Annotated in this window: 53 protein-coding genes and 2 tRNA genes (1 of these 55 running past the window's edge); 42 read left to right on the top strand and 13 right to left on the bottom strand. The window is 28.0% G+C overall.

Annotated elements, in window-relative coordinates; genetic code table 11:
- Positions 1-174: the 3' portion of a hypothetical protein gene (locus tag HCG76_RS10165; RefSeq protein WP_221700218.1), read on the top strand. The gene continues 75 nt to the left of window position 1, outside the view; the window shows 174 of its 249 coding nt (coding positions 76-249); its start codon lies beyond the left edge, outside the window; the stop codon is at positions 172-174.
- 74 nt (positions 175-248) lie between these two features.
- Here HCG76_RS10165 and HCG76_RS10160 read toward each other — a convergent pair whose 3' ends face one another.
- Positions 249-1,433, bottom strand: a complete 1,185-nt coding sequence (locus tag HCG76_RS10160) for an AI-2E family transporter (protein WP_221700217.1) — start codon at positions 1,431-1,433, stop codon at positions 249-251.
- A 339-nt stretch (positions 1,434-1,772) separates the two neighbouring features.
- Here HCG76_RS10160 and HCG76_RS10155 point away from each other — a divergent pair, with 339 nt between their 5' ends.
- The 3 genes from HCG76_RS10155 (at position 1,773) to HCG76_RS10145 (ending at position 3,689) form a co-directional block, all read left to right on the top strand.
- Entirely contained in the window at positions 1,773-1,925 is a 153-nt protein-coding gene (locus HCG76_RS10155; RefSeq protein WP_221700216.1) for a hypothetical protein, read from the top strand.
- Between the two features lie 199 nt (positions 1,926-2,124).
- Complete coding sequence (locus tag HCG76_RS10150; protein WP_221700215.1) at positions 2,125-2,889, top strand: hypothetical protein; 765 nt, start codon at positions 2,125-2,127, stop codon at positions 2,887-2,889.
- A 128-nt stretch (positions 2,890-3,017) separates the two neighbouring features.
- Positions 3,018-3,689, top strand: coding sequence for a TIGR01906 family membrane protein (locus HCG76_RS10145; RefSeq protein ID WP_260458092.1), 672 nt, complete (start codon positions 3,018-3,020; stop codon positions 3,687-3,689).
- An 8-nt stretch (positions 3,690-3,697) separates the two neighbouring features.
- On the opposite strand, the gene HCG76_RS10140 is transcribed toward HCG76_RS10145, so the two are convergent.
- Positions 3,698-4,327 (bottom strand): N-acetylmuramoyl-L-alanine amidase family protein, encoded by a 630-nt coding sequence (locus HCG76_RS10140; protein WP_221700214.1) that lies wholly within the window; start codon positions 4,325-4,327, stop codon positions 3,698-3,700.
- Positions 4,328-4,669: 342 nt separating this feature from the next.
- On the opposite strand from HCG76_RS10140, the gene HCG76_RS10135 reads away from it, so the two are divergent.
- Together HCG76_RS10135 and HCG76_RS10130 are read left to right on the top strand one after the other, a co-directional pair.
- Positions 4,670-5,473 (top strand): glycoside hydrolase family 3 protein, encoded by an 804-nt coding sequence (locus HCG76_RS10135; RefSeq protein ID WP_221700250.1) that lies wholly within the window; start codon positions 4,670-4,672, stop codon positions 5,471-5,473.
- Between the two features lie 89 nt (positions 5,474-5,562).
- Entirely contained in the window at positions 5,563-6,708 is a 1,146-nt protein-coding gene (locus HCG76_RS10130; RefSeq protein WP_221700213.1) for a glycosyltransferase family 2 protein, read from the top strand.
- Between the two features lie 108 nt (positions 6,709-6,816).
- On the opposite strand, the gene nadC is transcribed toward HCG76_RS10130, so the two are convergent.
- From nadC to nadA, 3 genes are read right to left on the bottom strand one after another with little or no spacing between them, the layout of a single operon-like run.
- Positions 6,817-7,656, bottom strand: a complete 840-nt coding sequence (nadC, locus tag HCG76_RS10125; RefSeq protein WP_221700212.1) for a carboxylating nicotinate-nucleotide diphosphorylase — start codon at positions 7,654-7,656, stop codon at positions 6,817-6,819.
- Positions 7,634-8,917, bottom strand: coding sequence for an L-aspartate oxidase (locus HCG76_RS10120; protein ID WP_221700211.1), 1,284 nt, complete (start codon positions 8,915-8,917; stop codon positions 7,634-7,636). Before HCG76_RS10120 ends, nadC begins: the two co-directional genes overlap by 23 nt.
- 5 nt (positions 8,918-8,922) lie before the next feature.
- Positions 8,923-9,828 carry a quinolinate synthase NadA gene (gene nadA, locus HCG76_RS10115; RefSeq protein WP_221700210.1) on the bottom strand — a complete coding sequence of 302 codons (906 nt, stop codon included), beginning with the start codon at positions 9,826-9,828 and terminating at the stop codon, positions 8,923-8,925.
- A gap of 295 nt (positions 9,829-10,123) precedes the next feature.
- On the opposite strand from nadA, the gene HCG76_RS10110 reads away from it, so the two are divergent.
- Both HCG76_RS10110 and HCG76_RS10105 read left to right on the top strand, forming a co-directional pair.
- The gene (locus tag HCG76_RS10110) at positions 10,124-11,500 is read left to right on the top strand and encodes an MBOAT family O-acyltransferase (protein WP_221700209.1); all 1,377 of its coding nucleotides are present in this window, start codon (positions 10,124-10,126) and stop codon (positions 11,498-11,500) included.
- A 13-nt stretch (positions 11,501-11,513) separates the two neighbouring features.
- Positions 11,514-12,617, top strand: a complete 1,104-nt coding sequence (locus tag HCG76_RS10105; protein WP_221700208.1) for a DHHW family protein — start codon at positions 11,514-11,516, stop codon at positions 12,615-12,617.
- 162 nt (positions 12,618-12,779) lie between these two features.
- Here the strand turns inward: HCG76_RS10105 and HCG76_RS10100 are convergent, their stop codons facing one another.
- Complete coding sequence (locus HCG76_RS10100) at positions 12,780-13,298, bottom strand: NUDIX domain-containing protein (RefSeq protein ID WP_221700207.1); 519 nt, start codon at positions 13,296-13,298, stop codon at positions 12,780-12,782.
- Positions 13,299-13,482: 184 nt separating this feature from the next.
- On the opposite strand from HCG76_RS10100, the gene HCG76_RS19070 reads away from it, so the two are divergent.
- The 6 genes from HCG76_RS19070 (at position 13,483) to HCG76_RS10070 (ending at position 20,950) form a co-directional block, all read left to right on the top strand.
- Positions 13,483-16,050, top strand: coding sequence for a collagen-like repeat preface domain-containing protein (locus tag HCG76_RS19070; RefSeq protein WP_311776393.1), 2,568 nt, complete (start codon positions 13,483-13,485; stop codon positions 16,048-16,050).
- A gap of 321 nt (positions 16,051-16,371) precedes the next feature.
- Positions 16,372-17,040: an N-acetylmannosamine-6-phosphate 2-epimerase gene (locus tag HCG76_RS10090; protein WP_221700206.1), complete on the top strand. Its 669-nt coding sequence runs from the start codon at positions 16,372-16,374 to the stop codon at positions 17,038-17,040.
- 56 nt (positions 17,041-17,096) lie between these two features.
- Positions 17,097-17,963 (top strand): N-acetylneuraminate lyase, encoded by an 867-nt coding sequence (locus tag HCG76_RS10085; RefSeq protein ID WP_221700205.1) that lies wholly within the window; start codon positions 17,097-17,099, stop codon positions 17,961-17,963.
- A 28-nt stretch (positions 17,964-17,991) separates the two neighbouring features.
- Positions 17,992-19,533, top strand: a complete 1,542-nt coding sequence (locus HCG76_RS10080; RefSeq protein WP_221700204.1) for a sodium:solute symporter — start codon at positions 17,992-17,994, stop codon at positions 19,531-19,533.
- 3 nt (positions 19,534-19,536) lie between these two features.
- Entirely contained in the window at positions 19,537-19,989 is a 453-nt protein-coding gene (locus HCG76_RS10075) for a YhcH/YjgK/YiaL family protein (protein ID WP_221700203.1), read from the top strand.
- Positions 19,990-20,071: 82 nt separating this feature from the next.
- Complete coding sequence (locus HCG76_RS10070) at positions 20,072-20,950, top strand: ROK family protein (protein WP_221700202.1); 879 nt, start codon at positions 20,072-20,074, stop codon at positions 20,948-20,950.
- A 255-nt stretch (positions 20,951-21,205) separates the two neighbouring features.
- Here HCG76_RS10070 and HCG76_RS10065 read toward each other — a convergent pair whose 3' ends face one another.
- Positions 21,206-22,516: a DUF1002 domain-containing protein gene (locus HCG76_RS10065; RefSeq protein WP_221700201.1), complete on the bottom strand. Its 1,311-nt coding sequence runs from the start codon at positions 22,514-22,516 to the stop codon at positions 21,206-21,208.
- Between the two features lie 310 nt (positions 22,517-22,826).
- On the opposite strand from HCG76_RS10065, the gene HCG76_RS10060 reads away from it, so the two are divergent.
- The 4 genes from HCG76_RS10060 to HCG76_RS10045 all read left to right on the top strand — a co-directional run bounded on the left by HCG76_RS10060 (position 22,827) and on the right by HCG76_RS10045 (position 25,369).
- Positions 22,827-23,192, top strand: coding sequence for a DUF2089 domain-containing protein (locus tag HCG76_RS10060; protein ID WP_311776392.1), 366 nt, complete (start codon positions 22,827-22,829; stop codon positions 23,190-23,192).
- A gap of 16 nt (positions 23,193-23,208) precedes the next feature.
- Complete coding sequence (locus HCG76_RS10055) at positions 23,209-23,586, top strand: SHOCT-like domain-containing protein (protein WP_221700199.1); 378 nt, start codon at positions 23,209-23,211, stop codon at positions 23,584-23,586.
- A 9-nt stretch (positions 23,587-23,595) separates the two neighbouring features.
- Complete coding sequence (locus HCG76_RS10050; RefSeq protein ID WP_221700198.1) at positions 23,596-23,823, top strand: hypothetical protein; 228 nt, start codon at positions 23,596-23,598, stop codon at positions 23,821-23,823.
- Between the two features lie 340 nt (positions 23,824-24,163).
- Entirely contained in the window at positions 24,164-25,369 is a 1,206-nt protein-coding gene (locus HCG76_RS10045; RefSeq protein ID WP_221700197.1) for an NAD(P)/FAD-dependent oxidoreductase, read from the top strand.
- A 121-nt stretch (positions 25,370-25,490) separates the two neighbouring features.
- On the opposite strand, the gene HCG76_RS10040 is transcribed toward HCG76_RS10045, so the two are convergent.
- The 5 genes from HCG76_RS10040 to pdxS are packed head-to-tail and all read right to left on the bottom strand — an operon-like array spanning position 25,491 to position 27,972.
- Positions 25,491-26,051: a manganese catalase family protein gene (locus HCG76_RS10040; RefSeq protein ID WP_221700196.1), complete on the bottom strand. Its 561-nt coding sequence runs from the start codon at positions 26,049-26,051 to the stop codon at positions 25,491-25,493.
- Between the two features lie 13 nt (positions 26,052-26,064).
- On the bottom strand, positions 26,065-26,313 hold the full coding sequence (locus tag HCG76_RS10035; protein WP_221700195.1) for a spore coat protein CotJB: 249 nt from the start codon (positions 26,311-26,313) through the stop codon (positions 26,065-26,067).
- A gap of 12 nt (positions 26,314-26,325) precedes the next feature.
- On the bottom strand, positions 26,326-26,475 hold the full coding sequence (locus tag HCG76_RS10030; protein WP_221700194.1) for a spore coat associated protein CotJA: 150 nt from the start codon (positions 26,473-26,475) through the stop codon (positions 26,326-26,328).
- A 56-nt stretch (positions 26,476-26,531) separates the two neighbouring features.
- Positions 26,532-27,101, bottom strand: coding sequence for a pyridoxal 5'-phosphate synthase glutaminase subunit PdxT (gene pdxT / locus HCG76_RS10025; RefSeq protein ID WP_221700193.1), 570 nt, complete (start codon positions 27,099-27,101; stop codon positions 26,532-26,534).
- A 1-nt stretch (position 27,102) separates the two neighbouring features.
- Positions 27,103-27,972 (bottom strand): pyridoxal 5'-phosphate synthase lyase subunit PdxS, encoded by an 870-nt coding sequence (pdxS, locus tag HCG76_RS10020; RefSeq protein WP_221700192.1) that lies wholly within the window; start codon positions 27,970-27,972, stop codon positions 27,103-27,105.
- Between the two features lie 257 nt (positions 27,973-28,229).
- On the opposite strand from pdxS, the gene HCG76_RS10015 reads away from it, so the two are divergent.
- From HCG76_RS10015 to larE, 17 genes are all read left to right on the top strand, one after another.
- The gene (locus HCG76_RS10015; RefSeq protein ID WP_221700191.1) at positions 28,230-28,829 is read left to right on the top strand and encodes a hypothetical protein; all 600 of its coding nucleotides are present in this window, start codon (positions 28,230-28,232) and stop codon (positions 28,827-28,829) included.
- 131 nt (positions 28,830-28,960) lie between these two features.
- Positions 28,961-30,772, top strand: a complete 1,812-nt coding sequence (locus HCG76_RS10010; protein ID WP_221700190.1) for an FUSC family protein — start codon at positions 28,961-28,963, stop codon at positions 30,770-30,772.
- A gap of 267 nt (positions 30,773-31,039) precedes the next feature.
- Entirely contained in the window at positions 31,040-31,912 is an 873-nt protein-coding gene (locus HCG76_RS10005; protein ID WP_260458091.1) for a ComEC/Rec2 family competence protein, read from the top strand.
- 157 nt (positions 31,913-32,069) lie between these two features.
- Positions 32,070-32,144: transfer RNA gene (locus tag HCG76_RS10000), tRNA-Glu, on the top strand.
- A gap of 8 nt (positions 32,145-32,152) precedes the next feature.
- A tRNA-Val gene (locus HCG76_RS09995) sits at positions 32,153-32,228 on the top strand.
- 441 nt (positions 32,229-32,669) lie between these two features.
- Positions 32,670-33,200 (top strand): signal peptidase I, encoded by a 531-nt coding sequence (locus tag HCG76_RS09990; protein ID WP_221700189.1) that lies wholly within the window; start codon positions 32,670-32,672, stop codon positions 33,198-33,200.
- Positions 33,201-33,442: 242 nt separating this feature from the next.
- Positions 33,443-36,517: an alpha-amylase family glycosyl hydrolase gene (locus HCG76_RS09985; RefSeq protein WP_221700188.1), complete on the top strand. Its 3,075-nt coding sequence runs from the start codon at positions 33,443-33,445 to the stop codon at positions 36,515-36,517.
- 18 nt (positions 36,518-36,535) lie between these two features.
- Complete coding sequence (locus HCG76_RS09980) at positions 36,536-37,900, top strand: hypothetical protein (protein ID WP_221700187.1); 1,365 nt, start codon at positions 36,536-36,538, stop codon at positions 37,898-37,900.
- Positions 37,901-37,937: 37 nt separating this feature from the next.
- Positions 37,938-41,861 carry a starch-binding protein gene (locus HCG76_RS09975; RefSeq protein WP_221700186.1) on the top strand — a complete coding sequence of 1,308 codons (3,924 nt, stop codon included), beginning with the start codon at positions 37,938-37,940 and terminating at the stop codon, positions 41,859-41,861.
- Between the two features lie 99 nt (positions 41,862-41,960).
- Entirely contained in the window at positions 41,961-42,281 is a 321-nt protein-coding gene (locus HCG76_RS09970; protein WP_221700185.1) for a DUF5661 family protein, read from the top strand.
- 111 nt (positions 42,282-42,392) lie between these two features.
- A complete protein-coding gene (locus HCG76_RS09965; protein ID WP_221700184.1) occupies positions 42,393-43,091 on the top strand; it encodes a hypothetical protein in 699 nt (232 codons plus the stop codon).
- Between the two features lie 258 nt (positions 43,092-43,349).
- Positions 43,350-44,411, top strand: coding sequence for an AEC family transporter (locus tag HCG76_RS09960; protein WP_221700183.1), 1,062 nt, complete (start codon positions 43,350-43,352; stop codon positions 44,409-44,411).
- 118 nt (positions 44,412-44,529) lie between these two features.
- Complete coding sequence (locus HCG76_RS09955) at positions 44,530-45,528, top strand: 2-hydroxyacid dehydrogenase (protein WP_221700182.1); 999 nt, start codon at positions 44,530-44,532, stop codon at positions 45,526-45,528.
- 98 nt (positions 45,529-45,626) lie between these two features.
- Entirely contained in the window at positions 45,627-47,186 is a 1,560-nt protein-coding gene (locus HCG76_RS09950; RefSeq protein ID WP_260458090.1) for an ATP-binding protein, read from the top strand.
- Positions 47,183-47,839 (top strand): response regulator, encoded by a 657-nt coding sequence (locus HCG76_RS09945; protein ID WP_260458089.1) that lies wholly within the window; start codon positions 47,183-47,185, stop codon positions 47,837-47,839. The genes HCG76_RS09950 and HCG76_RS09945 overlap by 4 nt, the downstream gene beginning before the upstream one ends.
- A gap of 105 nt (positions 47,840-47,944) precedes the next feature.
- Positions 47,945-48,118, top strand: a complete 174-nt coding sequence (locus HCG76_RS09940) for a hypothetical protein (RefSeq protein ID WP_195987192.1) — start codon at positions 47,945-47,947, stop codon at positions 48,116-48,118.
- Between the two features lie 129 nt (positions 48,119-48,247).
- Positions 48,248-49,045, top strand: a complete 798-nt coding sequence (gene larE, locus HCG76_RS09935) for an ATP-dependent sacrificial sulfur transferase LarE (protein WP_221700180.1) — start codon at positions 48,248-48,250, stop codon at positions 49,043-49,045.
- Between the two features lie 56 nt (positions 49,046-49,101).
- On the opposite strand, the gene HCG76_RS09930 is transcribed toward larE, so the two are convergent.
- A complete protein-coding gene (locus HCG76_RS09930; RefSeq protein ID WP_221700248.1) occupies positions 49,102-49,578 on the bottom strand; it encodes a metal-dependent transcriptional regulator in 477 nt (158 codons plus the stop codon).
- A gap of 144 nt (positions 49,579-49,722) precedes the next feature.
- Between HCG76_RS09930 and HCG76_RS09925 the strand changes: the two genes are divergently transcribed.
- The 7 genes from HCG76_RS09925 to HCG76_RS09895 all read left to right on the top strand — a co-directional run bounded on the left by HCG76_RS09925 (position 49,723) and on the right by HCG76_RS09895 (position 57,530).
- The gene (locus HCG76_RS09925; RefSeq protein ID WP_221700179.1) at positions 49,723-49,971 is read left to right on the top strand and encodes a FeoA family protein; all 249 of its coding nucleotides are present in this window, start codon (positions 49,723-49,725) and stop codon (positions 49,969-49,971) included.
- Between the two features lie 72 nt (positions 49,972-50,043).
- Positions 50,044-52,194, top strand: coding sequence for a ferrous iron transport protein B (gene feoB / locus HCG76_RS09920; RefSeq protein ID WP_221700178.1), 2,151 nt, complete (start codon positions 50,044-50,046; stop codon positions 52,192-52,194).
- A gap of 272 nt (positions 52,195-52,466) precedes the next feature.
- Entirely contained in the window at positions 52,467-52,757 is a 291-nt protein-coding gene (locus HCG76_RS09915) for a Dabb family protein (RefSeq protein WP_221700177.1), read from the top strand.
- Positions 52,758-52,769: 12 nt separating this feature from the next.
- Positions 52,770-53,786 carry a phosphotransferase gene (locus HCG76_RS09910; RefSeq protein ID WP_221700176.1) on the top strand — a complete coding sequence of 339 codons (1,017 nt, stop codon included), beginning with the start codon at positions 52,770-52,772 and terminating at the stop codon, positions 53,784-53,786.
- A 98-nt stretch (positions 53,787-53,884) separates the two neighbouring features.
- On the top strand, positions 53,885-54,430 hold the full coding sequence (locus HCG76_RS09905) for a nitroreductase family protein (RefSeq protein ID WP_221700175.1): 546 nt from the start codon (positions 53,885-53,887) through the stop codon (positions 54,428-54,430).
- A gap of 126 nt (positions 54,431-54,556) precedes the next feature.
- Complete coding sequence (locus HCG76_RS09900; protein ID WP_221700174.1) at positions 54,557-55,156, top strand: DedA family protein; 600 nt, start codon at positions 54,557-54,559, stop codon at positions 55,154-55,156.
- A gap of 184 nt (positions 55,157-55,340) precedes the next feature.
- Positions 55,341-57,530, top strand: coding sequence for an alpha-galactosidase (locus HCG76_RS09895; protein ID WP_221700173.1), 2,190 nt, complete (start codon positions 55,341-55,343; stop codon positions 57,528-57,530).
- Positions 57,531-57,671: the final 141 nt, after the last annotated feature.

Genomic DNA, 57,671 nt, shown 5'->3' with positions numbered 1-57,671 from the left:
TTTCTTATTTCTAAAAGTAATTTAAATGAATATTTTGATGTAATATTATATGCAGGCGTATTTCTAGTTATGGGTGGATTTTTATATGCTATTATGAAGCTTGATAATATAAAAATAGGACAAACAGTAATAATAGGAGGCATAGCAACAATGCTATTGAGCTGTGTAGTATAATGTTAATTATTTATAAACATATTTATAAAGTAAAAAAAGTCTGGAATCAGACTTTTTTTATTTTATAGTAAAATTTACTCTTCTGCTATATTTGAATTTGTATATTCTTCATACCACTTATTAAATAAAACTCTAATAGAAGCTGCAATTGGAACTGCAAGTAACATTCCAAGTAGACCTCCTATGTTACCTCCTACTAAAATTGCCATCATAGTAAATACAGCATGAAGTCCAACACTATTTCCAACTATTTTAGGTGCTAATAAATTATTATCAACTTGTTGTACAACAAGCATTGCTATAATAGCATAAATAACTTTTATAGGTCTTCCACTTAATAATCCCATGATTGCTGCTAAAATAGTACCAACTAAAGGCCCAACATAAGGTATCATATTACAAATTCCAGCAATAAGTCCGATTACAACTGCATAATCTATGCCAACTATAGATAAAGCTATTGCTGATAATATCCCAACACAAAATGCTTCTAATAATTGACCACGAATAAACTTTGAAAATACACCATTTATTAGAGCAAATGTTTCTGAAATTTTTTTCCCAGTATGACTACTCCTAAAAATTAAATAATACAGTTTTTTCCATAAACTAATAAAGTATTCAGAATCTTTAAGAATATAAATACTTATAATAATTGCAATAAAGAATGAAGCAATACTACTACCTATAGACATAATATTAGAAGTCATATTTCCAAGGTTAGTCATAATATATTTTTGTACTGTATCTACTATTTGAATTATATATGGTTGTAAGTTATCAATAAAAGGTATATTTAAGTTTTTTAGAGTATCTTCTATTGATGAAGTAGAGAATGAATTAGTATTTAAATATGATGATATATCTGACATTATATTTGTTAGTGTAGTATTTTTAGAAAGTTGTCCGCCAATCATAAAATAAATACCCCAAATCAAAGCTAATACAATTCCAATTATTAAAAGATAAGAAGATACAATAGCAATTACTCTTCTAGTAGATTGATTTTTTATTTTATATAAAGTATTTGTTCTTAGAAAGTTTTCTATAATTTTTGTTAATGGATATAGTAAATAAGCTATAACTATAGCAATAATTAAAGGTTTAATTAGACTAAGTATAGTTCCAATAATACTAAATGTAGTAGTAAAAATTGCACCTACATTAGACATTATAGTTAAGGCTAAATAAATAGCAATAGCTGTTAAAGTAACATATACTGAATATTTTAACAGTTTCTTATCAAAATGTATTTTCAATTATTTCACCGTCCTGATATTAGTGTATTTTTATGGTATAAGGTATATTATATCATAAAATAAAAATGGTAAAGGAGAATTTTAGTGAAAAAAGAGTCTGTTAACCTTTTTGTGAAAATATATAAAATAGAAAAAATATATATTTCTTAGAAGGATAATGAGAAATAATATAGAATAATCATAATTATCAGAATTTTTATAAAATAATATTTTGAAAGGGGGAAGGATAAGGTAGGAATATTTTAATTAATTGGAATATATAATAAATATAAATTACTTAATTATATATGATGTAATTTTAGAAGTCGTTAAATTAAAAAGATTAGGGAGGAATGTAGCATGGAAAATGTTTATTCACAAATTGATGTTAACGCTTACGTAGCAAAATATATGGATGAGACTGGATGTAGTTTTAGGGAGGCTTGTGAGGAGTTAGAAATTGATCCTACAAAAGTATTTGTAGCATATTCAGAAGATAGTGAATTACAATAATTTATAAAAATATAAATTAAATTAAATTAATCTGATCAAAACATAGGTACTGTATGAAAATAGAGTTTTCATATATTACCTAGTTTTGAATCAGTATTTTTGTAGTAAAATATATGAGACTTTACTATAATAAGACAAGCTGATATACTATAAAACATTAGTAAAAGATTTCAACAAAGAGGAAATAGGGAGGAAAAATTTGAAGAAAAGAACAAAGGAAACAATTTTAATAGGTGCTGGACTTATATTATTATCTGTAATTTTACATTATGTACATGTTCTAATTTTTAAGGATGTACATCATACAATGATATTCTTAGTTGCAGATATAGCATTTATTCCATTAGAGGTATTTTTCACTACAATAGTAATTGATAAAATGCTTGAAAGAAGAGAAAAAGAGCATTTATTAGAAAAGTTGAATATGCTTATAGGATTATTTTATACTGAACTTGGAACAAAGCTATTATCGGATATAGTAAAGGGTGACGCTCATGGAGTTATGGCTAATCATAGAACTATAACAGCTGATACGTGGTGTGATAAGTCTTTTTCAAAGTTGCATGAGGATATTCTTCAATATGATTATGAAATTAATATAGAAAAGATTGATTTGAAAAATATAAGAAATAGATTAGATAATAATAAGGATTTATTGATTAACTTAATTTCAAATGGAAATTTATTAGAGCATGAGACTTTTACAGAAATGTTAATGACTATAATGCATTTAAAGGAAGAGTTGGATACAAGATACTGTGAAGATATTGAAGAATATGAAATAAAGCATATAGAAACTGATTTGATGGCTGTATATAAGTATCTTACAATAGAGTGGGCAGAGTATATGAAATATTTAAGTAAAAATTATCCAAGTCTTTATTGTAAGGCTCTTATAAATAATCCTTTTGATAATAGAGATAAAAAGATTAAGGATAAATGTTTTTTAGGAAATATAAAATAGAAAAAATATTAGTTATAAAATAGCAATCTTAATTCATAAAAGATTGTTATTTTTTTATATAATATTTGGAAAATATTTTAAAAAAGGTAATAATATGATAAAATTTATATAGACTTATAGGAGGAATTATGGATACAAAAAGTGATAAAATATTATATTTAAATATTTTTACTAGAATATTAATGAGTATATTTACAGCTGTAGCAATTATAGCGATTGCTACAATAATAGCATTAAATCTTAGATTTATATATATATTTATTATAGATAAGTATAAGTTAGTTAACATTACAGGAGTTTCTAAAGCAAATTTAATTATTGATTACAATGAATTAATAAATTATCTTCAAAATCCATTTATAGAATCATTAAAGTTTGAAAATTTTACTATGAGTTCATATGGAGAAATACATTTTTTGGAAGTTAAAAGAATTTTTATTTCATTGATAGTTATAGCTTTAGTCTTTATAATAGCTAATTTGTTTTATATCTTTTTATGTAAACTTAAAATGAGAAGTTCTTATAAAAATATTATAAAAAATCTTAATTCAGGATCAAATATCTTAATAATATTTTTTATAATACTATTAGCAGCGTATGTTATAGATTTTTCAAAGGCATTTATAATATTTCATAAAATATTTTTTAAAAATGATTATTGGATATTTGATGCAACCATAGATCCTATAATAAATGCATTACCAGAGGATTTATTTATGATATATGGAGCTATAATATTAGGAATAGTTATATTATCCTCTATAATAATTAAATTAATAAATAAAAAGATGCCTCGATGAGGAAGCATCTATGTATCAGAGTTTACTGATGGAAAGATGGTTTCTGAGGCATCTTTTATTGCTGTAAATAAGGCTTCTGCACATAGGGTTTGTCCACTATTGGAGTTTAAAAACTTTTCATCTGAAGGGTTACTTAAGAAGCCAAGTTCAACTAAAACAGAGGGTGTATCATTTTTAGATAAAACTACTAATTCTGAATCAGACTTTATTTCTCTATCTTGAGTATAATTTAAGTTAGATAATTCAGTTTGTACAAGTTTGGCAAAGACTTCATTATTACCGTTTTTAGGATTGTACCATGTTTCTATTCCCTTATAGCTAGATGACTCATCGGTAGTATTACAATGAATAGAAATAAATAAATCTGCATTGTTTTCTTTTGAAATATTTACTCTTTCACAAAGGTTTTCCATTTCATCATCAGATAAAGAGAGATTATCTGAATCTCTTGTATAAACCACATTAAAGCCTGCATCTTGAAGTAGTTTCCCAAGTTTTAGTGAGACATTTAGGTTTATATTTTTTTCTAATGCACCATCTACTCCTGTAGCTCCATCATCCCAATCACCGTGACCAGGGTCAATACAGATTGTTAGAGCATTTTCATTAAAGTTATTATTAGAGTTAGATAATGTCAAATTTTTATCTTTAAAATTAGTATAGCTTTTAATAAGTAAAGTTACTAAGAGTAAAAATAATATTAGTAAGGTTATAAGTTTTAATGGCTGTTTTTTGTTTTTTTTATCTTTAGTATTAATAATAATCAACACCTTATTATATATTTAAGAAATATCTTATAATTTAATTATACAAAGAAAGAATGAAAATAATCTGAATTTTAAGTGATATTATTTATAAAGTTTTTAAATTTTAATATAAAGTAGAAAATAATATTTACGTATATTATTAGTTGCTTTTGAAAATAATAAAAATATTTGAGTTAAGACAATAAAAATAAATATGATTAATAAAATAAATGTATATTAAATTCAGCATCTTATGTAGCTTCTTTTAATAGTAAAGATATTTGTTATAAAGAAGGAGATATAATTGCTAATGAGTTAAAGTTAATTGGATATAATATGGACTATGCTCCAGTACTTGATATATTAAGTAATCTCCAAAATACTGTTATAGGGAATAGGGCTTTTGGAGAAAATGCAGAGGAAGTTAGCAATTTAGCTATTGAAGTTATGAAGGGAATACAAGATAATGGAGTTATATCTGTAGTAAAGCATTTCCCAGGGCACGGTGATACAAGTGTGGATTCTCATTATGGATTACCTTTAGTAGAAAAAAGTTTAGAAGAACTTAGGCAATTAGAGTTTATACTATTTGAAAATGCTATAAAAAATGGTGCAGATGCTATTATGGTTTCACATATTTTATTAAAAAATGTAGATTCAGAAAATCCAGCTACTATGTCAAAGATAATTATTTCTAATATTCTTAGGGAAAGTATGGGCTTTAAAGGAGTAGTTATTACTGATGATATGACTATGGGGGCTATTACACAAAATTATGATATAGGAGAAGCTGCTGTTAAATCAATTAAGGCAGGGGTTGATATAGTGCTTGTATGTCATGGATATGATAATGAGATAAAGGTTATAACTTCAATAGAAGAATCTATATCAAATGGGACTATTTCTGAAGATAGAATTAACGAAAGTGTTTATAGAATATTGTATCTTAAGGATAAGTATAATTTAAATAATGATAATGGTTCAGAAGTATATAATGTTGAAAGTATAAATACTAAAATAGAGGAATTGTTTGACTAAGGTTAAATAGTTGTATAGTAATGCACATGTTGTAATAATATTTCTTATTATAATATGTGCATTAATTTTTATTTTAATAAAGGGGATAGATGAAGAAAAAAGTTTCTATAAGTTTATGTATGATTGTTAAGGATGAAGCGAAGACTCTTTGTAGGTGTTTAAATTCAGTAAAATCATTTATAGATGAAATTATAATAGTAGATACAGGATCGAAAGATGAAACAAAGGAAATTGCATCAAAGTTTAATTCTAAAATATATGATTTTAAATGGATAAACAATTTTGCAGCTGCTAGGAATTTTGCATTTAGTAAGGCGACTAGTGATTATATAATGTGGTTAGATGGTGATGACTATATTAATGATGAAAATGTAAAAAAAATAAAATTATTGTTAGAGAATATGGATAAGAGTTATGACTATGTAAGTGCAGAATATATATTAGCAAGAAATGATCAGGGTGATGTAACTACATCATTAAGGAGAAATAGAATAGTTAAAAGAAGTTGTAGATTTATTTGGATAGGAAATGTTCATGAATATTTAGATGTTTATGGTAAGGGGCTTGAAGGGGATTTTGCTATTGAGCATGGAAAAATTAAAGAGTATACAGATAGAAATCTTCAAATATTTAGAACTATGGAGAAGGAAAATAAAAAGTTTACTCCAAGAGATATGTACTATTATGCTAATGAACTTTTTGACAATAGATATTATAAGGAAGCTATAAAACAATATAGAAGATTTATAAATACTAATGAAGGATGGATAGAAGATGTAAAGGGGGCCTATTTAAAGATTATAAGAGCATTAAATATAATTGATAGGAAGGATAAAATAGTTGATATTGCATTTGAGTCTTTTAAGCTAGATAATCCAACAGCTGAAATTGCATGTAGTTTAGGAAATTATTATCTTGAAAAAAATAATTTTAAACAAGCAGCTTTCTGGTATAGAGTTGCATTAGATTCAAGGCCAGATAATTATAATATGGCTATTTCTAATAGTGATTATTATACATGGATACCAAGTTTACAGTTATGTGTTTGTTACTATAATTTAGGAAATAAAAAATGTTCCTATTTTTTTAATGAATTAGCAGCAAGTTTTAATGGCGATTCAGAAAAGATTTTATATAATAGGGAGTTGTTTAAAAAGGAGTTTAAAGATTTAAATACGGAGGTTCCTAAATTAGATTATCCATTAAGATTAAGTGATTATACTAATTATCTGTAGAGGAATATAGCTAAATTATTGATTTGTTTATATTCAAAATTATAAAAAGTAATTACATTTACTTAAATATATAAGTATAAAGTAAATGTAATTACTTTTTTTAGAAAGTTATAGTTGAGTAAAGTTTTTTAAAGAGATATCAAATGCTTTTACTGAATGAGTTAGTTCGCCAGAGGAAATAAAATCTACACCTGATAATGCATAATCTACTACTGTATCTAAAGTAATATTTCCAGAGCATTCTATAAGTGCACGTCCATCTATTAATTTAACCATATCACTAGCTTCAGAAGGGGACATATTATCAAGCATAATAATGTCAGCACCAGCTTCAAGGGCTTCAAGTACATCAGCTTTAGATTCAGTTTCTACCTCTATTTTTCTAACAAATGAAGAATTAGCTTTAGCTAATCTAATAGCTTCTTTTATACTGCCAGCATATCCAATATGATTATCCTTGATTAAAATTCCATCAGATAAGGAGAATCGATGATTATTTCCACCACCTATTTTAACAGCATATTTTTCTAAAATTCTAAGATTAGCTGTAGTTTTTCTTGTATCTAAGATTTGTGTGTTCAATCCTTGAAGTTTAAGTACATATTTATTAGTTAAAGTTGCAATTCCGCTCATTTTTTGAAGTAAATTTAAAGCAACCCTTTCACCCATTAAAATATTAAGAGCATTACCTTCAACTTCACCAATTATATCGCCATTAGTAACCTTAGAACCTTCTGAGACTGATGATGTAAAAGTGACTTCACCTAATATAGCGAATACTCTTTCAAATATAGGTAATCCACAAATTATACCATCTTCTTTAGCTATAAGAGAAGCTTTGGCTTTAGAGCCTTTAGTTACTATTGAAGAAGCTGTAATATCACCATATGGAATATCTTCTTCTAATGCATTTTTTATTATTTTATCAACAATTAAATAGTTTAGCATATCTATTATCAACCTTTCCTTTTAAGTAGTTTATTAATTCATCGTAAGAATCTAATGCATATGAAGTTAGATTATTAATAATTTCTTTAAAATCTATTTCAGATATTTTAGAATTAATATTTTCAGCAGCTTGCTTGCTAAAAACTAATGCTTCTAATAGAGAATTACTAGCAAGTCTATTACTTCCATGTACTCCAGTACAACTAGCTTCACCAACAGCATAAAGATTATTCATAGAAGTTCTAGAAAATAAATCTACTTTAATTCCTCCCATACAGTAATGATGAGCAGGAGCTATTGGAAGTAAATCCTTATCCATTTCAAATCCCCTTTTTAAACATTCATTATATAAGAAAGGAAATCTACCCATTAAAAATTCTTTTGATTTTTTAGTCATATCTAGGTAAACATAAGGCTTATTAGGTGTATTTTCTATCTCTTTTAATATTGCAGAAGAAACTATATCTCTAGGAAGTAAAGAATCAATAAACTCATCTTTATTTTGATTTAGTATTATTCCACCCTCACCACGTAAAGATTCAGATAAAAGCAATTTTTTGCCTTTAGATTTTGGCTCATATAAAACAGTAGGGTGAAGTTGTAAATATTCCATATCCTTAATTTCAATATTATTTTTTAAACTAATATTAAGACCATCTCCAGTTAAATATTCAATATTAGTAGTTGAATTAAATATTCCACCAATACCTCCGGTAGCTAAAATAGTAAATTTACTATTTACTGTGGAAACTACAGAGTTATGTTCTATAACTCCACCGTAGCAGTTATTATTTTTACATATTAAATCTACTAATTTTGTATTTTCTAACATGGTAATATTATTTTTCTTAGATACAATATTTAATAAAGTTTCAGTAACGTATTTTCCAGTTTCATCTTTAACATGAACTATTCTAAATTTGCTATGGCCACCTTCTCGTGTATATTTTAAATTATCATTATCTTTATCAAATGGTACTCCGATTTCAACTAGATTATTAATATTTTCAATAGAGTTTTTTATTAATAATTTAACAGCTTCAGTATCATTATGATAATTTCCAGCTTTCATTGTATCATTAAAATAATTTTCTTCATCAAAAATACCGAGAGAAGTGGAAATTCCACCTTGAGCAAGATAGCTATTACAATCTTTAAAAGTATTTTTAGTTATCATTAATATCCTAATATCATCTCTTAAATTAAGAGCAGTATAAAGGCCTGCAATACCTGTTCCAACTATTAAAACATCATAATTCATATTTCTTATACAGATAAAAGATGCATATTTTCTAAAGCTTTATGAGCTTTTACTCTAAGCTCTTCGTCAATACGAACCTCAAATTCTTCATTTTTTAAACAATTATATAAATCATTAAGAGATATTTTTTTCATATTAGGACAAATCATTCCTGTTTTAGTAGGAATAAAAGTTTTATTAGGACTTTTTAATTTCATTTCATAGAAGACACCTTCTTCAGTTATAACTATAAAACCAGCTGCAGTAGAATTAGCGCTATAGTTAATAAGTTCAGAGGTACTTCCTATATAATCAGCTAAATCACGAACTTCTTTATTACATTCAGGATGAACTAAAACTGGATAATTTGGATATTGTTCTTTTAATGATATAATCTCATCTTTTTCAATTCTTTCATGAGTTGGACAAAATCCAGGATATAAAGTGAATTTTTTGTCTGGTAATTGTTCTGCTAAATAACCACCTAAATTTCTATCAGGTAAAAATATTATTTCATCGGAGTTCAAGTTGTTTAATATATCAATAGCTGATGATGAAGTAACACAGACATCAGATAAAGCTTTTATATCTAAATTTGAATTAATATAACTTACAACTTTAGCATTTGGATGCTTGTCCTTTAAATCTTCTAGGCGATTAACCAAGGCCATATCAGCCATAGGGCAAGTTGTGCTATTTGATGGAATAAGTACTTTTTTATGTGGAGAAAGTATCTTTGCACTTTCAGCCATAAATTTTACGCCACAAAATATTATTAAGTCTTTTGAGCTTTCCATGGCTTGTTTACTTAAAAAATAAGAATCACCAACTATATCGGCTATTTCTTGAATTTCGTCACATTGATAAAGATGAGCAACTATTAATGCATTTTTTTCTTCCTTTAATTTTAGTATTTCTTCTTTTAAGTTCATTTTCACACTTCCTTTTATTTGATTTACAGGTGTATATACACAAGATTAACATAAAAATATACATAATTCAATAATTAGTAATAATGCCTGGTATGTAAATATAAATAGTTATTTATATGGCTAATATGTTAAGATTAGAGTTTATAAATGTCCCTAATGGGGAAAAAATAAAGTCTGTATAAGGAACAAATTTGCATATAATAGAGTCTAATTAAGATGAGAAAAGTATTTAATAACTCTTTTTGAGGAAGTTATAATATTTTTTAATTATTATGTATACGAAAGAGAGAAAAGTATGGTTTTTAGTAGTATTTTATTTATATTTAGGTTTCTACCTATAGCAATGGTTTTATATTTTTTAACTCCTAATAAATTTAAAAATTTAACTTTGTTAGGTGTTAGTTTAGCTTTTTATTCATGGGGAGAGCCTAAGTACTTTTTAATAATGTTAGCATCAATATTTGTAGACTACTTGGTCAGCAGAGGAATAGAAAAATATAGAAAAAATAAAAAGATAAGTATTATGTTTTTACTTATATCCATATTATTTAATTTGGGAATGTTATTTTTCTTTAAATATTTTAATTTCTTCTTAGAAAATATAAATAATATTTTAGGTATATCATTAAAGTATGTAAAAATAACATTACCTTTAGGAATTAGTTTTTATACATTTCAAACTATGTCTTATACCATAGATGTATTTTTAGGAAAAGTTAAAGCAGAAAAAAATATTATAAATTTTGGAGCATTTGTATGTTTATTTCCGCAACTTATAGCAGGTCCTATAGTTAAGTATACTGATATAAATCTTGCATTAAAAAACAGAAAAGTAGATATATATCAAATTCAAGAAGGTATAAAATTATTTATACTTGGATTAGGAAGTAAGGTGATTATAGCAAATAATATAGGAGCACTTTGGTCAGAAGTTGAAGCAAAAGGATTTTCGGAAATTGGAACAATAATGGCATGGATATCTATTTTAGCTTTTGCATTTCAAATATATTTTGATTTTAATGGTTATTCATTGATGGCAATAGGACTTGGAAAAATACTAGGCTTTGATTTCCCAAGAAATTTTAATTATCCTTATATATCAAGGAGTATAACTGAATTTTGGAGAAGATGGCATATTACACTTGGTTCTTGGTTTAAAGAATATGTTTATATACCTTTAGGTGGTAATAGAGTAGGAAGATTAAGACTTTACATAAATCTTTTTATAGTATGGTTTTTAACAGGATTTTGGCATGGAGCTAGCTATAACTTTATATTATGGGGAATATATTTCTTTATATTAATAAGTATAGAAAAAGCAGGATTACTAAGATTTTTAGAAAAAAACAAAATAATATCACATATATATTCAATATTCTTTATAATCATTGGCTGGGCGATATTTGCAGTAGTAGATCTAGAACAATTAAAAATATTATTACAAAGAATGTTTACTATAAATATAGATAATGAATGGATATATTATATAAGAAATTATGGAATTACGTTTATAATTGCTACATTGTTTTCAACACCTATAATAAAAAATATATATAATAAATTTGTAAAAAGTGATATTTTAAATACAATAATTTTAATAACAATATTTTTATTATGTATAGCTTATTTAGTTGATGCAACTTATAATCCTTTCCTATATTTTAGGTTTTAGGAGGTAATATTAAATGAAGAAAAATTACTTACTATATAGTTTTATTTCAATAACTTTAGTAATAACAATAGTTAGTTTGGTTAGTAATGATAAGGAGTTTTCAGAATTAGAAAACAGAAATTTAAAAACAAATGTAACATTTTCTTTTAAAGATTTCTTAAATGGAAGCTTTCAAGAGAACTACGAAAAATATATAAATGATCAATTTCCTATAAGAGATAAATGGATAAGCTTAAAATCTATAAGTGAATATGCATTAGGTAAGATAGAAAATAACGGAATAATATATGGAGAAAATGGCAAGCTTTTTGAAAAGTTTGATTTATTAAATGAAGAAAGATTAATTAATAATATTGAAACTATAAAGAATTTTGGAGAAAGATATAAGGGGAAAGTTTCATTAATGGTAATTCCAAATTCTTATGAGATATATAAAGAAAGTTTACCACTAGGATCTCCTCAAATTATGCAGGAAAAAATAATTGATGAAATATATAAATACTCGTCATATACTAATAATGTAGATTTAATGAAAGAGTTAATTAATAATAAAGAGAAATATATTTATTATAATACAGATCATCATTGGACAACATATGGAGCATATTTAGGATATTGTGGTTTTATAAGTTCTATTGGGGGTAATGCAATAAGTTTGGATGAATTTGAAAAGGTTGAACTATCAGGTTTTTATGGAACATACTATTCAAAGTCAAAACCTTTTAATATAAATTCAGATATTCTTACCTATTATAAATTTAATGATTTGACGCTAGAACTAGTAGGAGATAAAATATATGATTCTATATATGATTACTCTAAAGAAAATTTAAGAGATAAATATGCATTATTCTTATACGGTAACAATCCTTTAACTATAATAAAAAATAATGCTATTAAAAATGACAAAAAAATATTAGTTATAAAAGATTCTTTTGCAAATTCATTAATTCCATTTTTAACTCAAAACTATGAGGAAATTCATGTAGTTGATTTAAGAAGTTTTAGTAGTAAATTAAGTGAGTATTTAGATGAAAATACTTTTGATAATATTTTAATACTATATAATTTTATAAATTTATCTACAGAAAATACTATTTTAAAGCTTAAATACTAAAATTATTAAGTGAAGAAGTAAGAGTGAAAAGTTAAGAAAATAATTCAGATTAGATGAATTAAAAAACTATATTTCAAGAAGCTATCATAGCAGTTTCAACCTTCACTTTTCGCTCTTATATTAAATAAAATGATATTTTACTTTACTCTATTTATAGAAATATTATAAAAATGATAAAATACTTATAGTTTTGGTATCTATAATATCGCCATTTCTAATCATATCTTTAATTTCATCTAAGGTAAAAATTTTAATATCTGTAAATTCATCTTCATCACATGATTTTGTTCCTTTATATAAATTAGTAGCTTTATATAAATGTATTATTTCATCACAAAATCCAGGTGCTGTAGCAATACTTCCAAGATAGATCATTTCTTTAGCTTTATAGCCAGTTTCTTCTTCTAATTCTCTATGAGCACAATTTATAATTTCTTCATTTTTATCAAGCTTTCCAGCAGGAATTTCAAGTATAGTTTTTTCTAGAGGTTTTCTAAATTGTTCTATTAGTATTACTTGATTATCAGTTAGAAATGGGATTATAGCACAAGCTCCAGGATGTTTAATTATATCCCTATTAGATAGATTTCCATCAGGTAATTTAACATCTACATTTATTAGATCTAAATAGTTACCATTATATATTACAGTTTCTTTAACAGTAGTTTCATAAAACTTCATAAATATATCTCCTTGTATATAATAGTTTTAAATATTTTATTTTAAGAATATTATATCATAAAGGTAAATGTAATATAATGGAGTATTTTGTCTAAATGCTATGTAACAATAACATTTTAAAAACATAATATGAAAGTATGGATAAACCAAATGATAAATTAGAATGTATGATTGGGAGGATAAAATGCGATACTATAGTAATTCAATGAATAATCCTAATAATAGGAATAGATTAAATAGAAGGAATAGAACAACTAGAAATAAAATGAATCAGTATAATATCTGGGATGAAAATGAAGATTTGTATTCAGATAATATCGATGAAAGTATGGGGTATTCTTGTAAGGAATATTGCGATGATGAATGTAAAGGTTGTTGTGTTGGGCCAACAGGACCAAGGGGACCAAAGGGTGAACCAGGATGTAGGGGACCTCAAGGTTGTCCAGGACCAACTGGTCCAACAGGAGCAACCGGAGCAAGAGGAGCAACTGGTGCAACAGGACCACAAGGAGCAACTGGGGCAAGGGGACCACAAGGAGCAACAGGAGCAACTGGAGCAAGAGGAGCAACTGGTGCAACAGGACCACAAGGAGCAACAGGAGCAACTGGAGCAACTGGAGCAACTGGAGCAACTGGAGCAAGAGGAGCAACTGGAGCAAGAGGAGCAACTGGTGCAACCGGAGCAAGAGGAGCAACAGGAGCAACAGGATCACAAGGTGAAACAGGATCAATAGGAGCAACAGGAGCAACAGGAGCAACAGGAGCAACTGGTGCAACAGGAGCAACTGGAGCAACTGGAGCAACTGGAGCAAGAGGAGCAACTGGTGCAACCGGAGCAAGAGGAGCAACTGGAGCAACTGGTGCAACAGGACCACAAGGTGCAAGAGGACCACAAGGAGCAACAGGAGCAACTGGAGCAAGAGGACCACAAGGAGCAACAGGAGCAACTGGAGCAAGAGGAGCAACTGGTGCAACAGGACCACAAGGTGCAACAGGACCACAAGGAGCAACAGGAGCAACTGGAGCAACTGGAGCAAGAGGAGCAACTGGTGCAACCGGAGCAAGAGGAGCAACAGGAGCAACAGGAGCAACAGGATCACAAGGTGAAACAGGAGCAAGAGGAGCAACAGGAGCAACCGGAGCAAGAGGAGCAACAGGAGCAACAGGAGCAACAGGACCACAAGGAGTAACTGGGCAACAAGGACCAATAGGGCCAACAGGGGCACAAGGACCAATAGGACCAACAGGAGCACAAGGACCAACAGGATCAAGAGGACCACAAGGAGCAACCGGAGCAACAGGAGCAACAGGAGCAACTGGAGTACAAGGAGTAACCGGACCACAAGGGCCAATAGGACCAACAGGACCACAAGGAGCAACTGGATCAAGAGGTGCAACAGGACCACAAGGACCAACAGGAGTAACCGGCCCACAAGGAGTAACTGGACCACAAGGAGTGACAGGGGCACAAGGGCCAATAGGACCAACAGGACCACAAGGGGTCGCTGGAGCAACCGGAGCAACAGGAGCAACAGGCCCACAAGGAGTAACTGGACCACAAGGAGTAACTGGGGCACAAGGACCAATAGGACCAACAGGACCACAAGGAGTAACTGGAGCAAGAGGAGCAACAGGAGCAACAGGCCCACAAGGAGCAACAGGATCAATAGGAGCAACAGGAGCAACAGGACCACAAGGAGCAACAGGGCCAACAGGAGCACAAGGAGCAACTGGAGCACAAGGACCAACAGGGCCAACAGGAGCAAGAGGAGCAACAGGAGCAAGAGGAGCAACAGGACCACAAGGTGCAACAGGAGTAACAGGACCACAAGGAGTAACAGGGCCACAAGGAGTACAAGGACCACAAGGACCAACAGGAGCAACAGGACCACAAGGTATCCAAGGAGAACAAGGTATTCAAGGAGAACAAGGACCACAAGGTATCCAAGGAGAGCAAGGTATCCAAGGAGAACAAGGACCACAAGGTATCCAAGGAGAACAAGGTATCCAAGGAGAACAAGGACCACAAGGTATTCAAGGAGAACAAGGTATCCAAGGAGAGCAAGGTATCCAAGGAGAGCAAGGTATCCAAGGAGAACAAGGACCACAAGGTATCCAAGGAGAACAAGGACCACAAGGTATTCAAGGAGAACAAGGTATCCAAGGAGAACAAGGAGCAACAGGAGCAACAGGTCCAAGAGGAGCAACAGGAGAAAGAGGACCAGTAGGAGCAACTGGAGCAACAGGACCAAGAGGAGCAACAGGAGCAACTGGTGCAACAGGAGCAACTGGAGCAACAGGAGCAACTGGGCCATCAGGAACTATAAGTGATTATGGAGTAATATTTAGAGAATTTGGAAATGAGCAAGTTGTACCATATAGATATAACGTAAGTTTCCCAGAAAATGATATTACAGGAGAAAATATAAGGCATATTGAAAATAGTACTGATATAGAATTATCAGCCAATAAATCATATTTTGCTAAGTATACAATATCTTATTCAATTAATTCTCGTGTTGAAGGAGATAGTAAAGAGATTATTTTTGCATTAACAGATAATGATGGAAATATTATTCCAAGTAGTGAGCACGTAGCATCAATTTCACGAAATGTAAACTCTAATAGTATTTCATTAGGCGTAATAATAACTCCTGAAGAAGATTATGTTATAAGGCTAACTAATTTAACTCAAGATGTTAAGAATGTTAGAATTAATGCAGCTACAGTAACAATATTTAGATTAGCATAAATATATTGCTTAGATAATTAGTATAAGTTTTATTTTAGGATCACTAATTTAGAGTTTAGTGATCCTTTTATTTTAATAAATTTTATAAATAGTATTTATGAAATGAAAATAACTTTCAAATAATCTTTATAATTATAACTAGCAAAAATGAAAATATATTTCTTTATATTAAATAAAAAATATAAAAAAACAACTCTAGTATAAAAATATAACAATAAAATGAAAAAAAATTCCGAAAAGGGTTGCGAGGTAAATGATTACATGATATTATTAAGTTAATGAATGAAAAATATTTTCTTAAATATTAAGGGGTGAATTTATATGTTTAATGAAATAAGAGGAAAGCTTATAGTTTCTTGTCAAGCTTTAGAAGATGAACCATTACATAGTTCTTTTATAATGGGAAGAATGGCTAAAGCGGCTAAAGAAGGTGGAGCAGTTGCTATAAGAGCTCAAGGCGTAGAAGATATATTAGAAATAAAAAAAGTTACATCGCTACCGGTTATTGGAATAATAAAAAAAGTCTATAGTGATTCAGAAATATATATAACTCCAACAAAAGAAGAAGTGGACAAGTTACTTACTACTAAGTGTGAAATGATTGCTTTAGATGCTACTAATAGAACTAGACCAAATGGAGAGTCATTAAAAGATTTGATAGACTATATAAAAGATAATGGAGTATTAGTTATGGCTGATATATCTACTTATGAAGAGGCAGTAAAAGCAGAAAAATTAGGAGTTGATTGTGTATCTACAACGTTATCAGGATATACTGATTATTCAACTCAAGGAGATGGACCTGATTTAGATCTTATTAGCAAGTTAGCTAAAGACTTAAAAATACCTGTAATTGGGGAAGGAAAGATAAATACGCCTAAGGAATTAAGAGAAGCATTAAAATGTGGAGCTCATTCATGTGTAGTTGGAGGAGCAATTACAAGACCACAGTTAATAACAAAGAAATTTGTTAATGCAATAAATAAGTAAATAAATAATTTTTTTAAAAATAATAATTAAAAGTTTATAAAATGGAGGGTTTAACAATGAAGGGAATTTATTCAGCATTATTAGTATCTTTTGATAAGGAAGGAAATATCAACGAAAAGGGCTTAAGACAAATTATAAGACATAATATTGATAAAAATAAAGTTGATGGTTTATATGTAGGTGGTAGTACAGGTGAAAACTTTATGCTATCAACAGAAGAAAAGAAAGAAATATTTAGAATTGCAAAAGATGAAGCAAAAGATGCAGTTAAATTAATAGCACAAGTAGGATCTATTAATGTTAAGGAATCAGTAGAGCTTGCAAAATATGCAACAGAACTTGGATATGATTCTTTATCTGCAGTAACACCTTTTTATTATAAATTTGATTTCCAAGAAATTAAGGATTACTATAATACAATAATTAATTCAGTAGATAATACTATGATAATTTACTCAATTCCATTTTTAACAGGAGTAAATATGAGTTTAGATCAATTTGCAGAGCTATTTGAAAATGAAAAAATAATAGGTGTTAAGTTTACAGCAGCAGATTTTTATTTATTAGAAAGAATGAGAAAGAGATTCCCTGATAAATTAATCTATGCTGGATTTGATGAAATGATGTTACCAGCAACTGTTTTAGGAGTTGATGGAGCAATTGGTTCAACATTTAATGTAAACGGTAAGAGAGCAAGAGAGATATTTGAATTAACTAGAGATGGAAGAATAGCCGAAGCTTTAGAAGTTCAACATGTAACAAATGATTTAATAACAGATATTTTAGCTAACGGATTATATGGAACATTAAAACTATTATTAGAAGAAGAAGGAGTTGAAGCTGGATATTGTAGAAAACCTATGAAAGAAGCTACTCCAGAAATGATTGAACAAGCTAAAGTTATTTATAACAAATACTTCTAAAATTTAAAGGTATAAGGGAGTGAGTGAAATGAAGGGTTTTACATGGGTTGATATGGTTGTGCTAGTAGTATATTTAGGGGCAGTTTTATTAGCAGGGCTAGCATTCTCAAAGAAAGAAATGAAGGGTAAAGAATTCTTTAAAGGGGATGGAACTATTCCTTGGTGGGTTACATCAGTTTCTATATTTGCTACATTACTAAGTCCAATATCATTCTTATCATTAGCAGGAAATTCTTACGGCGGAAGTTGGATTTTATGGTTTGCACAATTAGGTATGCTTATTGCAATTCCATTAACAATAAGATTTTTCTTACCTTTATATAGCAGATTAAAAATAGACACAGCATATGAATATTTAGAAGTAAGATATAAAAATAAGGGACTTAGAATACTTGGGGCTGTAATGTTTATAGTTTACCAAATTGGACGTATGTCAATAATTATGTATTTACCTTCCATGGTATTAGCACAACTTACAGGTATAAACGTTAATTTATTAATAATTGTTATGGGTGTTATTGCAATAATATACTCATATACAGGAGGATTAAAATCAGTATTATGGACTGACTTTATTCAAGGGATGGTATTAATAGTTGGTGTAACATTTGCTTTAGGGTTCTTATTATTTAATATTGATGGTGGAATAGGAGCAGTATTGGGTGAATTAGCTGGAGGAAAGTTCTTAGCACCAACAGATGTTGTTTTTGATATAAACATATTAAAGAGCAGTGCATTTATAATCTTAGTAGGTGCAGGGTTTAACACATTCTCATCTTATATATCAAGTCAAGATATAGTACAAAGATTTACTACTACAACAGATATTAAACAATTGAAGAAAATGACTTATGGTAATGGTGTATTATCAATATTCTTAGCTACTGTATTTTACTTAATAGGAACAGCATTATTTGTTTTCTATAATCAAAATCCAGCACTATTACAAACTGCACAACAAGACCAAATATTTGCATCATATATAGCTTTCCAATTACCAGTAGGTATTACAGGTATATTATTAGCAGCTATTTATGCAGCATCACAATCAACGTTATCAACTGGATTAAACTCAGTTGCAACAAGCTGGACATTAGATATTCAATCTAAAATATCTTCTAAAGAGTTAAGTTTTGAAAAACAAACTAAGATAGCTCAATATGTATCATTAGGAGTTGGTATTGTATCAATTTTAGTATCTATGATACTTGCTAATGGAGAAATTAAATCAGCTTATGAATGGTTTAATAGCTTTATGGGATTAGTTCTTGGAGTATTAGCTGGAATTTTCGTTTTAGGAGCATTTACAAAGAAAGCAACAAGCTTAGGTGCTTATGTAGCCTTTGGAGTATCAGCACTATTAGTTGTGTTCTTAAAATATAATGTTCCAAGTGTAACTTCATGGGCATATGCAATTATATCTATTTCAACATCAGTAGTTGTTGGATATATAACAAGTTCTATAGAATTAGCTGTAACAGGAAAGAAAGCAGATACGCTAGAAGCTGCAACAGTTTATTGTGATAGACAAACTGATGAGGTTTTAAGAGGCGAGTTAGAAGGAGTATAAAATATGATTTTTGGAAATATAAAAGACAAAGAAAGATATAGTTTTATAGATGAAAGAATTTTAGCATGCTTTAAATATTCTCTTGAAAATGATTTAAAAACATTTAATACAGGAAGTCATGAAATTAATGGTGATGATGTATTTGTTAATATTGTATCTTATAATACAGTTGATAAAGATGAGAGATTTTGGGAAGCTCATAGAAAGTATATTGATGTTCACTTAATATTAGATGGAACAGAGAAAATTTCACTTAATCATATTGATAATTTAGAGCAAAAGGAATATGAAGAAGATAGTGATTTCTTACCTCTAAATGGGAATGAATCAGCAAGTGTGATATTAGCAAAAGGTGATTTTCTAATATGCTATCCAGAAGATGCTCATATGACAGCTATAAGAGTAAATGAAAGTGAAAATATAAAGAAAGCAATATTTAAAGTAAAGATAGTTTAAAATAAATAAGGGGAGTATTTCTATACTCCCTTTTAAGAACTTGGATTAGTAGTAAGTTAAAATAAGCAGTAAGGGTGATATTATGAAAAAATATATTTGTATAGATATTGGTGGAACAGCAATAAAACATTCAGTTACAAGAGAAGATGGCGAAATAATTAAAATGGCCCAAATGGATACAGAAGCAAGCAAAGGCGGCTTATCAATTTTAGAAAAAGTAAAAGACATAGTAAGAAATTATATTATTGAACATAAAGTAGATGGTATATGTGTATCAACTGCAGGGATGGTAGATCCTAAGGAAGGAAAGATAATATATGCATCTAGTTTAATACCTAATTATATAGGTGTTGAAATTAAAAAAGAATTAGAAAAAGAGTTTAAAATTAGATGCGAAGTAGAGAATGATGTTAATTGTGCTGGATTAGGTGAGTTTTGGCTTGGAGCAGCTAAAAATTCACACTCTTGTGTATGTCTTACTATTGGTACAGGAATAGGTGGATGCGTTATAATTAATGGAAAGGTACTTCCTGGATTCAGCAATAGTGCTGGAGAAGTTGGATATATGAAAATAAATGGAGAGGATCTTCAAGATGTTGCGGCAACTAGTAAGTTAGTAGAAAAAGTTGCAGCAAGAAAAAATATTGATAAATCTGATATTAATGGTAAAATAATCTTTGATTTAGCTAAGAAGGGTGATATTGATTGTATTGAAGAAATAGATAAATTAGTAGATAATTTAACATTAGGAATTTCTTATATTGTTTATGTTATTAATCCAGAGGTAGTAGTACTTGGTGGAGGAATAATGGCACAAAAAGAATATTTAGAGGAAAAAATAAAAACATCATTAAAAGAAAAACTTATAGAAAGTGTATATAATAATGTTAGAATAGAATTTGCAGAAAATCAAAACAATGCAGGAATGCTAGGCGCTTTATATAATTTTAAAAATAGATAGTTAGAACATATAAAGAGAAAAATTTAAAAGAGGCCGTATCAAAACTATTAATTCACATAATGAATAAATTGCAAGGCAATTTATTTAGTGAGGAGTGAAGAAGTAAGAGTGAAAAGTTAAGGAAATAATTCAGCTAAGCTGAATTAAAAAATATATATTTTAAGAAACTGCCATGGCAGTTTCAACCTTAAATATTCACTCTTACCTTAAATAAAAGTGTGTAGAATAAAGTTTTGATCCGATCTCGTGTTATTGTTAATTATTAGTATTTTCAGTATTATTTTCATCCTGAGAAGTATCTACATTTGAGTTATCTGTATTGTCAGTAGTAGAATTTGTATCATTTTCTTCAGTAGTATCTTCTTGAGGAGAAGTTTCTTCACCAGTATTTTCTTCAGGTGTAGTTACAGTATCGCCTGTAGTATTAGAGTCATTATCTTCAGGACCGCCTATAATAGGAGCATCAACCTGTTCTGTAGAATTTTCATTGTTTTCAGATTCATTTGTATCAGTGTTATTATCAAATAAACCAGTAAACCAATCCCAAATTTTTTGGAAGAAACCTTTAGTTTCCTCAGTAGTTGGTAATTTTATAGCATCTTTATCAGTTGCATCAACTACAACATTATCACCTAAAAGATTATCATTAGTTGTTTCTAATATTCCTAAATCTTTATCGTTATTATTAAATAAACCAGTGAACCAATCACCAATTCCAGTAAACCATTCTTTTATAGAATCAATTACACCAGTTGATACTTTTTCACCCATTTCATCTAGCTTTTGATTAACTACGTCTTTAACGCTATTTAAAGCATCTTTCATCTCTTTATAATCATAATCTTGTGCTGCAACCTTAGCCATTAAACTTTCTAATTGTTGTTGTTGTTCTGGTGTTAAAGTTATATTGTAATTATTAGTCACATTATTTATTGTATCTGCAATTTGGATAGTATCTTGAGTATTATTTTTTATGATTTCGGTCTTTATATCATTAATTACTCCAGTAGCTTTATCTTGTCCAATATCTTCACCTAAGTCACCAGTTATAACTAATTCTTCAGATGCGATTTCTTTCTTTTCTTCATCAAGAGGTTCGCCAGTAGCGTCTTCGAAAGCTTTCATTATTCCAGTTAAGGCACCAGTACCACTAACCCCTCCTGACAATGGAGTCATAGCTATTACATTTGCATCAGTAATTCCGCAAGTTGTAAGAGTACTTGCAATCATAGAAGAAGTAACATATGTTAAGTTTACAGTTTTAACATTAATAGCACTTCCTTTTTTAGTAGGTTGTACATATGCACAAGAATAAGTTCTTGTACCTATTTGAGCTTCAGGGGCTATTCCTTCTAAATATTTTCTTTCTTCTTGATTATTAACTTCTAATACAACTACTTCATTTTCTTTTACTCCAAAGTAGTCTAGAACTATTTGCTTTTGCTCATCAGTTAGGTTTGCACCTAATGTTACTACATTAGCAACATCAGCAAAAACTGGTGTTACATTTCCTAAAATAATTGCACCACATATAAGTAATGCTGAAATTCTCTTCTTTAATCCCATAAGTATCTCCTTTTTAAATAAATTATTTCAATGATAAGGTAATAAAATTACCTAAATGGAATTAGATAGTTAAAGCAGTATGTATTACCTATTTTAATAAATTATATATGATTAATTTATTAAAATCAAACGAACAATTTCTTAAAAAAGATTAAAATAATATTATTATAAGAAAAATTAATTAATATATTAAAAAAATTAATAAAATAGATAAAAAAATAAAAAAAATTAATATCAGAATTAAAAATATTAAATAGATGATTTACAGATAATAAAAATAATGGTAATATATAGACAAGAGGTGAGTTGCGTGTATAAGGTTTTAAGTAAATGTCCTGTATGTAATCAAAATCTTAAAGTTATAAGATTAAAATGTGCAAGGTGTAGTACAACTATAGAAAATGAATTTAGTTTATCAAAATTTGATTATTTAACTTCTCAACAACTTTATTTTATAGAAACTTTTGTGAAATGCAGAGGGAGTATAAAAGATGTAGAAAAAGAGTTAGGTATATCTTATCCAACAGTTAGAGCAAAGCTTGATGAAGTAATACTAGCTTTAGGATATGATGTTATAAAGGAAACGCAAAGTAAAAAGGAAAAGACAGATATTTTAGAAGCTTTAGAAAAAGGAGAAATATCTGCAGATGAGGCTTTAAAAAAATTAAAAGAATAATTGGAGGTATAAGAGAATGAATGAAGAGGTTATGAGAATTTTAAAGATGGTTGAGGAAGGAAAGTTAAATGCTGATAAAGCAAAGGAGCTTATAGATGCATTAGAACAACCAAGTCAAGAAATAATCACAGTTAAGGATTATGATAATAAGATGTTAAGGGTTAATATCGAAAGTCATGAAGGAGATGAGGTAAAACTTAAATTACCTGTTAAAGTAATAAAAACAATAATAAAAGCTACTGGTAAGTTACCTATGATGTCAACAAATGTAGATGGAGTAAATATGGATGAATTAATTGATATTATAAGTAGTTCATTAGATTCTTCTGTTATGGGAGAAATATTAAATATAAATTCAGCAGATGGAGATATAGTTAAAATTTTAGTTGAGTAGGTGATGGTTATGAAAATTAAGATAAATTCAAAAGATACTAATTTATCAATTCCAGTTCCATTATCACTTGCTAGCACATGTATAAGATTAATTCCAAGCAAAGAAATTAGTAAAGAAGATAAAAAAACTATTTTAGCTATGATTAAATATTGTAAGAAAGAGTTGAAAAATTATAAGGGGCTTGAAGTTGTTAATATAACTTCAGAAGATGGGGATAAAGTTAAAATAATAGTTTAATTTATTAAATAACTATAAGTGCATTTATGAAGAGATTATTTTGTCAGTAGATATTGAGAGAAAAGATGAAGAAATAGATTTAAATAATTAAACTTATTGATAAAGGGTAATGCATAAAATTTATGTATTACCTTTTGTTATTATATATAGATTTTATGGAGAAAATTATAATATATTAAATACACTAATAGTTTTAATTTTTATATTTATACTACAGTGTACATATAAGAAAATCTAAATTCTAAGTTTGATTTAATTTAGATTAACAAAATTAAAAATTTGAATATTATTTATGATATAATGGGTAATTGAACAAAGGAAATTTAGTGAGGTGACAAGTTTGGCTAAAGTTATAGTTGTTGGGGGAGGACCTGCTGGAATTATGGCAGCTCTTAGTGCAGCAAAAAATAATGAAGTTACATTAATAGAAAGAAATAAAGAAATTGGAATGAAGCTAAGACTTACTGGTGGTGGTCGTTGTAATATAACTAATAATAGAGATATTGAAGAATTTTTTGATAAGATAGTAAATAATAAGAAATTCTTATATAGTGCTTTATATACATTTTCAAATTATTCACTTTTAGAATACTTTAGTAATAATGGGCTTGAATATAAAGTTGAGCTTGATGAGAAAGTATATACAAAAAGTGATAAAGCTGATGAAGTTATAGAGCTTTTAAGAAGCGATTTAGAAAATAATAAAGTTAAAGTTAGATATAATACATTAATAAATGACTTAATAGTAGAAGAGGGAGTTATTAAAGGTGTTATAACTTCTTATGGTGAAAAAATATTAGGTGATAAGGTTATAATAACTACAGGAGGAAAAAGTTTTCCACATACAGGTTCAGATGGAGCTATGTATGAAGTGTTAGAAAAACATGGGCATACAATAACACCAATTTATGCAGCATTAATCCCTCTTGTTATAAAAGAAGAGTTTGTGAAAAAATTACAAGGTGTTGCAATGAAAGATGTTGTAGTTTCAGCTAAATTGAAAAAGAAAAAGGTTGAAAAGTTTGGGGATATGTTATTTACTCACTTTGGAATATCCGGACCAGCAGTTTTAAAGCTATCTTCATATTTAAGTAAGGCTTTAGGAGAGGGAGAGGTAGAAGTAAACTTAGACTTTTTAAAAGATAAAACCAAAGAGGAATTATCACAATTAATAAGAAGTAACCCCAATAAAACAGTACTTAATAATTTAAAGGGAATTCTTCCACAAAACTTCTTAAAGGTAGTATTTGAAGTTCTAGATTTAAGTGAAGTTAAGGCTAGTGATTTAAGAAAAGAAGATGAGAATAAAATCATAGAGTATATTAAAGAAATGAAGCTTACAGCAAGAGAAACTTTAACTATTAAAGCAGCACAAGTTACTTCAGGAGGAGTTAAAGTAAAGGAAATTAATGCTTCAACAATGGAATCTAAGATAATTAACAATCTTTATTTTGCAGGAGAAGTTATAGATATTGATGCTGAAACAGGTGGTTATAATTTACAAATGGCTTTTTCAACTGGATATTTAGCAGGATCAGACTTTTAAATAAATATTAAGCAAAGAAAAGCTTGGTTAAATATATAATTGAAAGAATAAAAGGAAAGTAGATAAGTTATAACTTATCTACTTAATTTTATAATGTTAGATTAAAATCAAAGCTTCAAAATTAATATTTAATATAATCTTGTACATCCATTAAAGCTTCACCAAATCTTTGAAAATGAACAACTTCTCTTTGTCTTAGGAATTTAAGAATGTCTTTAATATCATGATCATCTGTTAAATTTATAAGCCATTCATAAGTTGCTCTAGCTTTTTGTTCAGCAGCCATATCTTCATGAAGGTCTGCGATAACATCACCTTTAGCTTGAATATAAGTTGCTGTCCAAGGATTACCTTGTGAATCAGTATAATATAAAGCTCTGCCGTGATCTGTATAATGAGCAGCTAAATCAGCTTTTTTTAAATCATCTAATGAAGCATTTGACATTAGTTGATAAATCATAGTTGCAATCATTTCCACATGAGCCATTTCTTCAGTGCCTATATCAGTTAATAATGCTTTTGATTTTCCAGTAGGCATAGTATATCTTTGGTTTAAATATCTTAAAGCAGCACTTAATTCACCATCAGGTCCTCCATATTGAGACATAAGGAATTTAGCCATTTTTAAATCGTTAGATTTTAAATTAATTGGATATTCTAAAGTTTTAACATAGTACCACATAAATTAAACCTCCTTAATAATTTTCCCAAGGCCAGGGTGATTCTACCCAAGCGGTTGGATTTTCAAAATAAGCAGAACCAAAGTTTCTTAATGGACCAAAAGTATTTTCATAATCCATTATTAGATTATCAAGTTTTTTAGAAATTACTTTATAATCATTTTGCGCCTTTGGATTATTTGGAAAATTATCGAGATAAAGATTTAATTCTACAGCATAAAATTGATATTTTTTTATTTCATTTAACAAATCATTTTTACACATAAATAATACCTCCTAATATCTGCTATCATTTTTAGTGTAAGGTCTATATAAATCTTTAAATATAGTACCTAGTTTTAATGCAGTTGTAGGATTTAGAAGGTTTTCGTATTTTTGAGGAACAATAATAGTTTTGGCATAATCATTTTTTTCTCTTTTGTTCATATAAACATCATCCTTTAATAAAGTGTATTCATAATATAATATGAGAGAATTTAATATTATGTTACTATGTTGTTAATAAAATAATTTAAAAATGAAGTATCATTAGTAAGTTCAGGATGAAATGAGGTTGCAAGAATATTATCTTGTCTTACTGCAACTATATTATTATCTAGCGTTGCAATAATAGATATATTAGGATTAACATCAGTTATATAAGGAGCTCTTACAAATACTAACTCTATGGGAGATTTACTAATTTCTTTAATTATAGTATTTGTAGTAAAACTATCTAATTGAGTGCCATAAGCATTTCTTTTAACTGTAATGTCCATAACACCTAAGTGAGTAGTTTCTTCATTTTCTATATTTTTTGCAAGTAAAATCATACCAGCACATGTTCCCCATACAGGTAATCCATTTTGAATCATTTTTCGTAGTGGATTTAAAAGTTCGGTAATTTTTAAAAGTTTACCTATAGTTGTACTTTCACCACCTGGAAGTATTAATGCATCTATATTTTTAAGGTTTTCTAATGTTTTAACTTCTATAGCTTCATGACCTAATGATAAAATAGCATTAATATGTTCTATTACACCGCCTTGAAGTGATAACACACCTATTTTCATTTTACCATCCTCTTTCTTCGTATCTAGAAGTAATTTCATTGCAGTTAATTCCACTCATTGCATCACCTAAATCCTCAGATATTTCAGCTAATTTAATAGGATCATTGTAATAAGTTGTAGCTAAAACAATTGCTCTAGCCCTTTTTTCAGGGTTACCAGATTTAAATATTCCAGAACCAACAAATACTCCATCACAGCCTAATTGCATCATTAATGCGGCATCAGCAGGGGTTGCAATTCCACCAGCAGAAAAGTTTACAACAGGTAACTTTCCGTTTTCCCATACATATTGTATTAAATCATAAGGAGCATTAAACTCTTTGGCTAAGGTCATAAGTTCTTCTTTAGGTGAATTTTTTACTCTTCTCATATCATCACAAATAGTTCTCATATGAGTAACTGCTTGTACAACATCTCCAGTGCCAGCTTCTCCTTTTGTTCTTATCATTGAAGCACCTTCACCAATTCTTCTAAGAGCTTCACCTAAATTTCTTGCACCACATACAAATGGAGCTTTAAAATCATGCTTATTTATATGATAGCTATTATCTGCAGGAGTTAATACTTCACTTTCATCAATATAATCAATACCTAATGCTTCTAGTATTTGAGCTTCAACAAAATGACCAATTCTAACTTTTGCCATAACAGGAATGGAAACAGCAGCTTGAATTTCTTTAATCATTTTAGGATCTGACATTCTAGCAACTCCACCTTCTTTTCTTATATCAGAAGGAACTCTTTCAAGTGCCATTACAGCACAAGCACCAGCTTTTTCGGCAATAATTGCTTCCTCTGGAGTTGTAACATCCATTATAACTCCACCTTTTAACATTTGAGCTAAGTTTTTGTTTAATTCTAATCTACTCATGATAATACCTCTATAAAATTACATAAAATAAAAATATAGGTATAATAATAACTGTATTTATTTATAACAACAAATGTATGCATACAATATATGGTATTTGACCTTTTGAAATATAAAATTTATTCAGATTTAATTGTGAAAATATAAGGTTTTTACTTTTAAATTTAGTATAGGAATTAAATAGCTAAATTCTGATATTGTATCAAATAAAAATTTAAAGAGTATCATAATAGTGATTAGTTTTTATGGTGAGAATTATGGATCAAAATGGCTTTAATGGTTTTGATGAGTTTATAAAAAGTTTTAATGATTATATAAGCTCCTTTACTTCAGAAAAGGGGAATGAAAATACTGATAATAGTGAAGAAACTTGTGAGGAGTGTAGATTTGGTAGTTCTAATGCAGATTCTACTAAAAGTCAAAGAGAAGCATGTAGTGATATTCCAGGAGGGTTTCAAGATATACCACCACAACTTTTACTTGTTATTGGAGAATTGCTTGGAAATATTATAGCTGGAAATCTTCCATTTAACATTCAAAATGTAGTTGGTAACTGGTTGCAATTAGTAGGGCAAGCCATTGAAGTTTTTAATGCACAACAACAATATTACCAAGGTGGACCAGGAAGGTATTATAATTATATTTATAGGAATGCAGATAATCCCTTTTGTTCAAGTGCAAATGATGAAAGCCAAGCTAATGTAGCATCTAATAAAAAGAAAAAAACTACTAGTAGCAATTCATCAAAAGAAAAGGAATCAAATAATGAGATATATGAATTAAAACAATCTATAGAATTATTAAATAAGCAGATTGAAGAATTGCAAAAGCAAATTAATAATTTAAAAGAAAAATAAAATGTAAAGGAGAAATAATAAGTATCCTTTACATTTTTTTATTTTTAAATTTGTGTAATAGAATAGTTAAGTATTTATAAGGAAAAAGTAATAAAGAATATTTTATTGCGTTTAATAAAGGAGGTGACAAAATGTTTAATTACATTATTAGAAAATACAATATGAATGTGACATCTATGATTAGAAATGGAACTGTTGTAGTAATTACTATGAGTGGTGTTGCAATTTTATTTGGTATGAAAAATATAATGATAGCATTTCCAATAGCTTTAACTTCAACTGTAATAGGAAGACAAAATTTTTATGTTAAACCAATTAATAGAGTTATAAGAATATTATTATTAGATTTATTAATAGTTTTAATTGCCTTTTTATCATCTTTAAATATATGGACAGGAGTTATAATTGACTTTTTTGCAATATTTTTGCTTATATATATTGTAACATCACCATATGATGCAACTTTGTATAAGCCATTTATAATGCTTTATGTTTTTACACAGTATACAAGTATTCCTATTTATGAGCTACCTAATAGATTATTAGCTGTAGTTTTTGGTGCAGTAGTTATTGTAGCAGGAACATATATAAAAAGAACCACTGGAAAAGAAATAATGGGAAATAGCGTTAAAGCTGCTTTTTTTAATATAGAAAATCAAATTCAAAATATTATAGAAAATAAATTTGATGAAAAATTAACGGAGAATTGTTCTAAAATAATGATGGATTTAGTGTATAAGGTATATATAACACGTTATAAAAGGTATCTTACTACTAACTTAGGAACTATACAGTTTAAATTATATCTAAATATAGAGTATTTAAATATATATCTAAAAAGAGTATATGAACATTATAATAAAAGTAAGATATCTAAAGAAGAGATGTTAGATTTTTTATCATTGGTTGAGTTAATAATAAAATATTCAAAAAAAACTTGTAAATTAAATGATGTTATTTATAAAAATAAATTTATAAATGAAAAGTACAAGAAAGGTTCTATTATATTTAATGAAGTATTGCTTATAGTAACATCAATAATAGATCAGATTAAAGAATCAGAAGAATTAAGTGATAAAGAAGCAAATATGATTTATAAAGAATGGGAAAGAAGTTATTTAGATAAACCACAGGTAGTTTTTAAAGAATATTTTGTACCGTCATCAATAAGATTTAAATTTGCAATGAGAATGTCGATAACATTAACATTTTCTATATTTATAGCAGAATTATTAGGATTTTATAAAGTTATATGGGCTATTGTAACTATAATGTCAATTATGCAACCGTATTATGAGGATACTATTGTAAAAAGTAGAGAAAGATTAAAAGGAAATGTAATAGCAATTTTATTTACAGGTATAATTATACATATATTTAATACTGAATGGGTAACTATTTTGATATTAGTTATATCATTATATTTACTTTATGGATTTAAAGAATATTATAAAATTTCATTGTTTGCAGCTATGGCGTCTATTAGCATATCTTCCTTGTCAGTAAGTTTAAATAAATTATTAATATATAGAATTTTTTACGTAATAATAGGTGTAATAATTGTTTTAGTAGCAAATAAATTTATTTTTCCGTACAAATTGAAGGATGGAATAATGCAGTTAATAAAGAAAATATTAAGATATGATCAATATTTAGTAGATGTTAGTAGGGATTATTTAAATAAAAGTAAAGAAGATAATTATATAAGAGATTTAATAATACATACAACGCTTTTAACTCAAAAATTATACCTTAGAAATTTACAATATGGTGATGATGAAATAAGTAATTTTATCGATAAAAATAATGAATTTGTAGTTAGGATTGGATATAAGGTTTTAATGGTTTATAAGAAAAAATATAATGAGAATATTTTTAAGTACATAAGTAAATTATATAGTGAATTTAATAATAATATAAAAGAATTAATAAAAAGGGTATAGATTAGAAATAGGGGAAACTAATCTATACCCTTCTGTGAAGGGAATGATATTAAACTAATTACAACACTGCTTGGTTGGTAGGTGTTGTACTTTATGAATATAAGTATAGTTAATTAATATGTCAATTTTATGTCAGCTATATGAAAATAATGTGAGAATAAAATAACATAATTTTAAAAATGTTATTTTGTTTTTTTATGTATAACTTATATATGTTAAAGAGTATAATAATATAAAGAAATATTTAGTAATTAAGAAGTGATATAAATGAAGACTACTTTAATAAAAAAGGCTAAGATTAGAGCAATTATAGTTATTTTTATAATGATTTGTAGTATTATAAGCTTTTTAAAAATAAAAAATGATAGTAAAAGATGGGTAGATGCAGATGTTACTGTGAAATTACCTTTTGAAATAGATATTTTAAGTACTGGAAAATCAGATTTTATTTTAATAGAAGCAGAAGGAAAGTTTATTATTATAGATTGTGGATTTTATGAAAATAGTACAAAAATAAAAGAATTTTTAAATTATAAAGATGTTGAAGAGATAGAATATTTAATCTTAAGTCATAATGATAAAGATCATATTGGAGGAGCTCCTATTATTTTAGATAACTTTAAGATAAATAATTTAGTTCAGGCTGACTATGAAAAAAATACTGTTCAATATAAAAATTATATTGAGGCAGTTGAAAGAAATGAGCTAAATCCAATATTATTACACAGTAATATAATAACTAATATAAATGGAGCTAAAATAACAATATATCCAGCAATTAAAGATACTTATGATAAATCAAATGATTATTCCATTATTGTTGGAGTTGATTATGGAAAATATAGATTTTTATTTACTGGAGATGCTGAAGATGAGAGAATGAAAGAGTTTATAGAAGAGGATACTGGAAATTATACTTTTTTAAAAATGGCTCATCATGGAATATATAATGATGAGGTGGGGAAATTTTTAGAGTCAGTTTCACCAAGTTATGCAGCAATTACATGTTCATATTTTATGTATCCAGATAGAAAGCTTATTTCTTTATTAAATGAGCAAAAAATAAAAACATTTTATACAAGTAGTGGGGATATAAGTATTAAGAGTGATGGAGAAAATATATATTTTATTCAAAAATAGTTTAATATTTTAATGAAAGCTGATAATATTTTTAAAGTATATTAGTAGCTTTCTTTTTTTATAAAAATATTATTATAAGGTGTTGACATAAGATTTAATATATATTATATTAATAAAGCAAGTTGCAAAAATATTATTTAAATAATATTTTTATTAAGGCCCCTTGGTCAAGCGGTCAAGACACCACCCTTTCACGGTGGTAACAGGGGTTCGATTCCCCTAGGGGTCACCATTAAATTTGGAAGCATAGCTCAGCTGGGAGAGCATCTGCCTTACAAGCAGAGGGTCACAGGTTCGATCCCTGTTGTTTCCACCAAAAGACGAGTATTTATACTCGTCTTTTTTTTATCATTAAATAAAGAAAGTATTAGAGGATTTTGGATATTTTTTAATTAGATTTAAAATTAAAAAATTTTTTTAATATACAATTATAAAAAAAGTAAATATTGATTTTCAATGAAATGAATTTTTAATGATAAGTTTAAAATTATAAAAAAATAAATTAAAACAATGTAAATTAAGTATTAAGTTCAATAAAATATAAAATAAAAATATAAAAAGTAGCAATTAATATAATTAATTAATTATAATTTGATGAAATAATGCGAATAAAATAGTTTGACGTTAAAAAAAAGGGTAAATATAATAAAAATATAGAGAAAAAAGTAAAATAATTTTTACTTTAAGATAAACTATAAAAGTTTATTATTTAAATTATATTAATATTAAAGCAATAAGAAAATGTAGAGGGCTAATTATGAAATTTGAAAGACACTTTGTAAGAATAGGAAGTTTTTTATGTTTATTTTTATTTGTAATATTATCTATAGGTTTAGTTGGTAACTTATCCAGTAAATTTGATAATATTTATAATTTAATAAAGTTTAAAAGTTATGTAATTATAACTAATGGTATGAAACCAACAATAGATGAGGGTGATGTTATTTTTATTAAAAAAATTAATGTTAATCATTTAGAGGTTGGAGATATAGTAACTTTTCAAAAGGATGGATTTATAGCTACCCATAGAATTACTGAAATTCATGGTGATAAGTTAATCACTAAAGGCGATAATAATAGCTTAGATGAGGAGCATTTAAATAAATCAAATATTATTGGTGAATATATGTTTAGAATACCTAAGGTTGGATATTTTTATCATTTTGTAGGTTCACCAATTGGAATTATATTATTATCTACAATTATTGCAATTCTTATAATTTATGAATTTTGTTTTGCAGATAATAAAAAGAATGTTGTAAGGAAACATTATAAAAAAGCTATTTAGATTAAATTTATATCTTAGAATAATAAGACAATAAAATAGATGAAAGCTGTACAATCATGTACAGCTTTTTGTAATATCTTATAAAAAAATTATTTGTAAGATATTACAAAAAATATAAAAAAGAGATATTTGTAATAAATTACAAAAAACAATTATATTCTTGTAAAGAAAAATTAAGTGAGCTATATTTTAAATATGTAGCTAATATATAGTTATTCATTAAAAAATAGGGAGGGAGAAGATTGAAGTCAAAAAAAATTAATCGAATAGTAGTTGGAGCATTAGTTTTTACTATTATGGCAAGTACTTCTTTAACAGGTGCTACAATGAGGACAAGTAGTTTTAATACTACTTACCTAAAACGTTTCCAAGAAAATGGAAACGTTTTAAAAGTAGATATGGATGAAAATGGTCAAGTAACATATTCTACAACAAGCAGTCCAGAAAAAGATTTAACTACTCAAGAGGAAAGAAAGTTTTCATGGGATAATGCTACAGTTTATTTTGTTCTAACAGATCGTTTTCAAAATGGTGATACAAGTAATGACCATTCATATGGAAGAGGCTTAGATCAAAATGGAAATGAGCAAGCCGGATATGATAATAATCCAGGGGCATTTCATGGAGGGGATTTAAAAGGGTTAACACAAAAATTAAATGAAGGATATTTTACTGATTTAGGTGTTAATGCAATATGGTTAACAGCTCCATATGAACAAATCCATGGTTATACTTCAGGAAATGCAGCAGGCGGAAATGGAGAGAACAATGGAGAAGGTTTTCCATACTATTCTTATCATGGATATTGGGCTTTAGATTATACTAATATCGATGAAAATATGGGAAATGAACAAGATTTTAAGAACTTTGTTGATACAGCTCACTCACAAGGAATTAGAGTTGTTATGGATATAGTTTTAAATCATGTTGGTTACACAACTATGAAGGATGCTGATGAGTTTAATTTCGGTGGAATGATTGATGGTTGGGAAGATTATTATTATGGGGATTTAAAAGACTTAAGTGGCGGAACAGTAGAGTCACAAACTTGGTATGATAAAAAAGATCCAACATGGGAAACTAATTGGTGGGGACCAGATTTTGTAAGAGTTTCAGCAGGATATGCAGGATATCCAAAGGTTAATGAAGGTGCTGGATATCAAGATTCGCTTTGTGGATTACCTGATATAAAAACTGAAAGTACACAAGAGGTTGGATTACCAGCAATTTTAGAAACTAAGTGGAAAAGAGAAGGTAGAGATGAGCAAGAAATGAAAGAATTAGATGAATTCTTTGCTAATAGAAATTTACCTAGAACTCCAAGAAATTACGTAATAAAGTGGTTAACAGATTATATTAGAGATTTTGGTATCGATGGATTTAGATGTGATACAGCAAATCAGGTAGATATGGAATCTTGGGCAGCTCTAAACGAAGAGGCAGACATAGCATTCGAAGAATACAAATCAAAAAATCCAGATAAAGTATTAGACCAAGATACAGACTTCTGGACAACAGCAGAATCCTGGGGACATGGAGTTGGAAAATCAGCATTCTTCACATCAGGAGGATTTAGTTCTATTATAAATTTCACATTTAAGGGAGCATCAGTTTCAAATTTAAAAGCAAAATACAATGAATTATCAAAAGTAAATAAAGATGATGATTTCAATGTTTTAAGTTATATTTCATCCCATGATGATTCTTTATATAACAGAGATAACTTAATAGAAGGAGGAACATCCTTACTATTAGCACCAGGAGCAGTACAAATTTTCTATGGTGATGAAACAGCAAGACCAGTAGGGTGGACAGATTTCTTTACAAAAGGAGAATATAAAGATCAAATGTTCCGTACATCTATGAACTGGAGTGATTTAACAAGTTCAAATAGTCAAGCTTCAAAAACATTATCTCATTGGCAAAAGCTTGGACAATTCAGAAATAATCACTTAGCAGTAGGAGCTGGTGAAAACATAGATATTTCAAATTCTCCATATACATTTGGTAGAGTTTATAACAAAGATGGACATAGTGATAGAGTAGTTTGTGTTGTTGGAGCATCTGGCACAGTAGATGTAGATGTTTCAAAAGTATTTAGTAATGGAAGTAAAGTAAAAGATGCTTATACAGGAGCTATAGCTACAGTTAAAAATGGTAAGGCAACATTTACTGCAGATACAAATGGGGTAATCTTAATAGAAAAAGGTGATAAGTCACCAGATGTTAGTATTAGTGAACAATCAAAGAAATATTATACAGATACTTTAGATTTAAAGCTTTATGTAAGTAATTCAGAAGTAGGAAGATATAGTATTGATGGGGTAGAACAAGGGACTTATACTAATGGTCAAGTAATTACTATTGGTGAAAATGTAGATTTTGATGAATCAACTGTGGTAACGGTTTCTGCACAGAATTTAGATGGAGCATCAGAGGCAACTTATACTTATACTAAAGTTGATCCTAGTAAGATAAAGGTTAAAGTGAATTACGATAATCCAAATAACTGGGCAAATCCATATGCATATATATACAGAGAAGTTGATGGTGTAACAGAGGAAGTAGCACCATGGCCAGGAGTGAAATTAGAAAAGGATAGTGAAGGATGGTATAGCTATACTAAGCCTCTTTGGGAAGAAGCAAAAGTAATATTTAGTAATGCTGGTGGAAGTCAAAATCCAGGACAAGGGCAAACAGGATTCGATGTTACAGATGAAATGTGGTATTACCAAGGTAAATGGTATAGTCAAAATCCAACAGGTCCAACTATAAGTAGCATTACTACTGATAAAAAGTCACCACAACTTGTAAATGAAAGTATTAAAGTTTCAGCAGAAGCAAATGGTACAGGAAATCTTAAATACAAGTTTGAAATTGAAAAAGATAACGTTACTAATGTAATAAGTAATTTTTCTAATAATAGTAGTATTACTTGGAATCCAACGGAAATAGGAATTTACACAATAAAAGTTACTGTTAAAGATTCTAATGAAAAAACAAGTGAAAAGACAATTAAATTTGAAATTGAAAAAGGAAAGCTTGTTATTAATGATATTACTACAAATAAAGAAAGTGTAAAGGTTGGAGAGACAGTTGAAATAAGTGCTAAAGCTACAGGAGTAGGAAATCTTCAATATAAAGTTTCAACTCATGAAATAAAAGATGGATGGAATAACTTAACATTAAAATATTCTTCTGAAGATACAGTAAAATGGACACCAGATAAAGCTGGAAGCTATAACATTTGGGTTGATGTTAAAGATGAAGATGGAAATAAAGAGTCCAAATATATAACAATAAAAGTTACTAATTAGCTTAAGTAGGAGGTAAACATGAAATCTATTTATAAAAGATATTCAGCAATAGCAGTTGCTACAGTTATTGGAGCTAGTGCAATTAGTGGACCAATTACTACTTTTGCACAAGAAAATAAAACTTTAAATGAATTTATAACAAGGTTAAATTTAAGAAATATTAATGAGGAAAAGTACTCAACAAATGCTACGGGAGTAGGACAATATAAAACAATTAATAGTTTTAGTGATTGGACTGAAGAAATGATAATTGCTCAGGGAGTAGCAAATGATGATCCACGTATATTTAGAGGATCTCATGAAGGACCTGTATATGACACATATGCATTATATGGGGCATGGGATAATGATAATTTATATCTAATGTGGCAATTTGTAAATGTTACAGATGTTGTAGATCCAGCACAAAACTATCCAATTAGTGACAATGGAAAACCGTACAATGGAGATATACCACAAATATTAGCATTTAGTATAGATCCAAATAAAAGTGGTGATGGAGCTATAAAGAAAACTGATCCTAAAACTGGAGTAGTAAGCTATGATGATAACGTTTGGGGAGTTAGAGTCAATTATGAAACAAATGTAGATACATTAATGTATTTTTCAAGTAAACCAGGGGTAGGGGAGCCAGCTATATTTAAAGTAGATGATGATTCTTATTTTAGCTATGATACTGCTGTTGGATTTAAAGATGCCGGAGTATCCTTTAAATATCAAGATGGATTTTTAGGAAATACAATTACGGGAATTAAGGATAATGGATGGGCAGGATATAAACCAGAAGATTTATATAGTAACTCATCTAACTGGGTTAATATGTTGAATGAAGGTCATGATACAAAACAAGATACAATGTACTCTATGACAATTCCATTAGAATCATTAGGTATTGATAAAAATTATATTGAGAATAATGGTATCGGAGTTATGCATATATCAACATTTGGACAATCAGGTATAGGATCTTTACCACATGATAAATCAATGTTAGATGTTGCGACAGAAGAGTACGGACCTGATTCATCAACTTCTGCGGAAAAGGAAGATTATGATGTTATTACTACAGCATTAGCTCGTATAGGTAAAAAAGAGATTATTGAAAATCAGAAACTAGAGATAAAAAGTATAAAAACTGATAAAGAAATTGGGAATATTGGAACTGAAGTTAAGATAACTGCAGATACTACTGGAGGAAAAGATATTATATATTCATTCTCTGTTCATGAAATAAAGGATGGATGGAAAAACATAAGTGATTTTTCAGCCAGTGATACAACAACATGGATACCAACTAAAAAAGGAAAATATAAAATATGGGTTGATGTTAAAGATTCTTCTAATAATAAAACATCAAAATATATAGACTATACAGTAAATTAATTAATTTACTGTAGAAAGATAATGTGGAGGGAAAATAATGAGAAATAAAAATAAGATTACTAGCTTTTTAATTGCATTAGTATTTGCTTTAAGCTTAGTGTTTAATAATATTACTGGATTAATAACAGTTAACGCAACTTCACTTACAAAAGGGGCAGTTAATACAATTGATGACGGTTCAATTTTACATGCTTGGAACTGGTCATTTGATACAATAAAATCAAAGTTGCCTGAAATAAAGGAGGCTGGTTATACAGCAGTTCAAACATCTCCGATTCAAGGAAATAAAGAAGATTTAATGGCAAATTCAAAATGGTGGATATTATATCAACCAACTAATTTTAAAATTGGTAATGCTCAATTAGGAAATAGAGAGCAATTTAAGAGCATGTGTGAAGAAGCAGATAAGTATGGTATTGATATAATAGTTGATGTTGTTGCAAATCATACTGGTAATAGAGGTGGAGGAAATGACTCTTATTATCCAGCTACTAATGTTGATTCTGCTATAAAGGATGATGAAAGCCTTTGGCACGAACATAAGGGAGTTAGTGATTGGAATAATAGATGGCAAGTAACTCACTTAGGAATAGGTCTTCCAGATTTAAATACTTCAAGTTGGAAATTACAAGATATGGTTATAAACTTCTTAAATGATGCAATTGCTTGTGGTGCAGATGGATTTAGATTTGATGCAGCTAAGCATATTGAATTACCTGATGATGATGGTGGAAGTGATTTCTGGACAAGAGTTTTAGGATCATTAAATAACAAGGAAAACTTATTTATATATGGAGAAGTATTACAAGGTGGGGCAGATAGAATTAATGCATACCATAATTATATGAGAACTACATGTGACTGGTATGGTGGCTCTGTAAGAAGTGCAGTAGGATATAATAGCATTGCTAATGCAAATAGTGCTAAAAGTTATACTGTAAGTGGAGCAGCATCTAATTTAGTAACATGGGTAGAATCACATGATACTTATGCAAATGATCATAAGGAAACAGTTGCTTTAACTAATGAGCAAATTAAATTAGGATGGGCTATAATTGCAGGTCGTGCAGATTCAACTCCATTATTCTTTAATAGAACATCAGGTGGATATTTAGCAGGTAACATGGGTGCAGCTGGAGATGATATGTGGAAAGATCCTATAGTAGTTGCTGCTAATAACTTTAGAAATGCAATGGCTGGAGAAGGTGAATATATCAGAACTCAAGGTAATGATTTATTTATTACTGAAAGAGGACAAAGTGGCGTAATGATAGTAAATGTTTCAGGTTCAACTAGCGTTAACTGTGAAACTAAGTTGCCAAATGGTGAATATACAGATTCAGTAAGTGGAAATAAATTTGTAGTTTCAAATGGTAAGTTAACTGGTAATATTGGAAGTCGTACAATAGCAACAATTTATGCTAGGCCAGTAATAAAGACTCCTGAAGTTAGCAGTTCTGTAGCATCAGGAACTAAGTTTAAAAATTCATTAAATATAACATTAGGTGCAATAAATACTAAAAGCTCAACTTACTCTGTAAATGGAGGAAATGAAGTAACTTATACTAATGGTGAAACTATAACATTAGGTGCAGATGCAAAAGTAGGTGATATAATTACTTTAGCTTTAACTGGAATAGGTGAAGATGGAACAAATGTTTCTAAAGAATATAAATATGAAAAGGTTGATATAATTGAAAATGCAACTGCAAAGATTAAATTACCAAGTGGTTGGTCAAGTGCAAATATTTATGTATATGATGAAAGTGTAACTCCAACTAAGGTAATAGAAAAATGGCCAGGAGTGGCAATGACCAATGAAGGTAATGGGGTGTATAGTTATACATTACCAGAGGGTTGGGGAGATAAAACACAAGTAATATTTAATAATGGAAGTAATCAAATACCAGCAGCACAACAACCAGGTTTTGTATTACCAACAAATAGTAATAAGATTTATAAAGATGGTTCTTGGATAGATAATGAAATTCCAGCTCCAGAGGTTTCAAGTTCAATAGCAGATGGAACAGAATTCAGTAATTCATTAAATGTAACTTTAAATGCAAAAAATACAATAGAAGCAACTTATTCAATTAATGGAGAAAGTGCAAAAACTTATACTAATGGAAAAGTAATTACTTTAGGTGAAGATGTAGCTGTAGGAGAGACAGTTAAGTTAACATTAACAGGTAAAAATTCAGAGGGTAAAACTATAACAGTAACTTATAGTTATAAAAGGGTAGAAGCACCTGTTGTAACTACATCAATTGCAAAGATTAAGTTACCAAGTGGATGGTCAAGTGCAAATATATATGTATATGATGAAAGTGTAGCTCCAACAAAGGAAATAGCAAAATGGCCAGGAGTAGCAATGACTAATGAAGGTAATGGAATATATAGTTATACATTACCAGAAGGATGGGGAGATAAAACACAAGTAATATTTAATAATGGAAGTGCTCAAATACCAGCAGCACAACAACCAGGTTTTGTATTACCAACAAATAGTAATAAGATTTATAAAGATGGTTCTTGGATAGATAATGAAATTCCAGCTCCAGAGGTTTCAAGTTCAATAGCAGATGGAACAGAATTCAGTAATTCATTAAATGTAACTTTAAATGCAAAAAATACAATAGAAGCAACTTATTCAATTAATGGAGAAAGTGCAAAAACTTATACTAATGGAAAAGTAATTACTTTAGGTGAAGATGTAGCTGTAGGAGAGACAGTTAAGTTAACATTAACAGGTAAAAATTCAGAGGGTAAAACTATAACAGTAACTTATAGTTATAAAAGGGTAGAAGCACCTGTTGTAACTACATCAATTGCAAAGATTAAGTTACCAAGTGGATGGTCAAGTGCAAATATATATGTATATGATGAAAGTGTATCTCCAACTAAAGAAATTACAAAATGGCCAGGAGTAGCAATGACTAATGAAGGTAATGGAATATATAGTTATACATTACCAGAAGGTTGGGGAGAAAATACACAAGTAATATTTAATAATGGAAATGCTCAAGTACCAGGGGCACAACAACCAGGATTTAATTTACCAGAAAATAAAATTGGAACTTATGAAAATGGAAATTGGACTTTAACAGATATAGTTAGACCTATACAAATAACTTCATTTGCAGCAGATAAATTATCACCACAAGTTGAAGAAACTACTATAGGTTTATCAGTAAAAGCAACTGGCGGAAATGGAACATTACAATATAAATTTACTTGTAAAAATACTGTAACTAACACAGAGAAGCTTATAAGAGATTACTCAAATGATAGTAATGCTGAATGGACACCATTAACAGCTGGAACTTATAAAGTAATAGTAACAGTAAAGGATTCAAAAGGTAATACAAAAGAAGATTCTTTTGAATTTAAGATAGATCCAAAGTATATAGATATAGTTTTAAATTCTCTTAACTTAGATAAAACAGAAGTAAGTGCAGGTGAAGAAATTTCAATTTCAGCAGATGCAAAGGGTGGAATAGGAAGCTTAACTTATAAATTCTATTATAAGAAAGGAGTAGAATATACTTTAATAAAAGATCATTCAAGCGAAGCTTCAATAAAATGGATTCCAGAAGAAAGTGGAGAATATTATGTTTATGTAGATGTTATGGATTCTGCTGGTAATATAAAGTGTACATCTAAGAAAGTAACAGTAAGTAAAAAAGCTGTGGAGATTACAGATGTATCTGTGGATAAAACTACTATAAGGGTTGGAGATAGTGTAAATATTATAACTACAGCAATTGGTGGTTCTAACCTTCAATATAGGGTTGCTGTTCATGACTTTGAGAATACATGGACAACACTACATGATTTTAAAGATTCTAATATTACAGCTTGGAAACCAGAAATTGCAGATAAGTATGTAATTTGGGTAGATGTTATTGATGAAGATGGAGATTATGCATCAAAATCAATAGAAGTTACTGTAATAGAATAATAAAGTATAGATTAGGGCTACTGTGAATAAATTCACAGTAGTCTTAAATTTATTATTATCATAGTATAAAGTATTGATTATTTTAAAGGTGAGGTATAAATGAAGCATACTCAATGGTATTTAATTAAATTAAGAGGTGATATCCAAAAAATATCTTTTACATCAGAAGAGGCAAAAGATATTGCAAGAAAAATAGGAATTGATTTTACAAAGGAAAAGTTTGATTTGAATGAATTTACCATGGGAATTAATGTTGAATTAGAACATGGAACTAAATTTCTAAAATCCAATATAACAAATAATGATCCTATTTTAACAGGTAAAATTGCTTATGCACATCTATTAGAGTTTCCAGACTATTATACAAGGATTAAAAAGCTTGAAACAGAAGCAAATGATTATTGGAAAACAAAATTATAAAGATGCACTAATTTATAAAAAAAATTTTGTACTAGTCTTATTTGTAATTATAAAAAATTACTATTGCTTTGTGATATAATTAACGTAGATATAATTAAGAGGTAGTAATATATGAAAATAAAGATAGTTTGCTTAGATAAAAGTATTAAGTTTGAAAGTGAAAATAGTTTAGTTATAAATATAAATAGCAATAATGAAAGCTCTGAAAGACAAGTTTATAAAATAGGTAAAAATATATTAGAAAGTATTTATATAGATTATAAAGATTATAAAAAAATAATGTTTAAATCAGATATTATAATTATATTAGTAAATGATATTAATGATAAAAATATAGATAAAATAAATGACTTAAAAGGAGAAGCAAACTGTATAATTGCAATTGGACGAAATAATATACAAGATGAAGTAAGAAAAGATGAGTTTGAAAAAGCAAATAATGTAATAAAAATAAATCAGTTAATTATGGGGGAAAGAATAAACTTAAATTTATTAATGTTTATAGTTGAAAATAAAGATATTTTAAAGTATATAAAGTTAAATAAAAATAGTGTTAATGTAATATTTGAGAAAAGAAATAGTATAGGTGAAATAACAATAGAATTATTAAAACAGTTTGGAGAGATACAATATGATAAGGAATATAAGTTTTATTTATATTCTAGGGAAGAGATTAGTTTGCTAGAATTAACTTATTTAGAAGATCCAATAAGGGAATATATAAGTAATGATTCAAAATTGTTAATTAATAATCTAGTAAGTGAAATAATTGACGATAAAAGTTTATATTTTATATCAATAAGTAAATAAATTAAGTAAATAAAAATAATATATAGGTATGTTTTATTATCAAAAGCTCCATTAAATCAGTGATTGCCATTGATTTAATGGAGCTTTTGATAATTTATAAGAAAAAATAATTTGTTAAAAATATAACTTAAATAACTTAAATAATTATTTATAAATTTAAACAAATTGTAGAAAAATGTCGAGGCTTGTACAATAAATTTGTGCTTAAGAGAAAAACATTTATATGAATGTTAAAAAATATACAAGAGGAGAAATGATATGTTAGAAATTATAAAAAATACTTTAACAGACAATGCTATTTTAGGAGCAATATTTTCATCAGTAGCAATAATTCTTTTAGGGTTTTATTTAAGAAAAAGAGAAATATTAAATTCAAATACATCTAAGATGTTAACTAAATTAGTTCTTACAATTTCTTTACCAGCATTAGCGTTTACATCATTTATGAAAGATATAAATGGAGAACAGTTAAAACAAGGTATGAGTATCTTAGTTTGGGGATTTGCAATTTATATTGTATTAATTCCAATAACAAAAATAATGTATGCAAAAGTTAAAGGGGACAAGCAAGACGTATACAGAGTACTTACTATATTTGGTTCAACTACATTTTTCGGAACACCAATAGTTTCAGCAGTATATGGGGCAGTAGGTACTATGTACTCAAATATATTTAATATTGCTTATAGAGTTTTCTTATATTCATATGCATTTATAAAGATGTCTGGAACAAAGATGGATAAAGAAAACTTTAAAAAGAACCTAAAAGAGATATTCTTAAATCCAATTATTTTAGCTACATTCTTTGGATTATTTATTTGGTTATGCCAAGATATGCTTCCACAAGTTGCAGTTAATGTTAATGGAGAAGTTTCAAATTATGCATTTTTAAGAATAGATCAAACTTTACCATGGCTTTACAAACCTCTTACTTATTTAAGTAATTTAGCATCACCACTTGCATGGATTTCAATCGGAGCTACTTTAGCTGAAGTTCCATTCAAAAAAGCAGTATCTCAAAAAGATGCTTGGGGGTATAGTTTAATAAAAGTATTATGTGTTCCAGCTATAAACTTTGCTTTATTATTAGCAGTTAGTAAGTTAGGAATATTACCAGTTTCATTTGAGGGAATGGCAACAACAGTAATAATGATGGCAGCACCAACAGCAACAGTTGCAGCAGCATATGCAATTAGTTATGATAGAGAATCTTTATTTACATCAAATTGTTCATTATTATCAACAGTAGTAGCAGTAGCAGCCATGCCAGTATTAATAGTTATATTAGAAATTATAAGAAATATAGGATTATTTGCATAAATAAAATTTTATATTAAATAATAAGAAAACAATAAGGACAAGCCATTCTATAAAATATAGAGTGGCCATTGTTCTAAAAAAAGAAGATTGGAAGTTAATAACAAAGGAGAGAGTTAGTATGATAAAATTAGTTTGTTATGGTGTTAGAGAAACTGAAGTTAAATACTTTGAAGAAATAAATAAAAAATTTGGATATGATATTAAATTAGTTACTTTAGGTTTAAACCATGAAAATGTTAAAGAGGCAATTGGAGCTGAAGCTGTTATGGTAAGAGGTAACTGTAAAGCGGATAGACAAAATTTAGAATTATTAAAAGCTAATGGATTACAATACCTTTTAACAAGAACAGTTGGATTTGACCATGTAGATTTAGAAGCAGTTAAAGACTTAGAATTAAAGTGTGCTAGAGTTCCAGGATATTCACCAAATGCAATAGCTGAATTAGCAGTATCTTTAGCAATGATGTTACTTAGACATACAGCTTATACTGTAAATAGAACAAGAGAAAAGAATTTTGTTGTAGATCCATTTATGTTTAGTAAGGAAATAAGAAATTGTACAGTTGCAGTTTTAGGAGCTGGTAAAATAGGATTAACTACAGCAAAGTTATTCAAAGGATTAGGAGCAAGAGTTATAGCATATGATGTATTCCAAAGTGATGCGGCTAAAGAAGTAGTTGAATTTATGGAATTAGATGAAGTATTAGCACAAGCAGATGTTATTTCAGTTCATATGCCATTTATTAAAGGGGTAAATTATCATATGATTAATGATGAATTTATATCAAAAATGAAAGATGGTGCTATATTAATAAATACTGCTAGAGGTGAAGTACAAGATATAGATGCTATAATAAGAGGAATTGAAGGCGGAAAGTTAGGCGGATTCGGAACAGACGTATTAGAAGGTGAATCTGCAACATTCTTTAAGAATTTAAATGGACAAAAATTAGAAAATAAATCACATGAAAAGCTTATTGATCTTTATCCAAGAGTGTTAGTAACTCCTCACATAGGATCATATACAGATGAAGCTTTAACAAATATGATAGAATATTCTTATGAAAATTTAAGAGATTTCTTAAATGGAGAAGAGTGTAAAAATAGTATAGCATAATATAGTAATATATATGAGTAGAAAAAAGGGGTGTTTTTTTACACCCCTTTTTATGTATTAAAAATATTTATAAGTATAAAACTAAAATGGTGATATTAATGAAGAAAAAAATGAGTTTTAAAAATAAAATACTTTTTTTAGCTATAATTATTACATTTGTGCCATTACTTTTATCTTATTTAATTTTTATTTCATCAAAATTAACTGATATAAATGAAAATATAAAAAATTCATTAAGAGAAGTTGGATATAGTATAAGTAATAGTGAGTTAATTAAAGAAAAACTTAATACAAAAACAAATGATGGTAGTGTTCAAGAATATACTAAGGGATATATAGAAAACATTAACAATATTGACATTATTGTAGTTGGAGATATGACGGGAGAAAAGTATTCACATTTAGATGAAAGTCAGATAGGTAAAATATATGTCAATGAGGATAATAAAAGAGTTATAAGGAATGCAGACAGCTATTATTCTGTTATGGAAGGTTCTATGGGAATTACATTAAGATGGTTCGAACCAATATTTTTTGAGGGTAAGCAAGTTGGTTTTGTTATGGTGGGAAAATATTATAATGATATTACAGTAATTAACTTGCAAGCTAAAGTTAAATATTTATTATTGTTTATTTTCTCAATGTTTATTTCGATGATAGGGGCTAAAATATTATCTAATAAGGTTAAGAAATCAATATTAAATATGGAACCCTTTGAAATAGCAGCACTGTATAGGGAAAAAAATATAATACTTAATAGCGTTAAGGATGGTATTATTTCTTTAAATAAATATAAGAAGGTTATTGAGCTAAATAAAAATTGTTATAGATTATTTGAAAACTTTGATGTTAAATATATTTTAGAAAAATTAGATTACTATATAGATAAAAAAGAAGAGTTTGAAATGAAGGAATTTATTATTTTAGATAAGAAAATTTTTGTTACTATGAAGCATATTTATTTAGATGATAATTGCCTTAGAACTATAATAACATTAATTGATAAACATCCTATTAATAAAATTGCTAAAGAAATAACTGGGGTAGATGAAGTTGTTAAAAATTTAAGAGCAAACGTTCATGAATTTAAAAATAGTCTTCATGTTATTTTAGGATTACTTCAAATAAAGGCTTATGAAGAAGCCAAGAATTATATACTCAGATTACAAAAAGTTCAAGAAAATAGTACAAAAAAGTTTTATAATATAAAGGATAAATATGTTCGTGGTCTGCTAATTAGTAGAGAGTTAGTAGCTAGAGAGAGAAAGCTAGAATTAAATTTAACAGATGAATCTTTTTTAGAAGAGGATCATGGAATAATTGATTCAAATGATATAGTAACAATATTAGGTAATTTAATTGAAAATGCATTTGAGGCTTGTTCATTAAAAGGAGATAATAATAAAAGGGTTGAAATATCACTATATGAGGATGAATCGGTTATAGAAATGCAAGTGCGAGATAATGGGATAGATATTGATTTAAACTTGAGAAATAGAATTTTTAAAGAAGGAATATCTTCAAAGGGTAAAGGTAGAGGGACAGGACTATATTTAGTAAAAAATAGAGTTGAATTATATAATGAAAATATTGATATAGAAGAGTTTGATGGTGAAAAAATATTTGTTATTACAATTTTAAAAGGGGAAGAAAAATGATGAAGGTATTAATTGTTGAAGATGATCCAATGGTTGCATTAATAAATAAAAGTTATTTAGAACAAATTGGTGATATTGAAGTTTTAGGGCCTGTAATGTATGAAAAGGATATTATTAATATATTAGAAAAAGAAGATATAAATATAATACTTCTAGATGTGTTTTTACCAGAAAAAAGTGGGATTGAGATATTACAGTCACTTAGAAGTAAGAGTTTTTTCAATGATGTAATAATGATTACTGCAGCAAATAATATAGAGGAAATAAAAAAGGCTTTTGCATATGGAAGTATAGATTATTTAGTTAAACCTTTTGAATTTGAAAGATTTAAAGAAGCTATAAATAAGTATAAAATAAAAAGAAAATTATTAAATAATGATAAAGTATTAACTCAAAGTGATATAGATACTTTAATTATAAATAAATCTGAAGAAGTAGGGTTAAAACTTCCAAAAGGATTAAATAAAAAAACATTAGATAAAGTAATAGAATTTTTAAATGAAAATTCAAAAAAAATATGGACACTTAGAGAAATTGCATATGAAATGAAAATAAGTAATGTAACTATAAAAAAAGTATATGGATTATTTAGAAAAGAATGGGAAAGTAAGTTCGGAAATATCATTTGGAAATATTGGAAGACCAGAATATAAGTATTCTGTTATAAAAAGTAAATTATTATAAAATCATGTGGATTTGTAAATAAATATTATGGTATAATTTCGGTAAAGAATAATGATATTTAAGGGGGCATATTTATGGAATATAACAAATATAAATATATTGGATTTTTAGGACTATTATCATTAGTAGGGCTTAAAGGAGTTGTTACACATAATTACTTATGGTTTTTATTATTTATAAATTATTTGTGGTTTACCTTTTTTTATGAGAATAGCATTGTTTATAAATTAAGTTTAAATAGAAAATAAAAGTTTGAAAAAGATTTTTGTATATATTACAAAAATCTTTTTTTATAGGAATTTATATATTAATCATAATTATATATGTAAAATTAAATATATATAATATGTGGTATAAATAAGGAGAATAATTAAAATATGGATAATAATTATGAGATGTTAATTAAAATTTTAAAAGAAAAGAAAAAAATATGTATAGCATTTTCGGGTGGTGTTGATAGTACTTTTTTGCTAAAGGCAGCGAAAGAAGCTTTAGATAAAAATATACTTGCAATTACGATAGTTTCATCTATGAATCCCAAAAGAGAAATTAAAGAAAGCGTAGAATTTTGTAAAGAAATAGGGGTAAAACATATTTTAATAGATGCGGATGAGTATAGTATTCCAGAATTTGTTGCTAATGATAAGGAACGATGTTATTTTTGTAAGAAAGAAATATTCACAAAAATAAAAGAAAAAGCTAAAAATGAAGGTTTTGATATAGTTGCAGATGGAAGCAATATTGATGATGATTCAGATTATAGGCCAGGTATGAAAGCATTAAAAGAGTTAGGAATAGTTAGTCCATTAAAAGAAGCTAACCTTAGTAAAAATGAAATAAGAAAAATATGCAAAGAAATAAATTTAAGTGTTTGGAATAAGCCATCAATGGCATGTTTAGCATCAAGAATACCATATGGTACAGCTATTAGTAGAGATAAATTAGAAAAAGTTGAATTAGCGGAAGAGATCTTATTAAATAAGGGTTTTAAACAATTTAGAGTAAGATATTATGATAATCTTGCTAAAATAGAAGTTCTAAAAAAGGATATTAATAAAATAATAGCTATTTCAGATGAAATTATAGGTAGTTTTAAAAAAATAGGATTTAATTATATAGCTTTAGATTTAGAAGGGTTCAGAAGTGGTAGCATGAATGAGGTTTTAAAATTATAGTAAAAAATAGATGCCAAGAGGTTTGGGCATCTATTTTTTTGATTAATAAATAAAATTTAGGAGTTTTTTATTTTATTCTTAAATTCTAAATATTGTTTTAAAACATTAGGATTTTTTTTTAAAAACTCATTAAAAATTCTTAAGTCTTCAACAGTATCCGCCTTAATTACATGTTCTATTAATTCAGTTTCTATTAGTACATCATTTTTTTGACTTAAGTTCTTTAAAAATTTTTCAATTATATTATGTCTTTTATATAAGAAAGCACCAATTTCAAGACCTTTATCAGTTAATGATATTAATCCATATTTTTGATATTTTATTAATGATAAGTTTCCAAGTTTTTGCATCATTTTAGATGCGGAAGAATCTCTAACATTTAACATTTGTGCAACTTGATTTAATCTTATGTATGTATTTTCTAAACTACATCTATAAATCATTTCTAAGTAATCCTCCATAGAAGGGGTTAGTAATTTATTAGCGGCATTTATCATTTCATAGCCTTTAACTGTATGAAAATCTTTGTTTATAAAAATCACCTCAACAATAATAATACAAATTTTTACAAAAATCGTGTCTAATTAATATTTATGCGCATATGTTAGACTAGGGAAAGATTTTTTCACTAGAATTAAAAAACAAAAAAACAAAAAAACAAAAAGGGGATTGTTAAAATGGAAAAACAATTAAATGATATTATGCCATTAAGTAACTTACTGTTAGGAGATAAATGTAAGGTTAATTCACTTATTGCTCATGGACCTATAAGAAGAAGACTTTTAGATCTTGGGTTAATAGCAGGTACTGAAGTAATGGCACTTGAGCAAAGTCCTTCAGGTGATCCAATAGCTTACTTTATACGTGGTGCTGTAATTGCATTAAGATCAGAAGATGCGTCACAAATTTTAGTTGAAAAAATATAGCTTTATTTTATGGATATTTATAAAAAGTAAATTAAATTACTATTTTAATAAATTTTTATTGGAGGAATAAATATGGGTTTAACAAAGCAATCAACAGGAACTCATGCAATGGATGAAAGTTTAAAAATAATGAAAGACTCTGAAGATGAAAAAATAATTGCACTTGGGGGAAATCCTAATGTTGGTAAAAGTACTGTGTTTAATAATTTAACAGGATTAAAACAGCATACAGGAAACTGGCCAGGAAAAACAGTAAGCAATGCTACAGGTAAATATCAGCATAATAATAAGGATTTTATATTAGTTGATATTCCAGGTACCTATTCACTAATGGCGAATTCTGAGGAGGAAGAAGTTGCAAGAGATTTCATATGCTTTGGAAATCCTGATGCAACTGTAATTGTTGTAGATGCTACTTGTTTAGAGAGAAATTTAAATTTAGTACTTCAAACTATAGAAATAACTAATAAGGTTATTGTTTGTGTTAATCTTATGGATGAAGCTAAAAGAAAGGGAATTACAGTTGATTTAATAAAATTATCATTATTATTAGGTGTACCAACCGTTGGAACTAGTGCTAGTTTAGGAGAAGGTTTAAATGAATTAATGGATTCAGTATATAACGTTACTTTTAATAAAACTATGCCGAATCCAATTAAAATTAAATATGACGAAAAAATTGAAAATGCTATTAAAATAATAGAACCTACTATTACTAAAATACTTAAAGATAAAATAAATTCAAGATGGCTTGCATTAAAATTATTAGAAAATGATACTTCATTATTAAACTCTATAAATAAATATTTAGGATTTGATATAACTAATAATAAAGAGGTAATTCAAGTTATTGAAGAGGGAAAAAAATACTTAAATACTAATGGAATAAATCATGAAACCCTTAGAGATGAAATAGTTTCAGTTATAGTTAAGAAATCAGAGAAGATAAGTAAAAGTGTAACTTCATTTAGAAAAGAAGAGTATAATTCTACTGACAGAAAGATAGATAAAATATTAACATCAAAGAGATTTGGGATACCAATAATGATATTGCTTTTAGGTATTGTTTTTTGGTTAACAATAACTGGAGCAAATTATCCTTCACAACTTTTATCTGATGGGTTATTTTGGATACAAGATAGATTAACGGAATTCTTTATTTGGATTGGAGCACCATGGTGGGTTGAAGGTATTTTGGTTCAAGGTATGTATAAAACCTTAGCCTGGGTAGTAGCTGTTATGTTACCTCCAATGGCAATATTCTTCCCGTTATTTACGTTACTTGAGGATTTAGGATATTTGCCAAGAATAGCATTCAATCTAGATAATTTCTTTAAAAAATCATGTGCATGTGGAAAGCAAGCTCTTACTATGTGTATGGGATTCGGATGTAATGCAGCTGGTATAATTGGATGTAGGATAATAGACTCACCAAGGGAAAGATTAATAGCAATTATTACAAATAACTTTGTACCTTGTAATGGTAGGTTTCCTACTTTAATAGCAATAATAACAATGTTTTTTGCAGGGATGTTTATAGGTCCTTTTAAAGCTGTATTATCAACAGCTTTGTTAGTAGGAGTAATTATTTTAGGCGTTTTAATGACTCTATTTATATCAAAAGTTCTTTCAAAAACTATTCTTAAAGGTGTTCCATCATCATTTACCTTAGAGTTACCACCTTATAGAAAACCACAAATAGGAAAAGTGATAGTTAGATCTATTTTTGATAGAACATTATTTGTTCTTGGAAGAGCTATAAGTGTTGCAGCTCCAGCAGGTATAGTTATTTGGATTATGGCTAATGTAACTGTAGGAGATTTGAGTTTATTAACTCATTGTGCTAACTTCTTAAATCCATTTGCTCAAGCAATAGGATTAGATGGATATATATTAATGGCATTTATACTAGGTTTTCCAGCTAATGAGATTGTAGTTCCAATAATAATTATGAGTTATATGGCAACAGGAAGTATGTTAGAGTTAGAAAGTTTTATAGAGTTAAGAAATTTACTTGTAGCAAATGGATGGACATGGCTTACTGCAGTATGTGTAATGCTATTTTCACTTATGCATTGGCCTTGTAGTACAACATGTTTAACAATAAAAAAGGAAACACAGAGTTGGAAATGGACAGCAGTATCATTTTTAGTTCCAACAGTAATGGGAATAGTAATTTGTTTTATTTTCACTAGTGTTATAAGGCTTTTAGGTTTGGCATAAAAATTAAATTTAATATGAAAGAACTAGGATGTGCATAGTCCTAGTTCTTTTATATAATATTGTTTTACTACTTAAGCTTTGTGATTCATCATAATACTTTTTACTTGTTTAATATTTTCTGGCTTGATTAAGGCTAACATTCTTGGAATAAAAGTCATCATATACTCTACTTATAATATATAATTTTAAATAATGAAATATTATTTTAGTACCCTATTGGATTTACTATTGTTATAATTAAGATATAAATTATTTAAAAAGGAGAGGAAAAAATGATTAAACATATAATTTTATGGAATTTTCAAGAGGGTAAAGGTAGTGAAGAAGATAAATTACAAATAAAAAATGGTCTTGAAGGATTAAAAAATAAAATACCAGGAATAGTTGAAATAGAAGTTATAACTAAACCAGTAGCAGGAAGTAATGCAGATATAATGTTAAATAGCACTTTTGAAAATGTTGAAGCATTAAATAATTATCAAGTTCATGAAGAGCACGTTAAAGTTGCAACATTTGTAAGAAGTGTAACTTGTAATAGAATGTGTATGGATTACGAAATATAGAGGGGTGCATTAGTGGAGCAGTTGTATGTCGATAATATAGTAAAACAATATTTTAATAGTAAAAATTATTATATTAAAGAAGGATCTAGTGGTATGAATAATACCACTAAATTTTTAGTAGTAGATAAGAAAGAGTATATTTTAAGAATATATGAAAGCCATAATGAAATAGAAAAAGTTAATTATGAGCATTGTATTTTAAAAGCTTTGAAGAAGAGAAATTTATCTTTTAATATTCCAGAGCCTAAGGTTAATTTAAATGGAAAAACTATAGGGGCAAGTAGTGATGGAAAGTTAATTTCTATATCTGATATGATTAATGGAAAAAATCCAAAGTTAGAAAGTATTAATCAGTTTTATAGTTTGGGTAAGGTAGTAGGAGAAATAACAAATGAATTAGCTAAAATTGATATAGAAATAGAACCAATATACGCATCATGTTATGAATTAGAAAAATCATACCCGAAATGTCCATTGAATAAAGTTATAGAATTTTGCATTAATCCTCCAGAGGAATTTAAAAATGAAGAAAAAGAGCTTATAGAGTTAAAAAAATATTTTGAAGGGTTTCAGAATGTTATTCCAATATTAAGAAACTTACCACATCAGCTTATTCATGGAGATATTAATGCATCTAATGTATTAGAGGATGAAAATAATAATATATCTGCTGTTTTAGATTTTGAGTTTGTTGCTAAAGATTTAAGGGCAATGGATTTAGCTATATGTTTATCTGAAGCTATTGCGAACGATTATAATGATGAATTTAAATTTAAAAATATGAATAGTTTTATTATAGGATATAAGGAATATATAAATCTTACAATTGATGAAATAAAAATACTTCCATATCTAATAATGCTTAGAAGATTAGATGTAATTGTACATTTTCTTGTTAGATATAATGATGGTATTAGTAATAGTTTTATTTCTGCTAGTGATATACTTAAAGAGCAAATAATAAAAGCAGTAAAACTTTGTGATTGGGTATATAAAAATGAAGGAGAAATAATAAGATTATTTATGTAAAGAAAACTATTATTAATTAAATAAATTATGAATAATACTAAGTTATATAGATATATAAATTTAGTATAAAATAAAAGTTAGAATAGGAGGGGTTTTGAATGAATGAGGTTATAAATAATATTAAATCTAGAAGAAGTTGTAGGGCTTATAAGGAAAAGCAAGTATCTAATGAAGAATTAAATGAAATTTTAGAGTGTGCTTTATCTGGACCAAGTGGTATGAATAGTCAAGGTTGTTATTATACAGCTATTCAAAATAGAGAGGTATTACAAGAATTAAATGAAGCAGTAAAAAGTGTGTTTAGACAAAGAGAAGATGAAAGAGGATTTAATGAAAATTATAATTTTTATTACAATGCACCAACTCTTATAATAGTAACTGCTAAGAAAGATTACAAATATTTTTATACTGATGGTTCAGCCGGTCTTGAAAATATATTTTTAGCAGCAACATCCTTAGGTTTGGGGTCATGCTGGATAAATCAATTAGGTGATACTTGTAATTCTTATGAAGTAAGAAAAATACTTTATAGATGTCATATACCATCAGGATTTGAAGTTATAGGATGTGCATCGATTGGATATATAGAGAAGGAAAGTGTAGTACCGAAAAGAATTCAAGGAAGAAGTTTAATTATAAGATAAGATCAATTTAAGATTTCTTAGGAAAGATGACAAGTATAAGCTTGTCATTTTTTTTGTATAATTTATTAAAAATAGTGAGAGTATAAAAGGGAATTGAGAAATAATAGAATAATTAAGGAGTAGAATATGGGAAGTATAACATTATTATTAGATAAGTATGGATATATAATCCTTTTTATATCATTATTTTTTGAATTATTAGCACTGCCACTGCCAGGAGAAATTTTAATGAGTTATTGTGGGTTTGTTGTTTTTCAAGGAAAATTAAATTTAACTTTATGTATTATTGTATCAAGTTTAGGAGTAATATCTGGAGTGACTTTATCTTATTTAATTGGAAAAAAGGTAGGAGTTAAATTTTTTAATAAATATGGACAATATATTCATTTAGGACCAGAAAAGTTAGAAAAAGTTGATAAATGGTTTGATAAATATGGAAATAAATTTTTAATAGTTACATACTTTATACCGGGTATTAGACATATTACAGGTTATACTGCAGGTATTACAAATTTATCATATAAAAAATTTGCTATTAATGCATATTTAGGAGCTTTTATTTGGATAACTATATTTATAGTTTTAGGTAAAAGTTTAGGTGCTAATTGGAATAGTGTTGGTAAGTATATAGGAAGATATTTAATTTTAGGATTTTTAATATTAATAATTGCTATAGGTATTATATATTTATTAAAAAAAATAGTTAGATGTTTTTTAAATATATAATTAAAACAAACAACATTAAACTTGTATTATACATAGTTTAATATTGTTTGTTTTTTTTATTATGCAACATTTAGACATGTATTAATAACAAATAGTCATAGTTTTTAAAATTGGATAAGGTATAATAAATGTATACTGTGAAAACGTTATTTAAAATTAAAAGTATATTCATTGGGAGGATAGTATGGAGATAATATTTAACAAAGAAAATATGTTATTTCATATAAAATCAAATAGAACAAGTTATGTAATGAGAGTTTTAGAAACTGGTCATTTAATTAATTTATATTGGGGAAGAAAAATTAAGTCAAATAAAATAGATTATATAGTAAAGAAAAGACCTTGTGGAAGTTTTTTAGCAGACTTAGATAATATTGATGCACTACATTTAGAGGTAATTTCACAGGAGTATCCAAGTTACGGGAACCCTGATTTAAGATCACCTGCTATTCAAATAAAGTTGGAAAATGGAACAACGGTAACAGATTTTAGATATTATAGTCATGAAATATATAAAGGTAAAAAAGGACTTCAAGGATTACCGGCAACTTATGTTGAAAAGGAAGATGAAGCTGAAACTTTAGAAATAACTTTAAAAGATGAATTAGCAGGAATAAGAGTAGTATTATCATATACTGTTTTTGAAAATTATGATGCAATAACAAGAAGCTGTAGAATTATAAATGATAGTAAAAAAGACGTTGATGTATTAAGAGCTTTAAGTGCAAACGTTGATTTTAAAAATAGTGATTTTGATTTAATTCAATTATCAGGTTCTTGGGCAAGAGAAAGACATATAATAAGAACTCCATTAAGAAATGGTGGACAATGTGTTGAAAGTAGAAGAGGAGCAAGTAGCCATGCTCAAAATCCATTTATAGCATTAGTAAGTAAAGATGCAAATGAGGATAATGGAGAAGTTTATGGATTTAACTTAGTTTATAGTGGAAACTTTTTAGCAAATGTAGAAGTTGATATGCATAGTAATGCAAGAACTCAAATTGGTATAAATCCATTTGATTTTACTTGGAATTTAGAATCAGGAGAAGAATTCCAAACTCCAGAAGCTGTTATGGTATATTCACCTAACGGATTAACAGGAATGTCTCATATATATCATGATTTATATAGAGAAAGATTATGTAGAGGAACTCATAGAGATAAAGAAAGACCTATTCTTATAAATAACTGGGAAGCAACATATTTTGATTTTAATAATGAGAAAATTAAAGATATAGCTAAAGAGTCTAGTGAGCTTGGAATTGAATTATTTGTATTAGATGATGGTTGGTTTGGAGAAAGAAATAATGATGATTCTTCTCTTGGGGATTGGTTTGTAAATGAAGAAAAGCTACAAGGTGGATTAAATGCATTAGCAACTGATATTAATGAAATGGGAATGCAGTTTGGTTTATGGTTTGAACCAGAAATGATATCACCAAAGAGTAAACTATATGAAGAACATCCTGATTGGTGTATTCATATTGATGGAAGATTAAGGTCAGAAGCAAGAAAGCAGCTTATATTAGATTTATCTAGAGATGAGGTTTGTGATGCTGTAATTAAGATGCTTACAGATGTATTAAAATCAGCACCTATATCATATGTAAAATGGGATATGAATAGAAATATGACTGAAATAGGTTCACCAGCATGGCCAGCTAAAAAGCAAAAGGAAGTTGCTCATAGATATATGTTAGGTTTATATAAGATATTAGAAAATCTAACTTCTAATTTCCCTAATATTTTATTTGAAAGCTGCTCTGGAGGCGGTGGAAGATTTGATGGTGGAATGTTATATTATATGCCTCAAACTTGGACAAGTGATGACACTGATGCAATTGAAAGATTAAAAATTCAAGAAGGAACTTCATTGGTATATCCAACAAGTGCAATGGGAAGTCACGTTTCAGCAGTGCCAAATCACCAAGTTCATAGAATGACTCCACTAAATACAAGAGGGGTAGTTGCTATGGCAGGTAGCTTTGGATATGAACTAGATATAACTAAGATGACAGATGAAGAAAAGGAAGAAGTGAAGTCACAAGTTGAATTATATAAAAATATTAGAAGTACTGTACAATTTGGAGATTTATATAGATTAAAGAGTGCTTTTAACAGCAATGAAGTAGCATGGATGAATTTATCTAAGGATGGGAAAAAGGCAGTAGTTAGTTATGTTAAAAAGTATGCTGAACCTAATGTAATACCAGGAAGATTGAAGGTAAAAGCATTAAATGAGGAAGCTTTATATGAAGTTATTGAAACAGGAGAGGTATTTGGTGGAGATGAGCTTATGTATATAGGACTTGAAATAGGAGAACTTACAGGAGATTATCAAGCTAAAAGTTGGACTTTAAGAAAAATTGACTAAAATGATTAAGTAAAGCTATTATTTTTATTAGTGAAATAAAATTTTAAAAAGCAACATAGTACCATATGAACTGCCCCCCGTCAAGTAGACAGGGTAAATAATAAAAAATTATGATGCTAAGGTATGACTCCTATATTCAAG

The sequence above is a fragment of the Clostridium sp. K13 genome, assembly GCF_019734195.1.
Classification (GTDB): domain Bacteria; phylum Bacillota; class Clostridia; order Clostridiales; family Clostridiaceae; genus Clostridium.
The sequence above is the reverse complement of the archived record's forward strand: the minus strand, read 5'-3'. Positions and strand labels throughout refer to the sequence as shown.

What these genes read in the sequence shown, in the direction of transcription:
- HCG76_RS10155 (WP_221700216.1), top strand. Translation starts at nt 1,773, where the DNA reads ATGGAAAATGTTTATTCACAAATTGATGTTAACGCTTACGTAGCAAAA.
- HCG76_RS10145 (WP_260458092.1), top strand. Translation starts at nt 3,018, where the DNA reads ATGGATACAAAAAGTGATAAAATATTATATTTAAATATTTTTACTAGA.
- HCG76_RS10130 (WP_221700213.1), top strand. Translation starts at nt 5,563, where the DNA reads ATGAAGAAAAAAGTTTCTATAAGTTTATGTATGATTGTTAAGGATGAA.
- nadC (WP_221700212.1), bottom strand. Translation starts at nt 7,656, where the DNA reads ATGCTAAACTATTTAATTGTTGATAAAATAATAAAAAATGCATTAGAA.
- HCG76_RS10120 (WP_221700211.1), bottom strand. Translation starts at nt 8,917, where the DNA reads ATGAATTATGATGTTTTAATAGTTGGAACAGGTATTGCAGGCCTTTAT.
- nadA (WP_221700210.1), bottom strand. Translation starts at nt 9,828, where the DNA reads ATGAACTTAAAAGAAGAAATACTAAAATTAAAGGAAGAAAAAAATGCA.
- HCG76_RS10110 (WP_221700209.1), top strand. Translation starts at nt 10,124, where the DNA reads ATGGTTTTTAGTAGTATTTTATTTATATTTAGGTTTCTACCTATAGCA.
- HCG76_RS10105 (WP_221700208.1), top strand. Translation starts at nt 11,514, where the DNA reads ATGAAGAAAAATTACTTACTATATAGTTTTATTTCAATAACTTTAGTA.
- HCG76_RS10100 (WP_221700207.1), bottom strand. Translation starts at nt 13,298, where the DNA reads ATGAAGTTTTATGAAACTACTGTTAAAGAAACTGTAATATATAATGGT.
- HCG76_RS19070 (WP_311776393.1), top strand. Translation starts at nt 13,483, where the DNA reads ATGCGATACTATAGTAATTCAATGAATAATCCTAATAATAGGAATAGA.
- HCG76_RS10090 (WP_221700206.1), top strand. Translation starts at nt 16,372, where the DNA reads ATGTTTAATGAAATAAGAGGAAAGCTTATAGTTTCTTGTCAAGCTTTA.
- HCG76_RS10085 (WP_221700205.1), top strand. Translation starts at nt 17,097, where the DNA reads ATGAAGGGAATTTATTCAGCATTATTAGTATCTTTTGATAAGGAAGGA.
- HCG76_RS10080 (WP_221700204.1), top strand. Translation starts at nt 17,992, where the DNA reads ATGAAGGGTTTTACATGGGTTGATATGGTTGTGCTAGTAGTATATTTA.
- HCG76_RS10075 (WP_221700203.1), top strand. Translation starts at nt 19,537, where the DNA reads ATGATTTTTGGAAATATAAAAGACAAAGAAAGATATAGTTTTATAGAT.
- HCG76_RS10070 (WP_221700202.1), top strand. Translation starts at nt 20,072, where the DNA reads ATGAAAAAATATATTTGTATAGATATTGGTGGAACAGCAATAAAACAT.
- HCG76_RS10065 (WP_221700201.1), bottom strand. Translation starts at nt 22,516, where the DNA reads ATGGGATTAAAGAAGAGAATTTCAGCATTACTTATATGTGGTGCAATT.
- HCG76_RS10055 (WP_221700199.1), top strand. Translation starts at nt 23,209, where the DNA reads ATGAATGAAGAGGTTATGAGAATTTTAAAGATGGTTGAGGAAGGAAAG.
- HCG76_RS10050 (WP_221700198.1), top strand. Translation starts at nt 23,596, where the DNA reads ATGAAAATTAAGATAAATTCAAAAGATACTAATTTATCAATTCCAGTT.
- HCG76_RS10040 (WP_221700196.1), bottom strand. Translation starts at nt 26,051, where the DNA reads ATGTGGTACTATGTTAAAACTTTAGAATATCCAATTAATTTAAAATCT.
- HCG76_RS10035 (WP_221700195.1), bottom strand. Translation starts at nt 26,313, where the DNA reads ATGTGTAAAAATGATTTGTTAAATGAAATAAAAAAATATCAATTTTAT.
- HCG76_RS10030 (WP_221700194.1), bottom strand. Translation starts at nt 26,475, where the DNA reads ATGAACAAAAGAGAAAAAAATGATTATGCCAAAACTATTATTGTTCCT.
- pdxT (WP_221700193.1), bottom strand. Translation starts at nt 27,101, where the DNA reads ATGAAAATAGGTGTGTTATCACTTCAAGGCGGTGTAATAGAACATATT.
- pdxS (WP_221700192.1), bottom strand. Translation starts at nt 27,972, where the DNA reads ATGAGTAGATTAGAATTAAACAAAAACTTAGCTCAAATGTTAAAAGGT.
- HCG76_RS10015 (WP_221700191.1), top strand. Translation starts at nt 28,230, where the DNA reads ATGGATCAAAATGGCTTTAATGGTTTTGATGAGTTTATAAAAAGTTTT.
- HCG76_RS10010 (WP_221700190.1), top strand. Translation starts at nt 28,961, where the DNA reads ATGTTTAATTACATTATTAGAAAATACAATATGAATGTGACATCTATG.
- HCG76_RS10005 (WP_260458091.1), top strand. Translation starts at nt 31,040, where the DNA reads ATGAAGACTACTTTAATAAAAAAGGCTAAGATTAGAGCAATTATAGTT.
- HCG76_RS09990 (WP_221700189.1), top strand. Translation starts at nt 32,670, where the DNA reads ATGAAATTTGAAAGACACTTTGTAAGAATAGGAAGTTTTTTATGTTTA.
- HCG76_RS09980 (WP_221700187.1), top strand. Translation starts at nt 36,536, where the DNA reads ATGAAATCTATTTATAAAAGATATTCAGCAATAGCAGTTGCTACAGTT.
- HCG76_RS09975 (WP_221700186.1), top strand. Translation starts at nt 37,938, where the DNA reads ATGAGAAATAAAAATAAGATTACTAGCTTTTTAATTGCATTAGTATTT.
- HCG76_RS09970 (WP_221700185.1), top strand. Translation starts at nt 41,961, where the DNA reads ATGAAGCATACTCAATGGTATTTAATTAAATTAAGAGGTGATATCCAA.
- HCG76_RS09965 (WP_221700184.1), top strand. Translation starts at nt 42,393, where the DNA reads ATGAAAATAAAGATAGTTTGCTTAGATAAAAGTATTAAGTTTGAAAGT.
- HCG76_RS09960 (WP_221700183.1), top strand. Translation starts at nt 43,350, where the DNA reads ATGTTAGAAATTATAAAAAATACTTTAACAGACAATGCTATTTTAGGA.
- HCG76_RS09955 (WP_221700182.1), top strand. Translation starts at nt 44,530, where the DNA reads ATGATAAAATTAGTTTGTTATGGTGTTAGAGAAACTGAAGTTAAATAC.
- HCG76_RS09950 (WP_260458090.1), top strand. Translation starts at nt 45,627, where the DNA reads ATGAAGAAAAAAATGAGTTTTAAAAATAAAATACTTTTTTTAGCTATA.
- HCG76_RS09945 (WP_260458089.1), top strand. Translation starts at nt 47,183, where the DNA reads ATGATGAAGGTATTAATTGTTGAAGATGATCCAATGGTTGCATTAATA.
- HCG76_RS09940 (WP_195987192.1), top strand. Translation starts at nt 47,945, where the DNA reads ATGGAATATAACAAATATAAATATATTGGATTTTTAGGACTATTATCA.
- larE (WP_221700180.1), top strand. Translation starts at nt 48,248, where the DNA reads ATGGATAATAATTATGAGATGTTAATTAAAATTTTAAAAGAAAAGAAA.
- HCG76_RS09925 (WP_221700179.1), top strand. Translation starts at nt 49,723, where the DNA reads ATGGAAAAACAATTAAATGATATTATGCCATTAAGTAACTTACTGTTA.
- feoB (WP_221700178.1), top strand. Translation starts at nt 50,044, where the DNA reads ATGGGTTTAACAAAGCAATCAACAGGAACTCATGCAATGGATGAAAGT.
- HCG76_RS09915 (WP_221700177.1), top strand. Translation starts at nt 52,467, where the DNA reads ATGATTAAACATATAATTTTATGGAATTTTCAAGAGGGTAAAGGTAGT.
- HCG76_RS09905 (WP_221700175.1), top strand. Translation starts at nt 53,885, where the DNA reads ATGAATGAGGTTATAAATAATATTAAATCTAGAAGAAGTTGTAGGGCT.
- HCG76_RS09900 (WP_221700174.1), top strand. Translation starts at nt 54,557, where the DNA reads ATGGGAAGTATAACATTATTATTAGATAAGTATGGATATATAATCCTT.
- HCG76_RS09895 (WP_221700173.1), top strand. Translation starts at nt 55,341, where the DNA reads ATGGAGATAATATTTAACAAAGAAAATATGTTATTTCATATAAAATCA.